Below are 56,114 nucleotides of genomic sequence, written 5' to 3' on the forward strand. Positions count from 1 at the left end.
CGCATCCACACCATACAAGGTTGAGGACGGGGCAGTCCGGAGCGAAGGCTCCGGACCGCAATCGTAGCCCCGCGCACCCAAGCCCCCGCTACGGCGGGCGTCTAAAGAACCCACCTGAATGCCAGCCTCAACGTTCCGCCTTCGAAACCGCCACCGCCAACACCGACCAAATCAACGCTGCCGTTCCAAAACTCACCTTAAGGCAACGCCTCAGGCACCCCAAGCTCCACGGCCAACTTCGTCAACCCATCCCAGATCCGGCTATCAAATTCCACCGAATCCGCATTGACCGCCCGATTCCGAGCTTCGTATTCACCCGGATACTGCACCGACTCAACCCCAGGCTGCGGCTTGCACGCATGCAGGTAGTCGATGAACGCGCCGACTTCCATCGACCGCCAGTCAGTATTGAAGTCCACCTGCGGATCCAGCAGCAGCGCGAACATGTTGTTGGTCGCCACGCCGATGCGCGGATGTTCAGGCTGGATCGTGCCGCCGCCGGACAGCACACCCGCGAGCAGTTCGGCCACCAGTCCCAGCGCGTAACCTTTGTGGCCGCCGAATGGCAACAACGCGCCGGGAGGATCGGTAAAGAGCGCACCCGGGTCAGTCGTCGGATTGCCCTCTGCATCGATCAGCGAGCCTGCCGGCGCCTGTTCGCCCTTGGCAGCCAGCACGCGCGCCTTGTTCACCGCGATCGAGCTGGTCGCCATGTCCACAATGAACGGCGGGCGGCCGCCAGGCAACGGGCCCGCGAAGCACAGCGGGTTTGTGGTCAGGCACGCTTGCGCGCCGCCGAACGGGGCGACGGTGGGCGAGCGGTTGATCACGTTGGTAAAGGCCAGCAGGATCAGCCCCTTGGCCGCCACCATTTCACCGAAATGGCCCATGCGGCCGAGGTGATGGCTGTGACGCAGGGTCAGAATGCACTGGCCGTGTTCCTGCGTGCGCTCGATCGCCTTTTCGATGACCACCTTGCCCACGTATTGACCCAGTCCGTGGTGGCCATCGTAGGCCAGCATGGCGCCGCGGTCGTTGAGGAGTTCGGGGCGGCCGTCGGGCTGAGCCAAGCCCTCGGACAGCACGCGGCGGTAATTCGTCAGGATCGACAGGCCGTGGCTTGTGTAGCCGACGCGGTCGGACTCCACCAGATGTTCGGCCACGTCGCGGGCAATGTCTTCCGGCACGCCTTGTGCCATCAGCACCCGGCGGCCGTATTCGTTGGCTTGGGCTAGCGTGATTTTCATGACGACTCCTTACAGCCAGCCCAGCCAGCGCCAGTACGTCATGCCCATCAGCAGCATCAAGAGGTAGCCGACGATGGTCACGATGATGCCGACCTTGGCGAACTGCTTGGCGTTGAATGTCTCGGTGCCCAGGCACACCATGTTCTGCGGTGCGTTGATGGGCAGGATGAAGCCGTAGCTGACCACGAAGCCAAGCAGCATTGTCATGCCCAGGCGGCTGAAGTCGCCCGGCAGCGTTGCCAGCACCGAGATCAGGATGGGCAGCATGGCCGAGGTCAGCGCGGTGGCGCTGGCAAAGCCCAGGTGGATGACGATCAGGAAGGCCGCCAGGATGGCGAAGATGGCGAGCGGGCCAAGATGGTCCAGGCCGGTGTGCAGCACCACCTGGTTGCCCAGCCACTGTCCTGCCTGCGTCGTGAGCAGCGCCGTGCCCAGGCTGATACCCACGCCGAACACGATCACCGTGCCCCATGGAATACGCGATTGCACGTCTTTCCACGTCATCACGCCAAAGCGCGGCAGCATCAGCAGCACGAGGCCGAAGTAGGTGGTCGAGGTGGTGTCGAACTTGTGCAGCTTGCCTTCGGTGGACCAGAACAGCAGCAGCATGACCGACACGGCCATCAGGCGCTTTTGCGCACCGGTCATGGGACCCAGGTCGAGCAGCGATTTCTCGACGGCCTCCTTGCCGCCGGCGATGCTGTTGCTTTCAGGCGGCAGCAGCTTGAGCACGATGACGATCAGCACGGCCGACATGATCAACGACCAGGGGGCGCCGGCGATCAGCCAGTCCGACCACGCCACTCGTTCGCCCAGCATCTTTTCCATGAAGCCGACCGTCAGCAGGTTCTGCGCGGCGGCGGTCTGGATGCCGACGTTCCAGATGCTGGTGGCCTGGGCCACGATGATCATGATGCCGGCCGCGATGTTCGAGCGCTTGTCCACGCCGAAGGCAGCGATGACGCCTATCATGATCGGCACCACGGCGGCGCTGCGCGCGGTGGCGCTGGGCACGACCAGGCTCAGCACGATCGTCACGGCGATACATCCGATGAGGATGCGGCGCGTGCTGGTGCCCACCTTGGACAGTGTTACCAGCGCGATGCGCCGGTCCAGTCCGGTGAATGTCATGGCGGCGGCAATGAACAAGGCGCCGGTGACGAGCGCCAGCGCCGAGTTCGCAAAGCCCGTCAGCGCCATGCTGATGGCGGCGGACGTGCCGTAGAGAACGTTGGGGTCTTTGATGGTGGGCGCGGTGCCCAGAAGGAAAGCCATCAGCGTCGTGATCATGATGGCGCTGGCTTCGTACGACACGGCTTCGGTGATCCACACGACCACGGCGAACGCCAGGATTGCCAGCATGCGGTGGCCTGCAACGGGCAGGTCTGCGGGCAGGGGCATCATTAAAACGCCGATCATCACGAGGATGCCGGCGATGAGCCCGATTGGAATTTTGGTTTTCTTGGGGGCTTGCGAGGCGGGGACTGCGGTTTCCGCGGCCATATCCTTCTCCGGTTGAGGTCAAACTGACGAAACACCGCCCGCGAGCACGGGGTCAATCAAATCGGTGTGTCGACGCTACAGGATGATCGTGACGGCATTGTGGAAAACCCGTATTGATGAACATCAAGAAGGTGGAGAACAGCGCTTGTGGAAAACTCGTCCTGGGCATTATGCTCGTCGCCCCCCGCGCGGGGCAAGCATGCGAGTGTTGCATCGGCGCGAACCAATCGGATCACGATGCGTGCGGCCGACCCGCGAAAAGAACCGGGATTGGTACGTGAAATGGCGCTAATGCGGGCGCATCAGCCCAAGGCCAGACGCAGCTGTTCGTCCAGATGCAGCGTGGGCGTGACGCGCCATCCACTTTGCGCGTAGCGCAGCCAGCGGCCCAGCACCAGATGCGTCAGCAGGCTGGCATGCGCGGCAACGTTGGCTTCCTGCGGCAGGCCGCCGTCGGTGATGGCGATGCGCAGCGATTGCTTCAACGACGCCTCGATGCGGTCGTTGATGTGGTTGATACGTTCCTGCAGCCGGTTGTCTTCCGTGACCAGTGCATCGCCGGTCAGCACGCGGGTCATGCCCTTGTTGCGCTCCGAGAACGTCAGCAGCATGGAGACCGTCTTGTGGGCTTGAGGCAATCCGTAGGGCTCGGCGGTGGCGATCTGGTTCACCAGCGTGAAGATGCTGGTTTCGATGAACTCGATCAGTCCTTCGAACATCTGCGCCTTGCTTGCGAAGTGCCGGTAGAGGGCGGCTTCGGAGACCTCGAGGCGCGCGGCCAGAGCGGCCGTGGTGATGCGGGACGCGTGCGGCTGCTCCAGCATTTCGGCCAGAGTCTGCAGAATCTGGGTCTTGCGCTCGCCGGGTTTGCTCGCCATGGGAGGGACTGCTTCGCGCAGGATGACGGGTGGAGGGGATGCTGCGAGCCGTCAGCCCCGCAGGGGGCGTCGGCGTAACAATAAATCACTGACGCAGTTTACCCGCAAGTCGACGTAGGCCGGGCGGTGCGAGCGTCCGCGGCCGAAGGGCGTGCCGGGGTGATACACGTGGACCGTCTTCAGGCCGGCCAGACGGGCGCCCCGCAGGTTGGCCAGCGTGTCTTCGACCAGCACGGCGCGGTGGGCGGGAACGCCTTCGCGCGCCAGCACGTAGCGCAGCAGCGCCGCGGAAGGCTTGGGCCGGAACTCGCCATGCAACCGCATGTGCTCGATGGCCCACAGGCTGTCGAACTGGCGCAGGATGCCCAGATGCGACAGGACGGACCGCGCATAGTGCAGCGGCGCGTTGGTCAGCAGGACCTTGCGCCCGGGCAGGCGGCGCAGCTTGTAGGCAAGCGCCTTTTCCGAGCGCATCAACGGCGCGACGTCGAAGTCGTGGCTGCGATGCAGGAATTCGTGGGCGTCGACGCCGTGGTGGCGCACCATGCCGATCATGGTGGCGCCGTAGCGTTTCCAGTACTGTTTGCGCACGAGGTTGGCGGCATCCACGTCCACGTTCAGCGCCTCGGCCACCGCCATGGTCATGCCGTGGTCGATCTTGGAGAAGATGGCGTGCGAGGTGTCGTGGAGCGTATTGTCCAGATCGAACAGCCACAGGCGCTCGGGCGCGCCTGTGGCAATCCCGCGGGAGCGGCGCATCCGCACCGCGGGCCGCAGCAACTGGCGTCGCGCTTGCATCATGACGATCGCGCGGCGCGCCGTGCTGCGGGGGTGTGCGTCATCAGTGCGAGCTGATCATCGTGCCGACGCCCTGGTCGGTCAGGATTTCGAGCAGCAGGCAGTGCGGCACGCGGCCGTCGACGATGTGCACCGAATTGACGCCGTTCTTGGCGGCGTCCAGCGCGGACGAGATCTTGGGCAGCATGCCGCCGGAGATCGTGCCATCGGCAAAGAGCTCGTCGATGGTCTGGGCCGACAGGCTGCGCAGCAGCTTGCCGCCCTTGTCCAGCACGCCCGGGGTGTTGGTCAGCATGAGCAGCTTTTCGGCGCCCAGCACTTCGGCCATCTTGCCGGCGACGACGTCGGCATTGATGTTGTAGGCCGTGCCGTCCTCGCCATAGCCGATGGGCGAAATGACGGGGATGAACTGGTCGTCCTGCAGCGCCTTCACGACGGCAGGCTCGACCATCGTGATGTCGCCGACGAAACCGATGTCGATGGGCTCGGACGGGTTGTCCTTGTTGGCCATCAGCTTCTTCTGGGCCTGGATCAAACCACCGTCCTTGCCGGTCAGGCCGACGGCCTTGCCGCCAACCTCGTTGATCATCATGACGATGTCCTGCTGGACCTGGCCGCCCAGCACCCATTCCACGACTTCCATGGTCTCGGCGTCGGTGACGCGCATGCCCTGGATGAAGGTGCCTTGCTTGCCGATGCGGCGCAGGGCGTCATCGATCTGCGGACCACCACCGTGGACCACCACCGGGTTCAGACCCACCAGCTTGAGCAGCACGACATCGTGCGCGAAGCTGCGCTGCAATCGCTCTTCCGTCATGGCGTTGCCGCCGTACTTGACCACGATGGTCTTGCCGTGAAATCGTCGGATATACGGCAGAGCCTCGGACAGCACGGCAGCTTTGACGGCGGGAGACGAAACGGCAGCAGGGTCGGGGGTGTCGGTCATGGCAGCTAAGTCGGCAGATAAATAACAAAAAAGTTGATGGGCGTTAAAAAAATGCCTGCACAAGAACGCGGTTGGAACGCGCCTAGCGCAAGCATACGACGGATTGTAGTCCCCACAGGTTTCTTATGCTGCAAACCCATGTCCATATGCCCGACAAATAACCGGCATTCAGGTAAATTGGGGGCGTTTTCACAACGGCACGCCCCGCAAAAGGGGGCCTGCCCGAACCTGCGGGACATCGATCCCGGTTTTCACCATAAAAGAGGCAACACATGCGTTTGAACTTTGTCCGTTCCGCCCTGGCGGCGTCGGTCCTCCTGGTTGCCGCCAACGCGGCCCACGCCGAAAAGGTGGTCGTGGGCGCCACGCAGGTGCCGCACGCCGAGATCCTGGAAGTGGTCAAGCCCAAGCTGGCCAAGGAAGGCGTGGAGCTCGACATCAAGGTGTTCAGCGACTACGTGCAGCCCAACCTGCAACTGGCGGACAAGCAACTGGACGCCAACTTCTTCCAGCACAAGCCGTACCTGGAAAGCTTCAACAAGGATCGCAAGGCAACGCTCGTGCCGGTGGCGCTGGTCCACGTCGAGCCCTTCGGCGGCTATTCCAAGAAGATCAAGAGCCTGTCCGACCTGAAGGACGGCGCCACGGTCGCCATCCCCAATGACCCGTCCAACGGCGGCCGCGCCCTGGTGCTGCTGCAGAAGCAGGGCGTCATCAAACTCAAGGATCCGGCCAACATCCTGGCGACCGCCGCCGATGTCGTCGAGAACCCCAAGAAGTTGAAGTTCCGCGAACTCGAAGCCGCCATGCTGCCGCGCGCGCTGGACGACGTGGACCTGGCGCTCATCAACACCAACTACGCGCTGGAAGCCGGTCTGGTGCCGACCAAGGATGCCCTGTTCATCGAAGGCGCCGATTCGCCGTACGCCAACGTGCTGGTCACCCGCAGCGACAACAAGGACGCGCCCGGCATCAAGAAGCTGGTCGACGCGCTGCACTCGCCGGAGGTCAAGACCTTCATCCAGGAAAAGTACAAGGGCGCAGTGGTTCCCGCCTTCTGATGCGCGGCGCGCGGGCGGCTGCAACCGCCCGCACCCTGCGATCCGTGCGCTTCATGTAAGAAACTGGCCGCCCGTTCAACAACGGGCGGCTTTTTATTGGAAGGTGCCAGACACCCTTGTGGCGGCTCATCCATTGGGCGATCTTGCCCGATGGGTGTCAGACACCTTCAGCCATCTTCAAGCCCAAAAAAAATCGCCCGCTTGCAGCGGGCGATTCCTTGGGGCTGCGCTGATGCGGCGGATCAGCCGGCGGCCAGGGCCTTTTCGACGGTGGCGTGGAACTCGGCCTTGTCGTATTCGCCCAGGTACCGCTTGATGATATGTCCCTCTTTGTCGATGAGGAACGCGGTGGGCGTCAGGCGGATGTCGCCGAAGGCGCGCGCGATCTCGCCCTTGGTGTCCAGCGCGACCGGGAACGGCAGCTTGCGGGTTTCGGCGAAGTTGAGCACGAAGTTGGGCGGGTCGTAGTTCATGGCGACCGCGATGGCTTCATATCCCTTGTCCGCATACTCGTTGTAGGCGGAGATGGTGTCGGGCATCTGCTTCACGCAGGTCACACAGCTGGTTGCCCAGAATTTGACCAGCACGACCTTGCCGCGCAGGTCCTGCATGGAGAAGGTCTTGCCTTCCAGCGTGGTGAAGGTGACGTCGGGCGCGGTCTGGGCCGGGCGCATGGCGAACCAGGCGCCGATGCCGACCGCCACGAGAACTGCGAGGGCTACGATGGCTTTTTTCATTTGATGGGCATTGCTTCAACGCCGCTGCTCGTGCCGCCGGTGCCAGCCGCGTTGTCGGTGGCCGGACCGGTTCCGGTTTCGATGGGCGCCTTGCTTTCGGTGGTGGCGGGTTTGGAGCCGCTGCCAGACAGACGGATGGCTTCTTCGCGGCTGATGATTTCAAAGAGCTTGACGACTTTGGTCACGCCGCCGACGTCGGCGGTGGCATTGGCGGCGTATTCGCCTTCGACCTGGGTGACTTTGCCCATCAGGTAGACGACGCCGCGATCGGTGGTGACCGCGATGGTGCCCGAGGGCACGTACTTGGTGTTGAGCAGCGCGGTCTTGACCTTGGAGGTCAGCCAGGTGTCGTTGGAGCGCTGGCCGAACGAGGCGATGGGGCCGACGTTGAGCTGGTTGATGACCTGCTTCACGTTTTCGACGCTTTGCGCGATGGCCGTGGCCTGGTTCTTGGCTTCTTCGGAGGGCACGTCGCCGGTCAGCAGCAGGTGGCCGCCGTAGGCCATGGCGTTGACGCGGGCCGTGTCGCCCAGCTTCTGGGCGATCTGGCTCTGGGCCTTGAACGCCATGTTCTGGTCTTCGAGCTGGACGCCGGACGTGCGGCGGTCGGTGACCACGACCGCCGTGGTGGCGGCGGCCCCGCCCACGATCAAGGGCGCGCAGGCCGTCAGCGAAAGCGCCGCGGTCGATAGCGCGGCGGCAAGCATCAGCGGGCGGACTGCGGGTCTGACGTCAAGAATCATTCGGTGTCTCCAAGCAGAAGAGCGTCGATGCCGTCGCACAGCGCGTGCAGCAGCAGAATATGGACTTCCTGGATGCGCATGGTGCGATCGCTGGGAACACATAGATGGACGTCCATCGGGGTAATGAGTTCCCCCATGACGCCGCCGCCCTTGCCGGTCAGGGCCAGCACGTGCATCTCGCGCGCGCTGGCGGCTTCCATGGCGCGGACCACGTTGGGCGAATTGCCGCTGGTCGAGATGGCCACGAGCACGTCGCCGGCCTGCCCGAAGGCGTTGACCTGCCGTTCATAGATTTCGTCAAAGCCGTAGTCGTTGCCGACTGCCGTGAGAATCGAGGTGTCGGTGTTGAGCGCAATGCCCGCGAGCGGCAGGCGCTCGCGTTCGAAGCGGCCCACCAGTTCCGCGATGAAATGCTGCGCGTCGGCAGCCGAGCCGCCATTGCCGCAAGCCAGAATCTTGCCGTTGTTCGCCAGGGCGCCGAACAGCACGTCCACGGCCACGGCCAGCGGTTCGGCCAGGACGTTCATGCTTTGTTCGTGAGCGGCCATGGCGTCGCGAAAGTGCGACGTCATACGAGAGGTCATATCCATGGGCGCGATTATCTCACGGGGCAGGGCCGCGGTTCTGTCCATGCGCAACGTGGGCGAGGGGGGATGTCACGCCAGACCTGCTGGGTCATGGCAGCCAGAATGCGCCGCGCAGCCAGGCGGGGTCGCCGCTGTCGAAAACCACGGCGTCGAAGCGGGCGGGTGGGACCAGGCCGCCCCAGTGCCGGCGGGCCAGTTCGGGCAGCCAATACGCCGCCGCGCGGGCAAGGCGCGTCTGCTTTTCGGGGCCGATGCTGGCGGCGGCGCCGCCGAAGCGGCTGGCGGCGCGCGCCCGGACCTCGACGAAGACCAGCGTGTCGCCCTCGCGCATGACGAGGTCGATTTCGCCGGCGCGGCAGGCCAGGTTGCGCGCCAGCAGCGTCAGACCCTGAGCCGCCAGCAGGCGCAACGCCGCCGCTTCATGATGGTCGCCGCGCCGCTGGGTGGGCGAGCGGCGCGGGGGCGGGCGGTCGGCAGGCGTGCGCCCGGTGCGCCGCCGGGGTTTTGCGGCGCGGCGGCGTGCCGCCAGGGCAAGTTCGCAGGCCAGGCGCAGGGTGTCGTCCGTCATGGGATTCCGAAAGCAGCGGGCATAGGCGGCTACACTGACATGGTTTTTCGTGTCAGCAGGCAGCAATGAATCAAAACGTCTCACCTCCCATTGCCGGCGATGCCTGGTCCCGCGTGTCGGAACGCGTGGCGGGCCAGCATTGGCCAGCCTCGACGCTGTATGTTGTGGCCACGCCCATCGGCAATCTCGGCGATCTGGGCCTGCGCGCCTGGCACGCCCTGCAACGGGCTGACGTGATCGCTGCCGAGGACACGCGCGCCAGCCGCACGCTGCTGGACGCCTGGGGCGTCAGCACGCCGCTCATGGCGGCGCATCGCCACAACGAGGCCGCCGCGGCGCAAGCCATTTGCGAGCGACTGGCGCAAGGCCAGCGCGTGGCCTTGGTGTCCGATGCCGGCGCGCCCGCGGTCAGCGACCCCGGCGCCCGCGTGGTCCGCGCCGTGCGCGCCGCCGGCTATGCGGTGGTGCCTGTACCGGGCCCCAGCGCCGTGATCGCAGCCCTGATGGGCAGCGGCGTCACCACGGACGAGAACCCTGCCTACGCCTTCGCGGGCTTTGCGCCGTCCAAGGCGGTGGCCCGGCAGCGCTGGCTGCGCCAATGGTGCGCGTTGCCCGCGCCCGTCGTGATGTTCGAATCGCCGCACCGGCTGGCGGCCACCGTTGCGGACCTGCTCGAGGTCTGCGGTCCGGAACGTGAACTGACCGTCGCACGCGAACTGACCAAACGCTTCGAAGAGATCGGCACCGTCAAGCTGGGCGAGGCCGCGGCATGGCTGGCCGCCGATGCGCATCGCGAACAGGGCGAGTTCGTGCTGATCGTCCATGCCGAGGCGGACGCGCCTGAGTCTGACGACGTCGATCCCGCCCACGACGTCCTGCTGGACGCCTTGCTGGAGTCGCTGTCCGTGCGCGACGCCGCGCGGGTCGCGGCCAAAGTCACCGGCCAGCCGCGCGACGTGCTCTACAACCGGGCCCTGACCCGCAAGAAGGGGCAGGAGTAAGCCATGGTGTATTCGACCGTCGTGTCCAACAAGCCTGCCGACCCGCAAGAGCGGCTGACCTATCGCGACATGCCCACGCCGCTCGGTGATCTGCGCCTGGTGGCCAGCCCGAAGGGATTGCGCGGCGCGTGGTTCACCGATCAGGCGCTGCTGCCGCCGCCGGATGGATGGACGCTCACCGATAGCGATCCGTTCCTGGAGCAGGCGCGGCGCGAACTTGACGAATGGTTTGCTGGCGAGCGCCGCCTGTTCGACGTGACGCTCGACCCGGTGGGGACGACCTTTCAGCACCAGGTCTGGCATGCGCTGTGCGCGCTGGAATTCGGCACGCTCACCAGCTACGGCGAACTGGCCCGCACGGTGAACCGGCCCAAGGGCGCGCAGGCAGTCGGCGGCGCGGTCGGCCGCAATCCCATCAGCATCATCATCCCTTGTCACCGCGTGATCGGCGCGGACACCTCGCTGACGGGCTTTGGCGGTGGATTGCCGCGCAAGCAGGCGCTGCTGGCGCATGAAGGCAACCGCTATGTGAGCCGCAGCGCGCACGCGCGCCGGGTGTGCGACGGGCAGGCAGAGCTGCCCTGGTAGCCGTCGTTCCGCTTACTGCGACGCGATCGTCGGCAGGATGCCGATCCGGTCGGACACCAGCGGCACGGCATTGAGCGCGCTTTGGCGATCGGGATACGGACCGATCCGCACGCGGTACAGATTATTGGCCTGTTCCACCGACGCCGGCGGCGCGCCTTCGGCGCCGAGCTGCGTATTGATGCGGCTGACCAGCGACTGCGCGTTGCCGGGCTGGCTGAACGCGCCCACCTGCAGGTAGACGCTGCCCGTGGCGGCGCCGACAGCCGGACGCATCGGGGCGGGGCTGGGCGCGGCAGGCGCCAGGGGCTCGGGCGCGAGAGCCACGGGGGTGGACGTCACCGGCGCCATGACCGGCGTGGAGCCCGTGGCCGATTCCGGTTCCGGCGCGGGGGCCGCAGGCGCGCCTTGCGAGGCCAGACGACGGATCTCTTCGGCCTGGATGGCTTCCACGACCACTTGTCCGCTGCCCGGGCCGATGATGCCCAGCTTGTAGGCCGCGACGTAGGACAAGTCCATGATGCGGTCGCTATGGAAGGGGCCGCGGTCGTTCACCCGCACGATGATCGTCTTGCCGTTGACCATGCTGGTCACCCGCGCGTAGCTGGGGATCGGCAGCGTCGTGTGCGCGGCGGTCATGGCATACATGTCGTAGGTCTCGCCGATCGACGTGGAGTTGCCATGGAATTTCTTGCCGTACCACGAGGCGATGCCGCGCTTCTTGTAGGCCTGGCCGCTGGTGTCGGGTACGTAGCGCTGGCCGAATACGACGTAAGGCCGGTTCGCGCCGCTGGCGTAGGGTTCCAGCTTGGGCACCGCGTCGGGGATCTGGTCCAGGTTCGACGGCGGATTGGCGTCCGGCCCGTCGTCCTTGTAGTAGCCGCCCTTCTTGCGTCCGCCGCTGGTGGAGCAGCCTGCCACGGCGATCGCCAGCAGCAGCATGAAAAGGAAATGAAGCGGGCGGGAAAGCGTCATGCGGTTTCGTCGGGCAGTTGCGTGCGGTGGCGCACCAGCAGCGGGTCGTGGTCGGCAAAGCGCAGCGCCAGTTGCTCCACGATATACACCGAGCGGTGCTGGCCGCCGGTGCAGCCGATGGCCACGGTCAGATAGTTGCGGGTGTCCTGCGTGTACAGCGGCAGCCAGCGTTTCAGGAAGCCTGCGATGTCGTCGATCATCAGGCCCACTTGCTCGTACCCGGCGAGCCACGTGGCCACGGGTTCGTCGCGGCCGGTCAGCGGACGCAGGTTGCGGTCGTAATGGGGATTGGGCAAGCAGCGCACATCGAACACCAGGTCCGCATCCCCCGGCACGCCGCGCTTGTAGGCGAAGGATTCGAACGTCAGCACCAGCGGCGCGCGGTCCGCCTTGATCAAGTCGCGGATCCAGGCACGAAGCTGGCCGGGCGTCAGTTCTGACGTGTCGATGACGTGTTCCTGCTCGCGCAGCGGCGCCAGCAGCTCTCTTTCCAGCGCAATGCATTCGGTCAGCGACGGCGCCGTGCCGCCGCGTTGCAGGCGGTCGGTCAGCGGATGACGCCGGCGCGATTCGGAATAGCGCTGCACCAGCGTGGCCGTGTTGGCATCCAGGAAGACCACGCGCAGGCTGGTGCCCATGGCGCGCAGCGCGGTGACCACGTCGGGCAGTTCGGCCAGTTCACCCGGTGAGCGCACGTCGATTGCGACGGCGACGCGTTCCATGCCGTCATCGCGCGCCTGCGCAATGAACTCGGTCAGGAAACGGACGGGAAGATTGTCGACACAGGTGTAGCTCGCGTCCTCGAGCATGCGCAGCGCGACGGATTTGCCGGAACCGGAAATGCCGGTGACGAGGACGACTTTCAACATGGACATGATTGTGGCACGCTTTTCCAGGACGATGCCGGCGGGATAGCATCTGATATGGCCATAAACTCAGGATCTGCGCCTGTTCCCCGCTGCATGCCCTGACGTAAGCTAGGGGCCGCAGACGCCGCAGTTCCATCGCAGTTCCACTTTTACGCGCCCCGCCATCACGATTCGGGGGGTTGGAATTTGACCTAGATGTTAGCCCTCATTTCCTCTTGTAGTGTTTCACTGCCGCGGTTTTGGGCCTTCCGCAGCGCTTTGGCGGCTGCGGCTGTTGTGTTTATGTCCGCGCCGACGCTGGCGCAGCAGACGGCGCCGCCTACGCTGCAGCCCGACACCATGGCGGCCCGGGTCGCGGCCTGTACCGCCTGTCACGGCGCACAGGGCAGGGCGGGCGCCGACGGCTACTATCCGCGGCTGGCCGGCAAGCCGCAGGACTACCTTTATCACCAGCTTCTGAACTTTCGCGACGGGCGGCGGCAGTACCGGCCCATGACGCACCTGCTGGCCGGCTTGCCCGACGACTACCTGCGCGAGATGGCCGCGTACTTTTCCGAGCAGCATGTGCCGTATCCGGCGCCTGTTCGTGCGGACGTGTCTGCTGCCACGCTGGAGGCCGGTCGCCGACTTGCCAAGGAGGGCGATGCGGCGCGCGGCCTGCCGGCCTGTGCGTCCTGTCACGGCGCGGCCCTTTCCGGCATGCTGCCCGCGATCCCAGGCCTGCTGGGTCTGCCGCGCGACTACATCGGCGCGCAGATCGGAGGCTGGAAGAACGGCCTGCGCCGCGCCGCCGCGCCGGATTGCATGGCCGACATCTCCCACAAGCTCACCCCCAACGATATCGGCGCCCTGGCGGCGTGGCTGTCGTCGCAGCCCGTCGTCGAGCCCTACGTGCCCGACGCCGCGAATTCGGTCCGGCTCCCCGCGGAATGCGGCAGCCAGGCGCAACGCTGAACGGGGCCGCGAATGACGCTGATGAAAAGAATCCTGGTTGTTCTGCTGCTGGTGGTCGTGGTGGCCGCAGGCACGTTGTATTGGCTCGGCACGCGTGACGATGCCAGCACCGGCCCCGCCGTGGCGGCGGCCGACGGCGCGGCGCAGATCGAGCGTGGCCGCTACCTGGCGCTGGCTGGCAACTGCATGGCCTGCCACACCAGCCGAGGGGGCAAGGCGTTTGCCGGCGGCACCCCTGTACCCACGCCGTTCGGCACGGTGTACGGCCCGAACATCACGCCCGACGCGGAGACCGGCATTGGCGCCTGGACGGCCGACGACTTCTGGCAGGCGCTGCACAACGGCAAGTCGAAGGACGGCACGCTGCTGTATCCGGCGTTCCCCTACACCGAATACACACGCGTTACGCGCAGCGATTCGGATGCGCTGTATGCCTATTTGCGCAGCATTTCGCCCGTCAGGCAGGCCAACCGACCGCCCGAGATGGCCTTTCCGTACGACCAGCGGATGCTGCTGGCGGCATGGCGCGCGCTGTATTTCAAGCCGGGAGCGCAAGAAGCCGATCCCGGTCAATCGGTCCAATGGAATCGCGGCCGCTATCTGGTCGAAGGGCTGGGCCATTGCGCGGCCTGCCACACACCCCGCAACAGCCTGGGCGCCACGCGCAGCGGCGACGCGCTGGCCGGTGGCGTGATTCCCGTGCTTGACTGGTACGCGCCGCCGCTGACGAACGACATGCAGACCGGCATGGGGCGCTGGTCGGCGCAGGACATCGCCACGCTGCTCAAGACCGGCATTGCGGCGCATTCGACGGTCAGCGGGCCGATGGCGGAAGTCGTGCTGGGCAGCACGCAGCACCTGACAGAGGATGACGCGCTGGCCATCGGCGTGTATCTGAAATCGCTGCCCGCCACGCCGCCCGCAACCGATGCGCGTGCCGCCGCACCCGCGCCCGCGGCCATGGAGCTGGGCGGCAAGCTGTACAGCCAGCAATGCGCGCAATGCCACCAGGCGGACGGCAAGGGCAGCGGCACGGCGTGGCCCACGCTGGCCGGCAATCCTACGGTGACTGCGCCGTCGCCAGTCAACGCCATCCGCATGGTGCTGGACGGCGGGTACGCGCCCGCCACGGCTGCAAACCCGCGTCCTCACGGCATGCCGCCATTTGGCCAGGTGCTGAACGACAACGACATTGCGATGCTCGTGACGTACATCCGCAATAGCTGGGGCAACGAGGCGGGCGGGGTCAGCGCGCTGGAGGTCAAGCGTGCGCGGGCGTCGTCGACGTTGAATTAGCGCTGATGAAGGCCGCGGGCAGATGTCCCGCGCGCGGCCGGACGGGCGCGCTAGCGCGCGGCGGTCGCCGCGCGGCAGGCTTCGTGCGCCAGATCGCCCAACGTGCGGATCGCGGCCTCGATGCCGGATTCCCAGGGATGCCCGTAGTTCAGACGCAGCGCGCTGCCGAACTGGCCGCTGGCCGAGAAGATCGGGCCAGGCGCCACGCTGATGCCGCGCGCCAGCGCCTGGCGGTGCAGCGACAACGCATCCACGGCGGCGGGCAGTTCCAGCCACAGGAAGAATCCGCCCTGTGGCCGCGTCACGCGCGTGCCGGCGGGAAATGCCTGTGCGATGGCGTCGGCCATGCGCTCCTGCTGCGCCTGCAAGGTCTGGCGCAGGCGACGCAGGTGGCGGTCGTAGCCACCCTGTTCCAGGTATTCGGCAATCGCGCCCTGTGCGGGGCCCGATGCCGACAGCGTCGATGACAATTTCAGGCGTTGCACCTGGTGGGCGTAGCGACCGGCGCTGGCCCATCCGATGCGATAGCCGGGCGCCAGGCATTTTGAAAACGACGAGCAATGCAGCACCAGTCCGCGCGTGTCGTACGCCTTTGCGGGCACGGGCCGCGTCGTGCCGAAGTACAGCTCGCCATAGACGTCGTCTTCGATCAGCGGAATGTCGTGCCGCGCAAGCAGTTCGACCAGTTGCCGCTTTCGGTCGTCGGGCATCAGGCAGCCCAGCGGGTTCTGGAATTGCGTCATCAGCCAGCAGGCGCGCGGTGCGTGACGCAGGATGGCAGCCTGCATCGCGTCCAGGTCGATGCCGGTGCGCGGATGCGTAGGGACTTCCAGCGCTTTCAGGCCAAGTCGTTCCAGCGCCTGCAGCGCACCGTAAAAGGTGGGCGCCTCGACCATGACGGTGTCGCCCGGCTGCGTGACCGCTTGCAGACAGAGGTTCAACGCCTCCAGGGCGCCGTTGGTGACGACGATATCGGTGGCGGGCAGGTTGATGCCGCCGATCAGGTAGCGCAGCGCGATCTGCCGGCGCAGGCGCGGATTGCCGGGCGCCAGGTCTTCGACGGTGTCGCGCGGATCCTGGCGCTTCAGATGCGCGGCCATGGCCTGCGCCAATCGCGGCAACGGAAACAGAAGCGGAGAGGGGAAGGCCGAACCGAGCGGCGTGACGTCACGATTGCGCACCGAGCCGAGGATGTCGAAGATCCGCTCGCTGATCGCCAGTTCGGTGGATTCACCGTCGGGACACGAGGCGCCCGGTTCGGGCGGCAGCGATTCGGCGGGGGCGTTGACGTAATAGCCCGAGCGCGGCTGCGCACGAATCAGGCCGCGCGCTTCGAGCAGGTAATAGGCTTGGAAGACGGTGGAAGGGCTAACGCTGCGCGCGGCGCACGCGTCGCGCACCGAAGGCAGCTTGTCGCCGGCCCGCAGGACGCCGCTTGCGATCGACGCGGCGATCTCGTCGGCCAGGGTTTCGTAAAGGCTCACGATGCCGCAGGGCGACGTTGCGGGCTCATTTGCTGCTTTGGAGGATCGCCATGGCCTGGCGTTCCATAAATTCGCCCAGCGTGTCGATGCCGCGCAGTTTGAGGATCGTGTTGCGCACCGCCGCCTCGACCAGCACGGCCAGGTTGCGGCCCGCGGCCACCTGCAGCATCACCTTGCGCACGGGCAGTCCCAGCATGTCCTGCGTGATGTCCTGCAGCGGCAGGCGCTCGAACTTGTCCTGCGCCGTGGCGCGCACCAGGTGCACGATGAGCTTGAGCCGCATCTTGCGGCGCACCGACGTTTCGCCAAAGATCGTGCGGATGTCGAGCAGACCCAGGCCGCGGACTTCGAGCAGGTTCTGCAGCAGTTGCGGACAGTGGCCTTCGATCATGTTGGGCGCGGTGCGCGAGAACTCGACCGCGTCATCGGCGACCAGCCCGTGGCCGCGCGAAATCAGTTCAAGGGCCAGTTCGCTCTTGCCCAGACCCGATTCGCCGGTGATCAGCACGCCCAGTCCCAACACGTCGAGGAACACGCCGTGCACCGTGGTGGTGGGCGCGAGCTTCTTGCCGAGATAGATGCGCAACAGGTCGATGAGCTGCGCGGCGGCCACCGGCGTGGACAGCAGCGGCACCTGGTGCTGGTCGCACTGGTCGACCAGATCTTGCGGCGGCGTCAGGCCATCGGCCAGCAGAATCGCCGGCACGCCGCCGATCAGCAGCTCGTCCATATGGTGCATGCGGCGGCGCAGGTCGAAGCGCGTGTAGTACGCCAGCTCTTCCTGGCCGAACACCTGGATGCGCGACGGGTGGATCAGGTTCAAGTGGCCGACGAGGTCGGCGGCTGCCATGCCGTCGTCGGGAATCGCGCGGTCTGCGGCGCCCTGGCCCGAGATCCAGTTAAAGGGGATTTTGTCGGCGTTGTCGTCGACGAGTTCCTGCACCGTGAGCATGGCAGCGATTCCGCGTGGGATCAGAGTTGGCCGGTCGTGAGCATTTTGTGGACGATGGCCGGATCGGGCTCGGTGGCCAGGGCCTCGCGCAATGCTTTGTTGGACATCAGCTGGGCGAGTTCGGCCAGGATGTCCAGGTGCTGCTGCGTGGCGTTTTCAGGCACCAGCAGGCACAGCAGCATCGACACGGGCTGTCCGTCGGGCGCGTCGAAGGTGATGGGCTGAGCAAGACGGATGAACGCCGCCAGTGCCTGCTCCAGACCTTTCACACGGCCATGCGGTACGGCCACGCCCTGACCCAGGGCGGTAGACCCCAGGCGCTCACGGGCAAAAAGGCTGTCGAACACGAGGGCGCGTGCCAAGCCGTTGTTGTTTTCAAAAAGCAGACCGGCCTGTTCGAACGCACGTTTCTTGCTCGTGGCGAGCATATCGAGCACGACGTTGCCGGCGGGGAGGATGCGCGACAAATGATTCATCAGGGCATTATAGGGTTATATGACGCACTGCAACAATCAACCGACCCGGGCCTCGGTAGACCGAGATGCCAGCGGGACCACAAGAGCGACAGCATAGTCTGATCGCGATACCTTGTGGACATTCCTGGGGCTGGGAGGGTTCCCCGAGAGGCACGTATCGGACAAAGGCAGGGAAAACGCGAAGAGGCCGTCGGGCGGCAGCGGATAAAACAGGGGGAATTGGGTAGTGCAGGAGGGGAGTTTGCCGATGCCCCGGCTGGACGCAAGGTCTAGCGGGACACCGGGACTTAGGCAGGATCCTGGGATCGCTGTATTGCTAGTCGCTCAGGTGAGCGGTCATGAAGCGCGTTACTGCTGGGGTGGCGAGAGTGTCGCCGCTTGCCGCTTCACGGACTCTGCTGAATGACTCCTTACCTTGTCCTTGTGCTTGATGACCTGACGGTCGACTTTGTCAGCAAGAAGGTCTATGGCTGCATAGAGGTTTTCATCGGTTGCTTCACAATGAATGTCCTTGCCGCTCAGACGCATGGTGATTTCGGCTCTATGCCGCAGGGGCTCTACTGAGAGCATGACCTGGGTATCGATGACGTGATCGAAATGCCGCAGCACTCGCGCCAGTTTGTTCATGACATATTCCCGGATGGCCGGGGTGACGTCGAGGTGACGACCGCAGATGCTCAGGTTCATAGTGTGCTCTCCTTCTAAAAGAGGAAAAAATTGCGCAAAAGGCGCGGTGGGGTCGTAGGCGTTCTCCTTCAATAAGCAGGGTTCGTTTAGCTCTAGTGTATAGACTCGGGCCGATAAAACAAGCTGACCTACCGCAACTTCATGGCATTTTTATGGCTGAGCCCGAGGGCGTATGGCGGTCTATTTTTATGCGTTACGGGGTCTTTCAGGCAGTGGTTACATACGGAAGTGTTCGCCCAGGTACACCCGGCGAACGGCGGGGTCACCCACGATTTCTTCGGGGTGGCCGTCGGTCAGCACCTTGCCTTCGCTGATGATGTAGGCGCGGTCGCAGATGCCCAGGGTTTCGCGCACGTTGTGGTCGGTGATCAGCACCCCGATCCCCCGGCCCTTCAGGAAGCGCACGATGCGCTGGATTTCGATGACCGCAATGGGATCCACGCCGGCGAACGGTTCGTCCAGCAGGATGAAACGCGGACTGGTGGCCAGCGCGCGCGCGATTTCCACGCGGCGGCGTTCACCGCCCGACAGCGAGATGGCGGCGTTGCTGCGGATGTGTCCGATCTGCAGTTCTTCGAGCAGCGATTCCATCTGTTCGTTGATCTTCGGGGTCGACAGGGGTCGGCCATCCGCACCCACTTGCAGTTCGAGCACCGCGCGGATGTTCTGCTCAACCGTCAGGCGGCGGAACACGGAGGCGTCCTGCGGCAGGTACGACAGGCCCATGCGCGCGCGCTTGTGGATGGGCATCGCGGTGATGACGGAGCCGTCGATCTCAATGCGGCCGGCGTCCGCCGGCACCAGGCCGACGATCATGTAGAAGCTGGTGGTCTTGCCTGCGCCATTGGGACCCAGCAGGCCGACTACTTCGCCGCTGACCACGGACAGGGACACGTCCTGCACGACGGTGCGGCCGTTGTAGGTCTTGCGCAGTCCGGTTGCGCGCAGGCTGCCCTGCTTGACGCCCGAAGGGGCGGAGGTCACGGGGGTCGGCACTGAAGGTTGATTCATCGTGGCTGCGATTGGTGTTGCGGGAGAAGCGCTTCAGCGCCCTTTCTTGGCTGCCTGCTGCTTGCGGCATTCGGCGACGGCGGCGTCCAGCTTGGCGCGCGGTTCGGCCAAGGAACGCACGCGTCCACCGGCCGCGGCGGAGTTCGGGCCGCCTTGCGCTTCGTAAGTGCCGGACTTCTCGTTGTAGCGTACCCGTTCGCCGCGAATGGTATCGAACGGTTTCCCACAGACGTAGCGGGTCACGATGGCCTGGCCGATCAGGTCGAACGTGCTATTGGTACCGTCGTATTCGGCGCGCAGGCCCTTGCCTTCGATGAGTTCGAAGTTTTCGGGGCGCTCCTGGCGGATGGTGACGACCTTGCCCTTGTTGGCCGTGGCCGTGCCGTACTGGTTGCCCTTGGCATCCTCGTTCATCTGCAAGGTGTCGGAGGTCAGCGTCATCAAGCCGCGCGTCATGTTGACGTTGCCGGTGAATACGCTTTGTTTCTTCACGTCGTCGTAGTGCAGCGTGTCCGACAGGATCAGCGTGCTGGGCTCTTCGGCCGGCGCGGCCGCTTTCGGTTCCGCCGCGTGGGCCGGCGCAAGCGCGCAGGCCGTCAACAGCACGGCGCCCATCAGGCGGGTCGTCGGGGCGAGGAGGGTCCGAAGGTCGGTCATGGTTTTTTCTGGTCAGTGTTGTTGGCTGGAATTTCGGTGCGGCGTTGCTGTCTGCCTTCCGAACCGGCAATTTCCACGTCGGTCGATGCCGAAACCTGCAATTGGCGAGTCTTGTTGTTGTAGTGCATGCCCGTGCCCTGCATGCGCGAGCGGCCCTTCAGGACCGTGGCAGGCAGGTCGGTGAAGACCACGTCTTCATCGGGCAGGATGATGAGTTGCTGGCTGCGCACGTCCAGCATGTCGTTCTCGGGGTCGGGCTGCCGCAGCACATGGGCGTCGCCTTGCATGACGATGCGCTTGCCGCCTTGTTCCATCACGGCCGTCTTGGACACCGCCACCGTGATCGGATTGGTCTCGCGCTGGCCCACGGCGCGGGGCGCCGTGACGTGATACGAGTCGTCGTCGGGGAAGTGTTCCATGTACTCGCCTTCCAGGCGGTTGATGGGCTTGCCCGTGGGATCTGTGCGCAACATCACGAAATTGCGCGACCACGCATCCATTTCATGGGTGACGCGGCGCGGCGGGTCCACCTGGATGGCGCGTTGCGCGTAATCGGCCGCCCACCACGAACTGGTGACCAGCACCAGCAGCAGGAACAGCGCGATCAGTGAGGGAAAGCGTTCTTTCATCGGGTGCGCCGCGAGGGCGTATTCGTTACGGGCGGAATCACTGGATTGCCCCGGGGCCAAGCAGGCCCGGCGCAGCCAGGAAGGCGCCCAGGCGGCCTTGCGAGGCCAACAGGAGATCGCAGCATTCGCGCACGGCCCCGCTTCCGCCGGGCAGGGTCGAAACCCAATGCGCGGCCTGGCTGACGTAGCCGGGGGCGTTGGGCACGCTGGCGGCAAAGCCCGCGCGCTGCAAGGCCGGCAGGTCGATGATGTCATCGCCCATGTAGCCGGTTTGATTCAGTTGGACACCGCAGCGCTGTGCAAGTTCGGTCAGGGCGGTGCCCTTGTCGCGTACGCCCTGGATGACTTCGGCGATACCGAGTTCGGCCGCGCGGCGCGCGACGATGGGGCCGGAACGGCCCGTGATCAGCGCGACTTTCAGTCCGCCTTCCATCAGCAGCCGCAGCCCGTGGCCGTCCAGCGCGTGGAAGCGCTTTTGCAGTTCGCCGCCTTCGCCGTAATAGAGGCTGCCGTCGGTCAGCACGCCGTCCACGTCGAAGACCATCAGGCGCACAGCCGCGGCGCGTTCGCGCACGATGGCGGGGATACGGGCAAGCACCAGCGCTTCGGCTGGGTGATTCAGGGAAGCAGAGAGGTTCATAGTCATACCACTTTAGCGGCCATCAGATCGTGCATGTGCAATGCGCCGACCAGCGCGCCGTCATTGTCCATCACCAGCATGTGATTGAGCCGTTGTTCGTCCATCTGCCGGGCGGCCTCGACGGCCAGCGCCTCGGGATTGATGCTGCGTGGCGATCGCGTCATCCCGGCCTCGACGGTCAGGCTGCGGATGTCGCCGTGCCGCGCGATGAGACGGCGCAAGTCGCCGTCGGTAAAGATGCCCAGCGGGCGGTGCTGCGTGTCGGTCACGACCGTCATGCCCATGCCCTTGGCCGACATGACCTCCAGGGCCTGCGACACCGAGGTGCCCGCCGTGACGATGGGCAGGGCCGTTCCCTCGCGCATGACGTCGCGCACATGGGTGAGCAGCCGGCGGCCCAGCGCGCCGCCCGGATGCGAGCGGGCAAAATCCTGCGGCCCGAATCCGCGCGCTTCCAAGCAGGCGACGGCCAGGGCGTCGCCCAGTGCCAGCGCGGCCGTGGTGCTGGCGGTGGGCGCCAGGTTCAGCGGGCAGGCCTCTTGCGCCACGCTGGCATCCAGGTGGATGTCGGCCTGGCGGGCCAGTTCGGATTGCGGGTTGCCGGTGATCGCCACCAGGCCGGCGCCCATGCGGCGCACCACGGGGAGGATGGTCAGCAGTTCCTCGCCCGAGCCCGAATAGGAAATGGCGATGAGGACGTCGTCGCGGGTGATCATGCCCAGGTCGCCATGGACGGCCTCGGCGGCATGCACGAAGAAGGCAGGCGTGCCGGTCGAGGCCAGCGTTGCGGCGATCTTGCGGGCAATGTGTCCCGTTTTTCCGATGCCGCTGACGACCACTCGGCCGCGGCAGGCGAGCAGCAGGTCGACGACCCGCGTGAAGCTGTCATCCAGCCGGGCGGACAGGTCCAGCAGGCCCTGGCTTTCGATCTGTAGCGTTCTGCGCGCGGATGCCAGCGCGGTGCCGGACGATGAGGTGGGATGGTCGGTCATGGGCGGATTTTAATCGCAGTATGCTAGTTTGCCCCGCGCAGGGGCGTATGGCATGCTGGCGAGTCTTTCAACGGCTTTCAAACTTTCCTTCCAGGCCCGCTCCATGTCCAGCATTTCCAGTCCCGTCCTTGGCACGCCACTGTCCCCCTTGGCCACCCGCGTCATGCTGCTGGGTTCCGGTGAGCTGGGCAAAGAGGTCATCATCGCCCTGCAGCGTCTGGGCGTCGAAGTCATTGCGGTGGATCGGTATGCGGACGCCCCGGGCCATCAGGTGGCGCACCGGGCGCATGTGGTCTCGATGACAGACCCGCAAGCCCTGCGGCAGGTCATCGAGCAGGAGCAGCCGCACGTTATTGTCCCCGAAATCGAGGCCATTGCCACCAGCCTGCTGGTGGAACTGGAAGCGGCCGGCGTGGCGCGCGTTACCCCGACGGCCCGCGCGGCCCAGCTCACCATGAATCGCGAGGGTATCCGCCGCCTGGCGGCCGAGACCCTGGGTTTGCCGACCTCGCCGTACAGCTTCGTCGACACCGAGGAAGAACTGCGCCAGGCCATCGACGGCGGCATCGGCTATCCGTGCGTCATCAAGCCGGTCATGTCGTCCTCGGGCAAGGGCCAGTCGGTCATCAAGAGCGCCGACGACGTCGCTTCCGCCTGGCGCTATGCCCAGGAAGGGGGCCGGGTCGGGGGCGGCCGCGCCATCGTCGAGGGGTTCATCCGCTTCGACTACGAAATTACGCTTCTGACCGTGCGTGCCCGCGGCGCCGACGGCCAGGTCGAGACCCGGTACTGCGAGCCCATCGGCCACAAGCAGGTCGACGGCGACTACGTCGAAAGCTGGCAGCCGCACCCCATGTCGCCCGCAGCGCTGCAGCGCGCTCGCGACATCGCATTGGCCGTTACGTCGGAGCTGGGCGGCCTGGGTATCTTCGGCGTCGAGCTCTTCGTGGCGGGCGATCAGGTCTGGTTCTCGGAAGTCAGTCCGCGTCCGCACGACACCGGCATGGTCACCATGATTACGCAGGTGCAGAACGAATTTGAACTGCACGCCCGCGCGCTCCTGGGGCTGCCTGTCGACCCCAGCCTGCGCCAGCCGGGCGCCAGCAGCGTCATCTATGGCGGCGTGGAAGCCAAGGCCGTGACTTTCCACGGCGTGGCCGAGGCGCTGGCCGAGCCCGGCACGGACATCCGACTCTTTGGCAAGCCTGAATCCTTCGTCAAGCGCCGCATGGGCGTGGGGCTGGCCGTGGCCGAGGACGTTGCCGCCGCCCGCGCCAAGGCCAAGCGCGTGTCGGCCGCCGTGACCGTCAAGGCCGGCTGACCGCGCTGAACCAACGCCGCTGAGGGGATAGCGCCCGCCGTTCCCGCCGCTTTTTCCCCCGAAGTAAGCCACCCGCCACCCGGCCGGTGGCTTTTTTGTTGTCCGCCGCCACCCGCCAGGTGTTGTATGGCTGTCACGTTCGGCGGCTAATTTGCCCTGCGTGTCCTCTGAATGACGTTCGTTTGCGCCCTTGCCCCTGCGGCAAGTGTGGTTTGCGCTTTCTCATCGTTTGTTCGATAATTTCAGAAATTTCTGAAATCAACGTAACTGCATATGTCGTGCAGCGCGTCGTTGTGTTACCGGCTGATCCTCATGGCGCTTTCCCCCCAAATTGAACGTTTTGTCCTGCACTTCGGTGAAATGGGCAGCCGCTGGGGCGTGAATCGCACGGTCGGCCAGATCTACGCCCTGCTTTTTCTCGCGCCGCAGCCGCTCAATGCCGACGACATCGCCGAAGCCCTGGGCTTTTCGCGCTCGAACGTCAGCCTGGGCCTGAAAGAGCTGCAGTCCTGGCGCCTGGTCAAGCTGATCCATCAGGTGGGCGACCGCCGCGACTACTTCGAGACGCCCAAGGACGTCTGGGAAATCTTCCGCATCCTCATGGAAGAGAAGCGCAAGCGCGAAGTCGATCCCACCCTCACGCTCCTGCGCGACACGCTGCTGGAGTCGCCGTCCGGCGCGGACGAGGCTTACGCGCAACAACGAATGACCGAAATGCTGGAGCTCATCGAACTATCCACGGGGTGGTTCGATGAGGTTCAACGGCTGCCGCCCGAAACCCTCCAAAGCCTCATGAAACTTGGTTCCAAGGTGCAGAAGGTGTTGGGATTCGCCGGCAAATTGCGGGGCAAGGGCTGACCCGTCACGCCTCGATTTTTCAGGAAACCTCTATGAAGTTGTATGCAACGCCCCTAACATGGCGCGTCAGACGGCCTGGGAACCATGCCGGTTGCCGCAGCGCGTCGACGCCTTGGGAGCAGCCTCATGATTGATCTCGATGTCGTGAACCTCTCGCGGTTCCAGTTCGCCGCGACTGCGCTCTACCATTTCATCTTTGTCCCGCTCACGCTTGGCCTGTCGTTCATTCTGGCCATCATGGAAAGCGTGTATGTCATGACCGGACGCGCCATCTGGAAAAAGATGACGATGTTCTGGGGCACGCTATTCGGCATCAACTTCGCGCTTGGCGTAGCCACCGGCGTGGTGATGGAGTTCCAGTTCGGCATGAACTGGTCCTACTACAGCCACTACGTCGGCGACATCTTCGGCGCGCCGCTGGCGCTTGAAGGGCTGATGGCGTTCTTCCTGGAAGCCACCTTCGTCGGCCTGTTCTTCTTCGGCTGGAACCGCATGTCCAAGGTCAGCCACCTGGCCGTGACCTGGCTGGTTGCCTTCGGCACCAACTTCTCGGCCCTGTGGATCCTGATCGCCAACGGCTGGATGCAGAATCCGGTCGGCGCGATCTTCAACCCCGACACGATGCGCATGGAAATGACCGACTTCGCCGCGGTCATCTTCAACCCGGTCGCGCAAGCCAAGTTCGTGCACACCGTCAGCGCCGGCTACGTGGCGGGCGCCATGTTCGTCATGTCGATCAGCGCCTGGTATCTGCTGCGCGGCCGTCATATTGATCTGGCCAAGCGCTCGATGGCGGTGGCGGCCAGCTTCGGTCTGGCCGGCGCCCTGTCGGTGGTCGTGCTGGGTGACGAAAGCGGCTACCTCACCACCGAACACCAGAAGATGAAGATCGCGGCCATGGAGTCCATGTGGCACACCGAGCCCGCGCCTGCGTCGTTCAACCTGTTCGCCATCCCGAACCAGGCCGAGCGCCGCAACGATTTCGCGATCGAGATTCCCTACGTCATGGGCATCATCGGCACGCGGTCGCTGACCACGCCGCTGCTGGGGATCAACGACCTGATCCTGCGCGCCGAGAATCGCATCCGCGACGGCATGGTGGCGTACGAGGCCCTGCAGAAGATCCGCGCCAATCCCAAGGACGTCGATGCCCGCATGGTGTTCGACAAGACCTGGCCGGACCTGGGCTACGCGCTGCTCGTCAAGCGTCACCAGCCCGACATCAGCAAGGTCACCGAGGCCGACATCAAGCAGGCCGCGATCGATACCGTGCCGACCGTGGCGCCGCTGTTCTGGGCGTTCCGCATCATGGTCGCGGTGGGCATGTACCTGATCGTGTTCTTCGGCGTCGCGTTCTGGCTTGCCTCGCGCGGCCGTCTGGACAAGCGTCCGGCGCTGCTCAAGGTGGCGTTGTGGAGTCTGCCGCTGCCGTGGGTCGCCATCGAGAGCGGCTGGTTCGTCGCGGAATACGGCCGCCAGCCCTGGGTGATCGAAGGCGTGCTGCCGACGTATTACGCGGCATCGGGCCTGACGATGACCGACCTCGTCATCAGCCTGTCGATCTTCCTGGTGCTGTACACGATCCTGCTCATCATCGGCGTGAAGGTCATGCTGCATGCCATCAAGGCCGGACCGAAATCCGACGGGCCGGCGCCGGGTGATGCCGCCGCCGATCCGGTCCACGCCGCCGTGCGCGCGTAAGGGGAGAAACGCAAATGGATACCCTGATTCCTTTTGACTACGGCACGCTGCGCGTGGTGTGGTGGGTGCTGCTGGGCGCATTGCTCGTCGGCTTTGCCGTCATGGACGGCTTCGACCTGGGCGTGGCGGCGCTGTTGCCGGTGGTCGCCAAGACGGATGCCGAGCGCCGCATCGTGATCAACGTGGTGGGGCCGGTCTGGGAAGGCAACCAGGTCTGGCTCATCACGGCGGGCGGCGCCATCTTCGCCGCGTGGCCGTTGCTGTATGCCGCCTCGTTTTCGGGCTTTTACCTGGCGATGATGCTGGTGCTGCTGGCGTTGATCTTGCGGCCGGTCGGGTTCAAGTACCGCAGCAAGATGGAAGGCACGCGCTGGCGCAACCGTTGGGACGCCGTGCTGTGCTTCTCCGGCGTGGTGGCTTCGCTGGTGTTCGGCGTGGCCATGGGCAACGTCATTCTCGGTGTGCCGTTCACGTACGACGCGATGACGCTGCGCCCCATCTATGAAGGGCACTTCTTCCAGCTGTTCATGCCGTTTGCCCTGCTGGCCGGCGTGCTGAGTGTGGTGATGCTGGCCATGCACGGCGCGGTGCTGCTGGCCTGGCGCACGGATGATCCCGTGTCCTCGCGGGCGCGAAACTGGGGCCGCCTGTGCGCGGTGCTGACGGCGGCGCTGTTCGTGGCCGGCGGCTTCTGGGTGGCGGGCGGCGTGCCGGGCCATGCGATCACCAGCGCGGTCGACATGGGCGCGCCGTCGGATCCGATGCTCAAGACCGTGTCGGTGCAGACCGGCGCCTGGATGGCCAACTACGCGAAGTGGCCGTGGATGTGGATTGCGCCCGCGCTGGGCGTGGCCGGCGCCGTGCTCGCGGCCCTGCTGCTCACTGTGCGCGCCAACATGCTGGCATTCCTGTCGTCCTCGGCGTCCATTGCCGGCGTGATCCTGACGGTGGGTTTCTCGCTCTTTCCGTTCATCATGCCGTCGTCGACGAATCCGAAGGCCGGCCTGACGATCTGGGACGGCTCGTCCAGCCACCTGACCCTGTGGATCATGGTGATCGCGGTCGCCATCTTCCTGCCCATCGTGACGCTCTACACCGGCTGGGTGTATCGCGTCATGCGCGGCAAGGTCACCCATGAAACGGTGGGCGATTCGCCCAACTCGTACTGATAAAGGAGCCTCCACCATGTGGTATTTCTCGTGGATCCTTGGCCTCGGCCTGGCGTGCGCATTCGCCATTCTCAATGCGATGTGGTTCGAGCTGCGCGAAGGTCAGACGCATGACCCGAAAGCCAGCCGCGACGTCGAGTGAGTAACGGCGCAAGCAGCCTCGAGCACGACCCGTCAGCGTCTCTGCAGAAGCCGCCGCGCGAGCAGTCGCGGTGGCTGATGGGGCTGGCCCGGTCGGCTCGGTTCCCGCTGATGCTGGCGGGCGCCGCGCCGCTGATCAGCGGCGCCTTGCTGATCGTGCAGGCCTGGCTGCTGGCCAGGGTGCTTGATTCGGCCATCGTCGGTCATGTGCCGCGGCACGAACTGATAGGCGGCATCGCCGCCATCGCAGGGCTGATGCTGGTGCGCGCATGCATCACCTGGGCGGGCGAGCGCGCGGGCGCGGATGCGTCCGAACGCATCAAGCGCCACGTGCGCCAGTCCCTGTTCCAACGCCTGGTGCAGAAGGGCCCTTACTGGAGCCGCGGCAAGGCGTCGGGTGAACTGGCGAGCGCCGTGGTCGACCAGGTAGAGGCGCTGGATGGCTTCTTTGCCAAGTACCTGCCCGCGATGGCCGCGGCGGCAATGCTGCCGGTGGCCTTCTCGGTCGTGCTGCTGCCGGTGGATGTGATCGCCGGCCTGGTGCTGTTGATCACCGCGCCGCTGATTCCGCTGTTCATGGCGCTGGTGGGGTGGGGGGCGCAAGGCGCCAGCCGCCGTCACCTGCGTGCCTTCGCCCGCCTGTCGGGCTTTTTCGCGGACCGCCTGCGCGGGCTGTCCACCCTGAAACTGTATGGGCGCGCGCAGGCCGAGGCGCAGTCCGTCGTGGCGGCCAGCGATGCGCTGCGCCAGCGGACGATGTCGGTGCTGCGCATCGCGTTCCTGTCGTCGGCCGTACTGGAATTCTTCGCCGCGCTGGGCGTGGCGGGTGTTGCGGTGTACATCGGCCTGACGTACCTGGGATTCCTGGACGCGCGCTGGTCACCGCTGACCTTGCAGGCCGGACTGTTCTGCCTGTTGATGGCGCCCGAGGTCTATGCGCCGCTGCGCCAGTTTGCCGCCCACTATCACGACCGCGCGACGGCGCTGGCTGCCGTGACGCAGATCGCCGTCCTGTTCGATGGCCTGCCGCAAGCCGATGCCGAAGACACGTCCGCACTGCGCGGCCAACCCGCGCACGCGGGCAAGGGCGCGGTGGTCACCGTGGAAGGTCTGCGCGCCGAGGCGCCGGGCCGTGGCCAGCCGGTGCTCGCAAATGCTGCCCTGGTCCTGGCGCCGGGTGAGCACGTGGCGCTGATGGGACCGAGCGGCGTCGGCAAATCCACGCTTATCGAGGCCATCGCCCGTCTGCGGCCGGCCAGCGGCGAAATCCGCATCGATGGCTTGCCGCTGGCGCAATGGGATGAAGCCGCCTTGCGTCAGCGCGTGGCGCTGATCGGCCAGCGGCCGCAGTTGCTGGCCGGATCGATCGCCGACAACATCCGGCTGGGCCAGCCCGGCGCCACGGATGCACAGGTGCAGGACGCCGCGCGCCGCGCCTGCGTGCTGGAATTCACGCAAGACCTGCCGCACGGCCTGGACACCGCACTGGGCAGCCGCGGCCATGGCTTGTCCGGCGGACAGGCGCAGCGCGTGGCGCTGGCCCGTCTGTTTCTGCGGGACCCTGGCCTGATCCTGCTGGACGAACCTACCGCGCATCTGGATGAAGCGACGCAGGCTCGGGTGCTGGACGAGATCCTGCGATTCTCCGCTGGCCGCACCCTGGTGCTGGCGACGCATTCGCCGGCGGTGGCCGCGCGATTTGGCCGGGTGGCGCGCGTCGCCAACGGCACGGTGAAAGACGCATGAAGAATCTGTTGTTGCTCCTGCCCTTGTACGCGCGCCGCAAAGGCGGGCTTTTACTCGCATTGTTCTGTGCGCTGGCGACCGTCGCGGCCGGCGTCGGATTGCTGGGCGTGTCGGGCTGGTTTCTGACCGGCGCGTTCCTGGCCGGCGCCGGCAGCGTATTCAACCTGTTCGCGCCCTCCGCGCTGGTGCGCGGGCTGTCATTCCTGCGCATCGTGTCGCGCTACGCCGACCGCGTGGTCGGGCATGCCGCCACCTTGCGCCTGCTGGCGGATCTGCGCGCCACGGTGTTTGCGGCGCTGACCCGGCTGACGCCGCGCCAGCTTTCGCGTTATCGCAGCGGCGATCTGGTCGCCCGCATGACGAACGACGTCGATGCGCTGGATACGGTATTTCTGTTTGTGCTGGCGCCGCTGGCCACCGCAATACTTGCCGGGGCGGTGCTCACCGCCGTGCTGGGGCAATGGGTACCGGCCGCGGCGCTGATTTTTGCATTGGCCCTGTTGACCGCGTGCGTGGTGGTGCCCTTGTGGCTATTGCGCGCGGCGCGCAAACCGGGCGTGTCGGCGCAGGAAAGTGCGGCAGGATTGCGCGCGGCCACGCTGGACGCCGTGGAGGGGCACGCGGACATGGTTGCCCTGCATGCGCAGGAGCAGACGCTGGCGCACTTCGAGCGTCTGTGCGAGGCAAGCGCTCTGGCGCGACGCAGCCAGGCTCGGGTGGCGGTGCGCGGACAATGGTTCCTGCAGGTGGCCGCAGGTGTGGCGGTGTTGGCGCTGCTGTGGTTCGGTCTCGCCGGGCTTGAGTCGGGACGGATCGAAGGCCCTCTCCTGGCCGGTCTGCTGCTGGCCGTCATCGGCATCTTCGAGGTTGCCGGCCCGATCATGCGGGGCGCATCCCGGATGGGTTCCGCGATGTCGGCGGCGGCGCGCATCCGCGAGATCACGCAAAGCGAACCCGACATGCAGGATCCGGCGATGCCGCGCCCGCTGCCCACAAACGGTGCGTTGGAGCTGGCGGGTGTGCGCTTTGCGTACCCGGCCCGCGCAGCAGGCGACAGTGCGCCGGTGCTGCAGGACGTCAACCTGCGGATCGAGCCGGGCGAACGCGTGGCGATCGTGGGCGCAAGCGGCGCGGGCAAGTCCACGCTGCTGCATCTGATCCTCAGGCTCGAGGATCCGCAGGGCGGGCAGGTCCGGTTCGGCGGTCGCGATGCGCGCGAATGCGCACAGGCGGACTGGCATCGGCGGATCGTCCTGCTGTCGCAGGACGCGCCGGTGTTTCTGGGTACGCTTCGCACCAATCTGTTGATCGGCGATCCCGAGGCTGACGATGCCGCGTTGTGGCGCGCCCTGGATGCGGCACGACTTGGCGATTTCGTGCGCGGCCTGCCCGATGGCCTGGACACGTGGGCCGGCGAGACGGGTTCGCAGTTGTCGGCCGGGCAGGCACGGCGCCTGTGTCTGGCCAGAGCCTTGCTGGCGCCTGCCGCCGTCATCGTGCTGGACGAACCGACCGCGGGATTGGACGCCGCGGCCGAGGCCGCGTTCTTCGCGGATCTGGAACACGCGGTGCGCGGACGCACCGTGGTGCTGGCCACGCACGCCGCGTTGCCCGACGGCGCGGTACATCGTTGCCATGTGTTGCGCGATGGGCAATTGCATGACATGTCATCGCGCGCGGCAATCCTGGCTTAAGCGCAGCGGCGCGGTTATAGTTCGCCTTGCTTCAATTCTTCAGGGCCGATTCCATGCAGACCGACAACGCCGAGTTCATCCGGCGCACCATCCGCAGCGTTCCGGACTGGCCCCAACCCGGTGTCACGTTCCGCGACATCACGCCGGTGCTGCAGGACCCTCGTGCGTTCCGTGTCCTGATCGATCTCTTCGTCTATCGCTACATGCGCCAGCGCCTGGATCTGGTGGCGGGTGTGGACGCGCGCGGCTTCATCGTGGGCAGCGTGCTGGCTTATGAACTGAATCTGGGGTTCGTGCCCGTGCGCAAGAAGGGCAAGCTGCCCTATCGCACGGTGGCCGAGGAATACTCGCTGGAATACGGCAATGCCGCCGTCGAGATGCATACCGATTCGGTCCGCACGGGCCAGCGCGTCCTGCTGGTGGACGATCTGATCGCCACCGGGGGCACCATGCTCGCGGCCATCAAGCTGCTGCAGCGCCTGGGCGCCAACGTGGTGGAAGCCGCCGCCATCATCGACCTGCCGGATCTGGGCGGCTCGGCCAAGGTGGCCGCGACCGGCACGCCGCTTTACACGGTCTGTCAGTACGGCGCGGACACGACGCCGTAGTCCGTGTTGTCGTGATGGCGCCGCAGCTCGGCGCCGCCCTTCGGTGCTGTCCTTCAGCACCGTCCTTCAGCACCGTTTGCTAGTTACGCCTCCGACAATCGGGGCTGGATGAAGTCCAGGAACGCCTTCGTCTTGGCGGGCAGCATGCGCGAAGGCAGCAGCGCAAACAAGGGCAGGGGGGTCAGACTCCATTCCGGCAACACGCGCACCAGGCCCGTCTGCTTGATGGCGCGCTCCATCGCATCAAACACCAGCAGCGGCGTGATGCCCAACCCCTGGCCGGCCAATCGCCCCAGCATCCCCACGTTATTGGCCGACAGGCGGCCAGACACCTGAACGCGTTCCACTTTGTCGCCCGAATGGAGCATCCAGAAGGACGACTCCTCGCGCATGGTTGGACGCAGGCATTCGTGGTGCGTCAGGTCCGCCGGCACACGCGGTTCTCCATGGCGCGCCAGGTACTCGGGCGACGCATAGAGCTGGTGCGCCATCAGCACGATCTTGCGCGAGATGAGGCTGGAATCGGGCTGCTGCCCAAAACGCAGGATCAGGTCGAACGGATTGCTGATGGGATCGATCGGGCGCATGCTCAAGTCGAAGTCGCACTCGATATCCGGATGCTGTTCGCGGAACTCGCGGATCACGGCGGGCAGGAACAACTGCGCAAGACTGGTGGGCAGCGAGATCCGCAGGCGCCCCTTGGGCTGCACTGCCATGTCCAGCAACTGATCGTGCGCGATGCGCGCCTCTTCGACGATGTGACGGCAGCGTTCGAAATAGATGGCACCTGCTTCGGTCAGGTCGATCTTGCGGGTGCTGCGATTGAGCAGCCGCATGCCGACGCTGCGTTCCAGTTCGCTGACCCGGCGCGACAGTGTGGAAGTCGGGATATTCAGGGCTTCGGCGGCGTGGCTGAAGTTCTTGCGCTTGGCGACCTCGACGAATAGCGCGATGTCGTTAAGCTGGATGTCCATGAATGCCCTCGAGACTCAAATTTCCATTTCTGGCAGATTCGTATGATAAATGGAATTATTGTCCCGCCAGTAGAAATGTCTATTTCTCCGGATTGCACAACAGTTCCATCGCGCGATGCGTTCAGATTGCGTTACCTAGCTTGCGCGAAACTGAATGAAGTCAGCGCCTGCGCGCATGGTGCATCAGTCTGGCGAGCAGGTTCATATGCCGTGTCCCGCACGGATACGACTTGCAATTGTCCCATCCGTGCAAATATGTTCACCAAATTAAGGGTTTTTACTAGGGCCTAATAACCAGATACTTCGTCCCAGCAATCAAATTGTCATATCGAATGCCGCCAACCCGGCGCAAGACGATGTGCAACGTTTAGGATGGAGTCATCTCAATGAAAGCCCTAGCAACCGCACTCATGGTTACCGCTACCCTGGTCGGCATGTCCGCCGCTCACGCCGATGGCAAGACGCGTGAACAAGTCCAGCAGGAACTGCAAGCCGCCAAGGCCGCAGGCACCGTCACCTTTGGTGAACTGGACTATCCGCCCGCCGTCGCCCAGACCACCAGCCTGTCGCGCGAACAGGTTCAGCAGGAATTGCAAAGCGCCAAGGCCGCAGGTCAGGTGACGAGCGCTGAACTGGATTACCCGCCCAAGACCGTGGCTCAGACCGCCGGCAAGAGCCGTGCAGAAGTCCGCCAGGAATTGGCCGACGCCAAGGCGCGCGGCGAATACACGTTTGGCGAACTGGACTACCCGCCCAAGGGCCGCTGATTTCCAGCGCTGGCGCGCCGCGCCGCCCCGCAGGTCACCGAAAGAACCCCTTGTGACGCCGAGGGGTTTTTTTGCGCCCCGCGTTTTCATCTGTGCGGAAACAGTGTGGCGTTTACGCCGCACAACTATTCCGCCCGCACTACATATGTTGCCGGCAGGAAGGGCAAGGAAAGCCGCATCTGATCTCGCGACATTCTGATGCGAGCAATGATTCATATTTGAGATCAAGGCCTTAGTGAGCTTTTTGGAACAAGGCGAGCCTTCAGTTTCGCGTCATTATCCCAGCCATGGAAAGTAGTTCGTCGAAATCCGGGTTACTACGAGCTGCTACAAGCCGGACACTACGCCCAGTGCATCGCCGCTCGATTCAACGTTGCGGCATGCGAGGGCCCGCGGTGTTCGGCGGCGCCCCGCAATGCGCCTTTCATCTCGCCATTTTGGGGATTCAAATGAAGAAGACGTTTCTGGCCGTCGCGTTGCTGACCGGCTTTGCCGGCGCCGCGCAGGCCGCCGATTCCGTGACGCTGTACGGCTTGATCGATGCTGGCCTCGGTTACGAAAAAGTGAAGTTCAAGGGCAATTCGCAGAGCCGCATCGGTGCGGTTCAGGGCGTGAGCAGCGGTTCGCGCTTTGGCCTGCGCGGCACGGAAGACCTGGGCGACGGCCTGCGCGCCGTGTTCACGCTGGAAGGCGGCTTCGGTCCCCTGAACGGCAAGTCGCTGCAGAACGACCGTCTGTTCGGCCGCCAAGCGACGGTTGGCCTGGACAGCGATTCTTGGGGCCGTCTGGAATTCGGCCGTCAGACGAACCTGGCGTCGAAGTATTTCGGCTCGATCGACCCGTTCTCGATCAGCTACAACAACGCCAACATGGGTACGACGTTCGGCAGCGCCAACACGATGCGCCTGGACAACATGGTCCTGTATCAAACCCCCAGCCTGGGCGGTTTGAAGGTCGGCCTCGGCTACGCGTTCAGCGCGGACGACACCGTCACGGACACGACGCAGAAGGGCTTCGCCACGGGCAACAACAACCGTGTGATCACCGCGGGTGTGCAATACGTCAACGGCCCGCTGAATCTGGCGGCCGCCTATGACCGCTTCAACCCGTCCAACGACCGCGTCGGCGGCAAAGACGCAGCGCGCATCCAGGAATACATCGTCGGCGGTTCGTACGACTTTGAAGTCGTGAAGATCGCGGCGGCTTTCGGCCAGACGCGTGACGGCTGGTTCGTCGGCCAGAACATGGGCACGACGCCCGACGGCATGAACAAGCTGGGCTCGTTCAAGCTGGCTGATGGCTTCCGCGCCAATTCGTACATGATCGGCGCCACCGTGCCGATGGGCCGCCACGCCGTGTTCGGCTCGTGGCAGCGCGCCACCGCCAGCAACGACAAGCTGACCGGCGACGACGCAACGTTCAACGTGTACAGCCTTGGCTACACGTACGACTTCACCAAGCGCACGAACCTGTACGCGTACGCCTCGTATGGCGACAACTACGCGTTCCAGCACGACGCGACCGACACGGCTGTCGCCGTCGGCCTGCGCCACCGTTTCTAAGCGTCAGGACGTCCGGCTGGACCTTGCTGAATGTGCGGGCCATTCTCCGTGGACCGCTGAGTGACAGCGAACCCCCCCTAGATCGGGTTCAGCCGGGCGCGCCTTGCGCACAGAAGGGAAGGGCCTCCGCAAGGAGGCCCTCTCGCATTCAGGACACCTGAATCGCGGCGGCTACAGGAAGAGCTTGTACGCCGGGTTGTCGGTTTCGTTCCAATGCGGATAGCCCAGTTCCGCCACGAAGTTGCGGAACTGCTTCTTGTCCGCCGGCGGCACCTGGATGCCGATCAGGATGCGGCCGTAGTCCGCGCCCTGGTTGCGGTAATGGAACAGGCTGATGTTCCAGTCGGGATTCATCGCGTTCAGAAAGCGCATCAGCGCGCCCGGCCGCTCGGGGAATTCAAAGCGGTACAGCAGTTCGTTGCGCGCCAGCGCCGAACGGCCGCCCACCATGTGGCGCAGGTGGGTCTTGGCCATTTCGTCGTGGGTCAGGTCCAGCGTGTCGAAGCCGTGGCGGCGGAAATTCGCCGCGATCTTGTCAGGTTCTGCGGCCGAAGACACCTGGATGCCGACGAACACGTGGGCGCGGTCCGCGTCCGAGATGCGGTAGTTGAATTCAGTGACGCTGCGTTCGCCCACCAGTTCGCAGAAGCGGCGGAAGCTACCGCGCTGCTCGGGCATGGTGACCGCGAAGACGGCCTCGCGCATTTCGCCGACCTCGGCGCGTTCGGACACGAAGCGCAGCCGGTCGAAGTTCATGTTGGCGCCGCAGGCAATCGCCACCAGCGTCTTGTTTTTCAGATTGTGTTCGGCCGCGTACTGCTTGGCACCGGCCACGGCCATCGCGCCGGCCGGCTCCAGCACGCTGCGCGTGTCCTGGAAGACGTCCTTGATGGCGGCGCAGATCGCATCGGTGTTGACCACCACGTAGTCGTCCACATATTTGCGCGCCAGCTTGAAGGTCTCGGCGCCGACCATCTTGACCGCCGTGCCGTCCGAGAACAGGCCCACGTCGTTCAACTGAACGCGGCGGCCCGCGCGCACGCTGCGCAGCATGGCGTCGGAGTCCTCGGTCTGCACGCCGATGATCTTGATCTCGGGGCGCAGCTGCTTGATGTAGGCCGCCACCCCGGCGATGAGGCCGCCGCCGCCGATCGCCACGAAGATCGCGTCGATGTGGCCGGGATGCTGGCGCAGGATTTCCATGCCCACGGTGCCCTGGCCGGCGATCACGTCGGGATCGTCGAACGGATGGACGAAGGTCAGCTTCTCTTTCTTTTCCAGCACCTGCGCATGCGCGTAGGCGTCCGAAAAGCTCTCACCGGCCAGCACGACCTCGCCGCCCAGGCGGCGCACGGCGTCGATCTTGACCTGCGGGCTGGTCGTGGGCATGACGATCACGGCGCGGCAGCCAAGCCGGCTGGCCGCCAGCGCAACGCCCTGGGCGTGGTTGCCGGCCGAGGCCGCGATCACGCCGCGATTGCGCGCCGCCGGCGTGAGGTTGGCCATCTTGTTGTACGCGCCGCGCAGCTTGAAGCTGAACACCGCCTGGGTATCTTCGCGCTTGAGCAACATCGTGTTCGACATCCGCTGCGACAGCAGCGGCGCCGCCTCGAGCGGGGATTCGACCGCGACGTCGTAAACCTTGGAAGTCAGGATGCGTTTCAGATAATCAGTGGACATGGACCGCGCAACAGGCAAGAGTGAGGACTGGCCAAGATTATTGCAGGGAAATGCGTGTCGCCTTCCGGGATTCCCGCGGCTACACTGCCGCAACCATGGAAGAAAGTCTCTTATCCGCAGTTCATTGGCTCCTGGGCGTGCTGGCATTGCCCTCAGTCGGCCTGTCGGCCATCTTCACCGTTTCGCTCGTGTCCGCGACGCTGCTGCCCCTGGGCTCCGAGCCGGCGGTGTTCGGCTACATCAAGCTTTCGCCGGACATGTTCTGGCCCGCCATCCTGGTGGCCACCGCAGGCAACACCGTGGGCGGGGCCATCAGCTACGCGATGGGCCTGGGCGCCGAAAAGGCGGTCGAGCGCTGGAAGGAAAAGCACCCGCATCCGCATCCCAAGGCGACCGAGGGTGGCCGCATGCGTGGCCGCTGGAACGAGCGCGCCCATGACTGGCTGCACCGGATGGGGCCGCCCGCGCTGCTGTTGTCCTGGTTGCCCGCGGTGGGCGATCCCCTGTGCGCGGTTGCCGGCTGGCTGCGCCTGTCGTTCTGGCCCTGCGTGTTCTACATGGCCATCGGCAAATTCATGCGCTATCTGTTCATGACCGCCGGGCTGCTCTGGTTCTTTCCTGGAAAAATCTAGCCCTGACGCCGGACTTAAACGGGGACGGTACATGCCGTTCCTGGCGCGCTTTTGGACGCCTTGCCAGACTTATTAGGGGTCAAGTCGGGACAATGGCATAAAATACTTTTTTAAGGGCCCCCTCTTGCCGCCATGAACGCCCCACTCGCCAGCCACATCTTGAACGGGGCGATGCCGCCCGCCGCACCCGCGCGATTGCGCGAAATCCCCTATAACTACACGTCGTTTTCCGACCGCGAAATCGTGGGCCGGTTATTGGGTGAAGACGCCTGGAGCCTGCTGAGCGACCTGCGCGGCGAGCGCCGCACCGGCCGTTCCGCCCGGATGCTCTACGAAGTGCTGGGCGACATCTGGGTCGTGCGCCGCAATCCCTATCTGCAGGACGACCTGCTCGACAATCCCAAGCGCCGCAAGCAGCTCATCGAAGCGCTGCATCACCGCTTAGGCGAAATCGACAAGCGCCGCGACCCGAGCGCGCCCGCTGAAGCCGGCCACGATCCGCATCGCGACGAAAAGGTCGTCGGTCTGCTGGCCCGGGCGCGTTCCGCCATTGCGGCGTTTGAGGGCGAATTCGACCAGACCGCCATGATGCGCAAGCAGGCGCAGAAGGTGCTGGGCCGCATCACCGCGCGCGACAACATCAAGTTCGACGGCCTGTCGCGCGTGTCGCACGTCACGGACGCGACCGACTGGCGCGTGGAGTACCCCTTCGTGGTGCTGACGCCGGACACCGAGGACGAGATCGCCGCGCTGGTCACTGCCTGTATTGAACTGGGCCTGACCATCGTGCCGCGCGGCGGCGGCACCGGCTACACCGGCGGCGCCATTCCGCTGACCTGGAAGTCGGCGGTCATCAACACCGAAAAATTCGACAAGCTGGGCAAGGTCGAGTCCTGTATCCTGCCCGGCCTCACCGAGCCCGTCGCGGTCATCCATGCCGGCGCCGGCGTGGTCACCAAGCGCGTTTCCGAAGCGGCCGAGGCCGCCGGCTTCGTGTTCGCCGTGGACCCGACGTCCGCCGAAGCCTCCTGCGTGGGTGGCAACATCGCCATGAACGCCGGCGGCAAGAAGGCCGTGCTGTGGGGCACCGCGCTGGACAACCTGGCCTGGTGGCGCATGGTCGATCCGGACGGCAACTGGCTGGAAGTCACGCGCCTGGACCACAACATGGGCAAGATCCATGACGTGGAAGTGGCCCGTTTCGAGCTCAAGTGGTTCGATGGCAAGGGCAAGCCCGGTGAGCGCCTGCTCAAAACCGAAACGCTGGAAATCCAGGGCCGCGTGTTCCGCAAGGAAGGCCTGGGCAAGGACGTGACGGACAAGTTCCTGGCCGGCCTGCCCGGCATCCAGAAGGAAGGCTGCGACGGTCTCATCACGTCGGCGCGCTGGGTGCTGCACCGCATGCCGCGCCATACGCGCACCGTCTGTATGGAATTCTTCGGGCAGGCGCGCGACGCCATCCCGTCGATCGTCGAGGTCAAGGGCTACCTGGACGGCGAAGGCAAGGCGCGCGGCGCCATCCTGGCCGGCCTGGAGCATCTGGACGAACGCTATCTGCGCGCGGTCGGCTACGCCACCAAGAGCAAGCGCGGCGTGCTGCCCAAGATGGTCCTGATCGGCGACATCGTCGGCGACGACGACGACGCGGTGGCCGCGGCCGCCAGCGAAGTCGTGCGCCTGGCCAACACGCGTCACGGCGAGGGCTTCGTGGCTGTCAGCCCCGAGGCGCGCAAGAAATTCTGGCTGGACCGCTCGCGCACCGCCGCGATCGCACGTCACACCAACGCCTTCAAGATCAACGAAGACGTCGTGATCCCGCTGCCCCGCATGGGCGAATACACGGATCACATCGAGCGCATCAACATCGAATTGTCGACCAGCAACAAGCTCAAGCTGCTGGGCGAGCTTGACGCGTACCTGTGCACGCCGCTGCCGGTCGGCAAGATCGACGACGCCGACATCGAGACCACGCGCGCCGAGGTGCTGGCCGAACGTACCCGACAGGCCATCGAACTGATCGCCGCCACGCGCCAGCGCTGGCAGTGGCTGCTGGACAACCTGGACCTGCCGCTGGGCGACGCGCTGCCGCAACTCAAAGGCCTTGGCCTGGGCGAGCTTCACGCCACGCTGACCGCCCGCCTGGCGGCACAACCCGGGGCCCGCGTCTTCGACGTGGTGCAGGACCGCACCATCCGCGTCTCCTGGAAGACCGAAGTGCTGGCCGGCCTGCAGCGCGCCTTCTCGGGCGCCGCGTACAAGAAAATCGTCGACGAGCTCGTTGCCATCCATGCCCGCGTGCTCAAGAGCCGCGTGTTCGTCGCGCTGCACATGCACGCCGGCGACGGCAACGTGCACACCAACATCCCGGTCAACTCGGACGACTACGAAATGCTGCGCGAGGCCCACGCGGCCGTCGAGCGCATCATGCAGATTGCGCGCGACCTGGATGGCGTGATTTCGGGCGAGCACGGCATCGGCCTGACCAAGTACGAGTTCCTGACCGAAGCCGAATTGGCGCCGTTCCAGGACTACAAGCGGCGCGTGGACCCGAACGGCCACTTCAATGCCGGCAAGCTCATGCCCGGCGCGGACCTGCGCCACGCCTGGACGCCCAGCTTCAACCTGATGGGCCACGAGTCGCTGATCATGCAGCAGAGCGACATCGGCGCCATCTCGGAATCCATCAAGGACTGCCTGCGCTGCGGCAAGTGCAAACCGGTGTGCGCCACGCATGTGCCGCGCGCGAACCTGTTGTATTCGCCCCGCAACAAGATCCTGGCGACGTCGCTGCTGGTCGAGGCCTTCCTGTACGAAGAACAGACCCGTCGCGGCGTCAGCCTCAAGCATTGGGAAGAGTTCGAAGACGTGGCCGACCACTGCACCGTCTGCCACAAGTGCTACAACCCCTGTCCGGTCGATATCGACTTCGGCGACGTGTCGATGAACATGCGCGCCGTGCTGCGCCGCATGGGCCGCAAGTCGTTCAATCCGGGCACGGCCAGCGCCATGTTCTTCCTGAACGCCAAGGATCCGGCCACCATCAACGCCACCCGCAAGGCGATGGTGGGCGTGGGCTACAAGGTCCAGCGCGCCGCGCACGACCTGTTCTCGGGCCTGGTCAAGAAGCAGACCGCCAAGCCGCCGGCCACGGTGGGCAAGCCGCCGCTGCGCGAGCAGGTGGTGCACTTCGTGAACAAGAAGATGCCCGGCGGACTGCCCAAGCAGGCCGCGCGCAAGCTGCTCGACATCGAAGACGCGAACTACGTGCCGATCATCCGCGATCCCAAGGCCACCACGGCCGACACGGAAGCGGTGTTCTACTTCCCGGGCTGCGGTTCCGAGCGCCTGTTCTCGCAAGTGGGCCTGGCTACGCAGGCGATGCTGTGGCATGCGGGCGTGCAGACCGTGCTGCCGCCGGGTTACCTGTGCTGCGGCTATCCCCAGCGCGGCAACGGCATGACGGACAAGGCCGAGCAGATCATCACCGACAACCGGGTGCTGTTCCACCGCGTGGCCAACACGCTGAACTACCTGGACATCAAGACCGTGGTGGTCAGCTGCGGCACCTGCTACGACCAGCTTGCCGGCTATGAATTCGAGAAGATCTTCCCCGGCTGCCGGCTGATCGACATCCACGAATACCTGCTGGAGAAAGGCATCAAGCTGGAAGGCGCCAAGGGCGTGCGCTACATGTACCACGACCCCTGCCACACGCCGATGAAACTGCAGGAACCCATGAAGACGGTGCGGGCGCTGGTGGGCGATGGCGCGGTCAAGAGCGACCGCTGCTGCGGCGAGTCGGGCACGTTGGCGGTCAGCCGTCCGGACATCTCGACGCAGGTGCGCTTCCGCAAACAGGAAGAATTGCTCAAGGGCGACGCCGCGATGCGCAGCGACGGCTTCACGGGCGACGTGAAGGTCCTTACCTCGTGCCCGTCGTGCCTGCAGGGCCTGTCGCGCTACGAGGGCGACACCAAGATGGAAGCCGACTACATCGTGGTCGAGATGGCCCGCCACATCCTGGGCGAAGGCTGGATGGAAGACTACGTGCGCCGGGCGAACGCAGGCGGGATCGAACGCGTCCTGGTGTAGGCCTCAGCACGCGCCAAATGGAAACCGCGGCCAGCAATGGCCGCGGTTTTTTTTTGCGCTGCCGAACTGGGGGGCGCGCGTGTTTTGCCGGACTGAAAAGCCCTCTTGAAACTCCAAAAACCGATCCCATACTCGGACTGAAGCGATCAGACCTGCGGTCGCGCAAGTCGCGGCTGTGATACGTCTGCATCGGTCCCTTTTTTCGTTCGAGGAGACCTTCATGAGCAACTTTCCTTTCAACGATAACGGCTTTGCCAGCGCGTTCGACGCGATCCAGGAACACATGGGCCGCGTGCTGCGCAATGCCGGCGTACCTGCTGCCTTGCGGGCGACGCCGCAGGCGTACTTCCCGCCCGTCAACGTCGGCGTGTCGGGCGATTCCATCGAAGTCGTCGCCTTCGTGCCCGGCATGGACCCCGAAGGCCTGAACGTGTCGATCGAGAAGAGCCTGCTGACCATCAGCGGTGAACGCAAACCGCAGGAACTTCCTGAAGGCGCCCGCTATTACGCGCGCGAACGTACGCAGGGCCGCTACACGCGCATCATCGAGCTGCCTGCAGACGCGGATCCCGACAACGTACAGGCGCGCTATACGGACGGCTGCCTCGCCATTTCCATCAAGCGTAAGGAATCGGCCAAGCCGCGCACCGTGACCGTGCAGTGACCCGCCAACGCAACCGCATAGGAGTATCGATCATGAATGAACGCAAAGACCTGACCGTGCCCGCCGAAGCGGCCGTGTCTGACAAGCGCGACGGGCGCGGCGTGACCGTGCCGGCCGTGGACATCTATGAGGACAAGGAAGGCATCACGCTGCTTGCGGATCTGCCGGGCGTGTCCAAGGAAAGGCTGCGCATCAACGTCGAGGCCGACGTGCTGCAGATCGAAGGCGAAGCCTCGGTCGAGACGCCCGGCGACCTGCGGCTGGTGCTGGGCGAAATGCGCGCGCCGCTCTTTCGCCGGTCGTTCCGATTGGGACAGGAGTTCGACCGCGCGCAGATCAGCGCGAGCCTGAAGCAGGGCCTTCTGACGCTGCGCATTCCGCGCGTGCGCGAGGCGCAGCCGCGGCAGATTCCTGTCGTGGCGGGGTGATTTTCGCCTCCGGGCGCGATTCGCGACCAAGGTGTCGGACACCTGTTGAGGGGCCGCCGTAAGCTGACGACCCTCTCTGCCGGGTGTCTGACACCCTGCCCGAACATGCCCATTGGGAAAGCCGCGATTGTGCGACTGCGGCCTTGCGTTGATGTTTGACGCAGGGTCGCCCTGGGGACGGTTGTGCAAACGCGCAAGTGACCAGGCCAGGATTGGCCCGGCCCGGCCAATCCTGGCTCGTTACTTTTTCGTTGAATATCAAAGACTTAAAAAAAATCGGGTCAAGGTTGGCTCGAAAATCCTTTCAGAAAACCATTTCTCACGGCTTCAGCAACCTCGGACAAGCCCGATTCTGCGCGCCCCTTGCGTAACCCACTGATTATTAAAGCTAAGGGAGGATCGGAAAATTCTGGCATGAAGTTTGCATAGTTGCCCTGTGTTCACCGATGACGCAGCGGCATGTTCAGACGCAGGGTCACGGCACAAAAGCGCTTGCCGCTGCACCAGGCTATTGCAGGCCCCGAATCGCCGGTCAGCTTCCTCAACGTTGATACCGGGCAACCGCCCTGGTCATCCCCGAGCTTGCCATGCCCGTCCAATCTGATTTGCGATTCACCTTCGATCTCATCGGCAGTACGGCGACAGATGCGTTCGAGGTGGTTCGGTTCGATCTGCACGAAGCGCTTTCCGAGACGTTTCTGCTTACGGTCGATCTGTCCAGCGCCAACCCCGCCGTAGATTTTGGCCAAGTGCTTGACCGTCCCGCGTGTCTGACGATCTGGCAGGGCGGCACCCCCGTGCGCCATGTTCACGGTGTGGTGTCCTCCTTTGTTCAGGGCGACACGGGTTTTCGGCGTACGCGCTACTCGGCGATTGTCGAGCCGCGCCTGGCGCGGCTAAAGCTCAGTTCCGACTGGCGCATCTTTCAGTCGCTTAGCGTCCCGCAGATCACCGAGGCGGTGCTCAAGGCGCATGGTCTTACCCAGGATTACGAGCTGCGCGGCACCACCGAACATCAGGCGCGCGAATACTGCGTGCAAGCGGGCGACACTGACTATCACTTCGTCGAACGCATCATGCGCGAGGAAGGATTTTTCTATTCCTACCGACATAGTGCCGAAGGCCATCAACTTATCCACAGCGACCGCCTGTTCATTCACGGCTGCGTCGGCGACGAGCCGGTGCAGTACAACCCCACACCCGGCGGCGACCAGCAGCAGCCAGCGCTGCGGCGATTCTCCTACACCGAGAACGTGCGCACCGCGCGCCAGACCCAGCGCGACTACACCTTTCACCATCCGCGCTACACCCACCAGCACAGCCGCGATGGCCGAGATCTGGACCATCAAGGCCGCCGTTACGAGCGTTACGACTACCCCGCTCGCGCCAAGTTCGACGAAGCCGGAAGACCTTTCGCCGAGAACCGCCTGCGCGGCCATCGCCGCGATTCGCGCGTCGCTTTCGTTGAAGGCAATGACCCGCGGCTCCAGCCGGGCATTTCATTTAGCCTGACCGGTCATCCGCGCGAAGATCTGAACCGCGGCTGGCGCCCGGTGCGCATTGTCCACCGTGGCATTCAGCACACAAGTCAGGCCGAGGAAAGTGCACAGGCCCAGTTGGGGACGCACTACAGCTACGAGGCGGAGCTGGTTCCTGACGACGCCGAATGGCGCGCGGAACCTCTACCCAGGCCGCGCATCGACGGTCCGCAGAACGCTGTGGTGGTCGGCCCGTCCAATGAAGAGATCTATACCGACGAATACGGCCGGGTGAAGGTCCAGTTCCCCTGGGACCGGCTCGGCAAGGAGGACGAATACAGCTCCTGCTGGATTCGCGTCTCGCAGAACATCGCCGGCGCCACCTGGGGCCACATGGCCATCCCGCGCATCGGTCAGGAAGTCATCGTCTCTTACTTCGACGGCGACCCCGACCAGCCCGTGATCACCGGCCGCGTCTACAACCGCCTGCAATTGCCGCCCTACGAACTGCCGCGACATAAGACGCGGATGACGATCAAGAGCAAGACCCACAAGGGCGAGGGATCCAACGAACTGCGTTTTGAGGATGAGAAGGACCAGGAAGAAATCTACGTCCACGCGCAGAAAGACCAGAACATCCACGTCAACAACGACGAGTCGACGTTTGTGGGGCATGACCGCAGCGAGCAGGTCGAGAACGATGAAACCATCACGATCGGCCACGACCGGAAGGAGACGGTGGGCAACGACGAACAGGTCACCATCGGCCAGGACCGGCGGCACGACATCGGGCGGGACGACCTTCTTCATGTGGGGCGTAACCACACCATCCATATCGCCAAGGATCGCACCGAAGAAGTGGGCAACCACCGCCGCGACAAGACTATGGCCAATCATTGGGTGAGCATCGGCGGACACCAGGAACACACTGTCGAGGGCCACGCGGACCTGCAAGCGGGCCAGGCGATCCGCCGGCGTTCGTGTGTGATCGAGTTGCAAGCCGGCGAGGTGTTCAGCCTGAAGGGCCCCGGTGGAGCCATCACTTTGCATGCCGACGGCATCACGCTGAATGGGGTGCAAGTCCAGATGAAAGGACCGCTGCAATGCGTGGCAACAGGCCACGGCAATCCCTTTGCCATCGAAGGGAATCCGGATGTCGGCGTGGAAAGCGACTTCTGCCTGGATTGCTTCCTGCGCGCCGCGCGAACGGGTGGCCCGGTGGTGCCCGTATGAGCATCTCCACGCACAGCTATTTGCTCTTCGATGGCGCATTGCTGCATGACATTGCACTTCGCGACCGCATCCTGGAAGCACCGGAAATCCGTCTGCTTTACGAGGACGAAGGCCCCCAGGCTGCCCGTGTTGGCCCGCTGCTATTGCCCGCGTGTCAGTCCGTGGTTCAGCTGATGAATCAGCTTTCGGCCGGCAATCGGGAAGTGATGTTTGGCTATGGCGTGTTGCGCGGCTCGGTCCCGATGGAGCAAGTCTTGCTGCACTTGCGACAACTGCGGTTCATCCATGCCAGTAGCGGCAAGCGCTACTACTTCCGCTTCGCCGACGGCCGCGCGTTTTCCAATGTCTGGCAGACGCTATCTTCCGAACAACGCCGGGCCGTACTGGGTCCGGTGCAGGCGTGGCATCACCACGATATGGCAGCCAGGGAATGTTGCGCGCGACAAGATCCCGTACGGTCAGCGCGTTCTGGCGATTCTCTGCCACTGCATCTGCAGCCCGAACAATGGCACCGGATGCTCAAGGCCACTCGAGTCGGCGAGCTGTTTCTCGCCGCATCGCGCGCCAACCACCGCATACCCGCGCAAGGCACGAGCGGACGACGCCTTGACTGGGCCGCTCAAGTCCATGAACGGCTCCAGCGACTGCAGGTGCACGACGTGGCCGTAAAGATATCAGCGGTATTGGTGGTATGGCAGACGGCGGCGCAAGTGTTGCACGACGACCGATTCGAGGCGGCGTTAAGGCAGGCAAGCCGAAGCGGTGATGTCAGCGGCATCCTGGCATTTGGCCCCGCGTCTTCGACTCAAGGGGCTAGTTGATATGAACGCCACAGCACGACTGACGATGGCATTGCTTGTTCTGCTTGGAATGACTGGATGCGACGGCGTTCGACCCAAGGAAGACGTGGTGCCAGCATCTCTGACGGGAATCGACCATCTGCCCGACCATCTGAGCGTTCCCGATTTCTGGGTCGATGGCGCCAGCGGCCATCAGGCGGGATCCGGAGGCAGCATCGTGTGCTGTGCGAAGCTGCCTCGACGATGGCGCGCTGATTTGACGGTGCTGGTGGGGTGGGATGTCCTCAATTGGAGGGACTGTGGTGGCGAGCGCCGTGAGCGCCGGGTGCCGGTGGAGCGGTATGAGCAGGTGGGACGTTTGTATATCCACTTCCTGTCCGACGGAAGCGTCCGCGCCATTTCCTCGAACATCAGTCCCGGGTACGGGAACGAAGAATACCTTGGCCCGCAAGACGCCATCCCCGACAAGAATCCCTGGCATGCCTACGGCGACTATGGCGAAAGGTGTCCTTCCCTCGGCGGTCCCGTTGTGATGGAGGAGGCAAATTGATATGAACTGCCCCACGCGGTTGACTATGAGATTGGTGTTGCTGCTGGGCTTGGCCGGTTGCGATGTTGTTCAGCCCAAGGAGGCCATGGTTCCGGCATCCCTGTCGGGCATCGACCACCTGCCCGACCACCTGAGCGTTCAGAACTTCTGGGTCAATGGCGCCAGTGGTCATCAGGCGGGGACGGGCGGCAGCATCGTTTGCTGCGCAAAGCTGCCCCGGAAATGGCGGCCTGACCTGACTGTGTTGGTGAGCTGGCATGTGACCAACTGGCGGGACTGTGGGGGCGAGCGCCGCGAGCGCCGAGTGCCGGTGGAGCGGTATGAGCAGGTGGGGCGCCTGTATATCCATTTCCTGTTCGACGGAAGCGTTCGTGCCATTTCCTCGAACATCAGTCCCGGGTACGGGAACGAGGAATACCTTGGCCCGCAAGACCCCATCCCCGATAAGAACCCCTGGCATGCCTACGGCGACTATGGCGAACGGTGTCCTTCCCGCGGCGGTCCCGTTGTGATGGAGGAGGCAAATTGATATGAACCGTGCCACTCGGTTGACGATGAGGTTGGTGCTGCTGCTGGGCCTGGCCGGTTGCGACGTTGTTCAGCCCAAGGAGGCCATGGTGCCGGCTTCCCTGTCGGGCATCGACCACCTGCCCGACCACCTGAGCGTTCAGGACTTTTGGGTCAATGGTGTCAGTGGACACCAGGCGGGTACTGGAGGGCGAATCGTTTGCTGCGCGAAGCTGCCCCGGAAATGGCGGTCTGATCTGACCGTGTTGGTGAGCTGGGGTGTGACCAACTGGCGCGACTGCACCTGGGAAAGCCGTGAACGTCGCGTGCCCGTGGAGCGTTATGAGCAGGTAGGGCGTCTGTATATCCACTTCCTGTCCGACGGAAGCGTCCGCGCCATTTCATCGAATATCAGTCCCGGCTACGGGAATGAAGAATATCGCGGTCCTCACGACGCAATATCAGACATAAGGCCCTCCGAGATATATGGCGCATGGTCGCCACGTTGCCCAGTGGGGGCCCCGCCCGTACTGACCGAGTCCCTGGACAAATGATTGAAGCCCCTGAACATGACGTGGACAACCAGGAAGTTTTCATGAACGAAGTGTTTAGCACTCATCCTCTCGGTCCCACCCCGGGACTTGTGCCGATGTTTCCGCAGTGCATACCCGCGTCGGAGAACTGCGAGATCGACCTGCAAATCGGCATTTTCTTCGACGGCACGGGCAACAACCAGGATTGGGATGACTCGGATGGGTGCGAGCAGGGGCTCGGACCGGGAATGACCCAGCGAATAGCGCGCAAGGACAGTAACGTGGCCAGGCTGTTCCGCGCATATCCTGATAAAAGGAATGAGGGCAAGTATCCCCTTTATATCCCCGGTGTGGGCACGCCCTTTCCAGACATTGGTGAGGACGTCTACGCCTCTTTCGGTCCAGCGATGGGACGGGGCGGCGATGGGCGCATCAACTATGCGTTGCTTGGCGTGCTGAACGTGATCCATGCGTCGATCAGCAGCGGCCGCAATCGATATGTGGACGAAGTCATCCTCGCCCTGTGTCGTAACGGCAAACGCGGATACCACCGACGACACAGCATGTACGCGCCGCTGAAAGGGGGCGTACAGGATGTTCAGGCGCTGGATGCAGTGGGCATGCGCACCGAAGGCGGCTTGCTGTGCGACAGCAATGGCGCCCGTGCTCATGCGGAAGCTTTTTTTCAGCGCGAGACTCAGGCGTTGGCGGACAAGATAGCCAACACCAGCAAACCGAAGCTGGTGGACATCACGCTGGATGTATTCGGCTTTTCCCGTGGCGCCGCGCAAGCCCGCGTGTTCTGCAACTGGTTGCTGGCGATGATGGACGGCGACCGCTTGTGTGGCGTGCCCACGCGCATTCGCTTTCTAGGGCTGTTCGACACAGTCGCTTCCGTGGGCCTGCCTGATAGCGCCGGCGGCGATGGTCACTTTGCCTGGGCCAGCGCCACCGCATTGCGTGTACCAAGCCATGTGCAATGTGTGCACTACACCGCAATGCACGAGAATCGCGCTTCGTTCCAATTGGAAAGCTTGCGCGGCTCCGATGGCATTCTTGCGGAAAAGCAGAAGCAATACGCGTTGCCTGGCATGCATTCCGATGTGGGAGGGGGCTACCTGCCGGGTAGCCAGGGGCGTGGTCCCAGCGGGCAGCATGACGATATGTTGTCGCAAATTCCCTTGGCGCTGATGTACGAAGCGGCGAGGCAGGCGCAAGTTCCCCTGGACCGCACGGATGCTGCCAAACTCGACGGCTACGACCCTTTCGCCATCCACCCCAATGTCCTCAACGCATACACCGCCTTTATGAAGGCAACCCCAGCCGCAGCGACGACTGCTCAATCGCTGTTGCCCTACCTGGCTTGGCGCTATCAGGTACGTGACGTCTATGCGTCCGCACTATCGTGGGTATCGCGTACCCAAGCGAACTTTCCCAATGACTTCCAGGACTTGGAAGGCGCCAACCAGACACTGCTGGGCGACATCGCCGCGCTGGACGGCCAGACCGAAGAGCAAGTCCAACGCTACGAAAGGGCTGCCATGATCAGTACTTCGCTTTACGCCAGCGTGGCGCTTGGCAATCTCTTGCGTCGCTCCGCCCTGGCCAGCGAAGCCAGAGACGTATTGGCGCACCTGAAGGCACACCCGGTGTTAGGCACGCCTGAAAACCCTGAGCATCTGACGCCGCAAGCGTACTTGTTTGCCAACTATACGCACGATTCCTATGCGGGCTTTCGGCCCTTTGACCATCCCCAAGGCTGGGCTGGCTGCGTGGATCCGGTGCCCGGCAGTTGGGAGCCGCAGGGATACCTGCGTTATCGTCGCGTCTATCGAGGCACGGGCAATCCGGTGACCCTGGCCCCGCCCACTGAAGCGCAGCGACACGAAGCCGCTCAACGCGAACGGGATGCCCAGTTGCGCAGCATGCAAAACAGTGTCGATATGAACAAGCTGTTCAACGGATTCTAGTAAGGACCCTATCTACGCCATAAAAAAGCCGCGGTCAGTCGACCGCGGCTTTTTGCCTTGCCGGGTGATGCCGGGGGCGATCACTCCAGTTTGATGTTCGCCTTCTTGATGACGTCCGCCCAGGCGCTGCGTTCCTGATCGGCATACGTCTTGAAGTCCTGCGCCGACATCGGCATGGGGATGACGCCCATGTCCAGCATCTTCTGCGACACCGCGGGTGACTTGAGCGTGGCGTCCAGATCCGCGGACAGCTTCTTCACCACCGCGTCGGGCAGACCGGCCGGGCCGACCAGGCCTTGCCAGGCGTAGGCCGTGAAATTGGCGACGCCCTGTTCGGCCATCGTCGGGACATCCGGCAGCACCGTCACGCGTTCGGGCGTGGCGGCGGCGAGCACGCGCAGCTTGCCGGCCTTGACGTTGGGCAGGCCCGAACCCAGATCGATGAACATCATGTCCACCTGGCCGCCCAGCAGATCCTGGATGGCGGGCGCGGCGCCCTTGTACGGGACGTGCAGCACGTTGGCGCCGGTGCGCTGCTTGAAGAGTTCCAGCGCCAGGTGATGCGGCGAGCCTGCGCCGGCGGAGGCCGACGTCAGCTTGCCGGGTTCCTTCCTGGCCGCGGCGAGCACGTCTTCGACCGTCTTGTACGGCGAGTTGACGTTCACGGCCAGCAGCAGCGGGAACTTGGCGATGCCGCCGATGTAGGTGAACTTGGCGGGGTCGTACGAGAGCTTGGCGTACAGCGACGAATTGAATGCCAGCGTGCCCGAGTCGGCGGTGCCCACCAGGTAGCCGTTCGGTTCCGCCTGGGCGATGGCCGTGGCGCCAATGATGGTGCCGGCGCCCGGACGGTTCTCGACCACGATGGTCTGGCCCAGCGTCTTTTCCAGGCTGCTGGCCACCGTGCGTGCGACCACGTCGGTGCCGCCACCGGCGGGGTAGGGAACGATCCAGCGGACCGGTTGCGTGGGCCAGGACTGGGCTGCGGCCGCGGTGGCGGCCAGCGATAGGGCGGCAAGCGCCAGCAGGCGCTTTGCGTGCTTGTGCATGGAGTGTCTCCTCGTGCGGGGTATCGTGAGCGCGGCGTCCGCGTGTTGATCGACGTCAACTTGCGCCGCATATTTTTTGCGTGGCTATTATGCCTTGCGCCTACGCAAAAAGGGGCCCGTGATCTGGGCCCCCTCAAATCGTCGCGCGCCAGCCTATTGCCGCTGCGACAAGTCCGCGTGGGTCCGCGTTATTGCGGATCCGGATAGTGCCGCGCGCCAAAGATGGCCGAACCGATGCGCACCTCCGTCGAGCCTTCCTCGATGGCCAGTTCGAAGTCGCCGCTCATGCCCATCGACAGCCGGTCCAGCGCCACGCCGGGAATGTTCTCCTGCACCAGACCATCCCGCAGCTCGCGCAGCGCGCGAAAGCAAGCGCGGACTTCGTCGGCATCGGGCGAGTTGACCGCCAGGGTCATGAGGCCCTGCACACGCAGCGTCGGGTATTCCGAGGCAATGCGGCGCAGGAAGGGGCCGACCTCCTCGGGCTCCATGCCGAACTTGCTGGGCTCGGACGACGTCTTGACCTGCACCAGCACGTCCAGCGTGCGGCCCTCATTTTGCAGACGGCGGTGCAGGGCATCGGCCAGATCCACGCGGTCCAGGGATTGCACTTCCGCGGCGTCGCGCGCGGCATCCTTGGCCTTGTTGGTCTGCAGGTGGCCGATTAGCACCCATTGCAGCCCGTCGCCTTCGAACGCGGCGGCCTTCTGGCGGATCTCCTGCGTCTTGTTTTCGCCAAAGCGCGTCAGGCCCAGCGCCATCGCCTCGCGGATGGCGTCCTCGCCGAACGTCTTGCTGACGGGCAGCAAAGTCACGCTGCCCGGTGCGCGGCCCGCGCGCTCGCAGGCCTCGTGGATGCGTTGCTGGATCTGGGCGAGGCGCCCGGCCATGGTGTCTTCGGCGGTCATGCAGCTCTCTGGCAAAAACAGGAAGTCCCATAGTGTAGGACGTGTTTCGGGCCCGCCGCCGCGCGGGTATCCGCCGCCCCGAATCCCGCCGTTGACCCTGTCTGATCGGCAGGCTTAGAATTTGCGGAGATTTGTTTATATTTCAAAGTTCTATGCCGTCCGGCGCCGCCCATTCGGGCGACACGTTTCCCTCTTAATCAGCCCCCACGCCATGTCCAGTGCAGCGCCCGAATACGTCTTCGCCACGCCTTTCCTGAATCCCCCCGCCTCGCCCATCCGATCGCTCATGCCCTACGCCATGCGTCCGGGCACCATTTCGCTGGCCGGTGGCTATCCGGCCCAGGAATTGTTCGACGTCGACGGCTTGTCGATTGCGTCGTCGCAGGTCACGGCCCGGCTGGGCGCCTGCCTGCAGTATTCCAACATCGACGGCCAGGCCAGCCTGCGGCATGAGCTGGCGCGGCTGTCCGCGGCGCGTGGCCTGCACTGCAATGCCGACACCGAACTTGTCGTGACGGGCGGCTCGCAGCAGGCGCTGGCGCTTCTGACCCGCGTGATGCTGCAACCGGGCGACCACGCCATCATCGAGTCGCCGGCCTTCCCGAATTCCGTGCAGGCCCTGCGCTACACGGGCGCCACGGTGCACACCGTGCCGTCGGGTCCTGATGGCATCGACGTGGACGCGCTGGACGAACTGGCCGCGCGCGTGAAACCCAAGATGGTCTGCGTCGTCGCCTCGTTCTCGAATCCCTGCGGCGCCACCCTGACGCGTGAGCGCCGGCTGCGCTTGCTTGAACTGGCGGTCAAGCACCGTTTCCTGATCGTCGAGGACGATCCCTACAGCGAACTGCGCTTTGCCGGCGAAGCCGTGCCGCCCATCGCGGCATTGGCAGAGGGCGAGGCCCGCCACTGGGCGGTGTACATGGCCAGCATGTCCAAGACGATGGCGCCCGCGCTGCGAATCGGCTGGCTGGTCGCGCCGCCCGAGATCCGCCGCCGCTGCGTCGGCGCCAAGGCGGCCGACGACATGGCGTCCTCGGCCTGGATCCAGGAAATCGTTGCGCAGTACCTGGCAAACGGTCGCTACGACGAACACGTGCCGCGCATCCGTGCCGCCTATGGCCTGCGCTGCGCCGCCATGGCTGACTCGCTGGCGCGGGAACTGGACGGGCGCATCACTTTCAGCAAGCCCGAGGGCGGCATGTTCTTCTGGGCGCGGCTGACGGGCGACGTGGATGCCACGCGCCTGTTGCCCTACGCGATCGAGCACGAGGTGGTCTACGTGCCGGGCAAGGCGTTTTACGCCGACCCGGCGAAAGCGGATCTCTTTGCCATGCGCATGTCGTTTGCCACGATGAACGAAAGCCAGATCGCGCAGGGCATGGTCCGCCTCGGCCGCGCGCTGGACGCGTGCCAGGCCAACGAACCGGTGTCGATCTCGCTGGCGGCTTGACGGCGCGCAGCGCCACGCCCGCCCCGCATTGCTATCCTTTCTGCGCAGGCCGCCGGCATCCGCCGGCGGCATACCTAAATAAGCGCTCGTTATTTGGCGGGGGCGCTTCATGTCTATAAGCTTCTTGCCTTGGCGCGCTTTCGCGCCCGGTAGCAGAAAGGAATCCAGGTCATGAACATTGCAAAAGGGTTGGTGGGCGCGGCGCTCTTGATGGCGGCCGCGCAGGGCGTGCAGGCGGCGACGCTGGACGTCGTGAAGCAGCGCGGCGCCGTGGCGTGCGGCACGACTACGGGCTTTGCCGGCTTTTCCGCCCCTGACGCGCAAGGCAAATGGCAGGGCCTGGACGTGGACCTGTGCCGCGCCATCGCCGCTGCGGTGTTCGGCGACGCGAACAAGATCAAGGTGGTGCCGCTCAATTCGCAGCAACGCTTCACCGCGCTGCAATCCGGCGAAGTCGACGTGCTGACGCGCAACACCACCGTGACGCAGCAGCGCGACACAGCGCTGGGCATCATCCACGCCGGCATCAACTTCTACGACGGCCAGGGCTTCCTGGTGCACAAGTCGCTGGGCGTGAAAAGCGCCAAGGAAATCAACGGCGCCACCATCTGCCTGCAGACCGGCACGTCCAACGAAAACACGCTGGCCGACTGGGCGCGCGCCAACAACGTGACGTACAAGCCGGTCGTCATCGAGACCTTCAACGAGGTCGTCAACGCGTTCGCGTCCGGCCGCTGCGACGTGTTCTCGACCGATGCGTCGGGTCTGGCGTCGATCCGCATCTCCAAGCTGCAGAATCCCGACGACTACGTCGTGCTGCCTGAGATCATCTCCAAGGAACCGTTGGGCCCGTTCGTTCGCCAGGGCGACGACGCGTGGCTGAACATCGTGCGCTGGTCGCTGTCGGCCATGATCGAAGCCGAGGAATACGGCGTGACGTCCAAGAACGTGGACGAACAGGCCAAGAGCGCCAACCCCAACATCAAGCGCATCCTCGGGGTGACGCCGGGTGGCGGCGCCAACCTGGGGTTGGACGAGAAGTGGGCGTACAACATCGTCAAGCAGGTGGGCAACTACGGCGAGAGTTTTGAGCGGAATGTGGGCGAGGGCAGCCCGCTGAAGATCAAGCGCGGCCTGAATGCGCAGTGGACGCAGGGCGGGTTGATGTACGCGTTGCCGATTCGATGATTTGGCGGCATCGGCTACGCGCCCAGTGCGGCGCGTAGCTGGATCGCCCTGTATGACCAAACGCCCCGGACTCGGGGCGTTTTTTTCTGCTTGACCGTTGATTAACCGCGTTGGTTAGCCGCGCCGATACACCTGAGCGATCTTCACGAACGCCACGCGCAGTTCCCGCGTGCCGCCCTGAAAAATCACGGGTTTTCCGCGGTGCGTGAACACGACGAGCCGCTTGGAAAACACCATGGGTACAAACCGCGCGAAGCGCACGTCTTCCCAGGCGACTTCACGCCGGGTGAACCAGGTCTGGCGGATGCCGCGGTCGTCGATCGTGGTGATGGATGTCTGCATGTGCCACGACACGAACAGCAGCGCGACGAAGCACAGCACCACGGCCACCGCCAAGAGCGTGTCAAAAGGCTGCGAGGGCGCGCGGATTGCGGTGGTGACGACCTGCACGCCCAGCACGGCAAGCAACACCCACGTCAGAATACGCACCCAGTCCGGCCAGGCCTGGCCCGCCAGGGGCAGCGGGCCGATGGCGCGGAGCAGCGCCGCGAGGTCTTCGGGCGCGGAGGGGGCATTCTGCGTGGTCATGCGGTGCGGGTCATGCTGCGCAGATCAAGCCGCGCGCTTGGCGGCGATGGCGTTGCCGGCGCGGCTGGAGCCCTTGCGGTTCAGATGCGCCGACATCCATTGACCGATGTCGACCACGGCGTCGAAGTCCACGCCGGTGTCGATGTCCAGACCCCGCAGCATGTACAGCACGTCTTCTGTCGCGACATTGCCGGTGGCGCCCTTGGCATAAGGGCAGCCCCCCAGGCCGGCCACCGAGGTGTGGAAGATGGAGATGTCGGTATCCAGCGCCGCCAGGATGTTGGCCAGCGCCTGGCCATAGGTGTCGTGGAAATGGCCGGAGATGCGCGCCGGGTCCACGACGCGCGTGACTGCGGCCATGACTTCGCGCACGCGTTTGGGCGTGCCCACGCCGATGGTGTCGGCCACGTCGATCTCGTCGACCTGCATTGCCAGGTAGCGTTGCGCCACGTCGACCACCGCTTCGACGGGGACTTCGCCCTGGTAGGGACAGCCCAGCGCGCAGCTGATGCTGCCGCGCACGCGAATGCCGGCTTCGCGCGCCGCCTGCACCACGGGTTCGAAGCGCGCGATGGATTCGGCGATCGAGCAATTGATGTTTTTCTGCGAAAAGGCCTCGCTGGCGGCGCCGAAGATCACGATCTCGTCCGCGCGGGCGGCCAGCGCCCCTTCAAAGCCCTTCATGTTCGGCGTCAGCACGGAGTAGATGGTGCCGGGCCGGCGCTCGATGCGCGCCATCACGTCGGCGCCGTCGGCCATCTGCGGCACCCATTTGGGCGACACGAACGACGCGGCTTCCACATTGGGGAAGCCCGCGGCGCTGAGGCGGTTGACCAGTTCCACCTTGATGTCGGTGGGGACGAATTCCTTTTCGTTTTGCAGACCATCGCGGGGCGATACCTCGACGATCTTCACGCGGGAGGGCAATGCCATGTCTCTTCCTGTATCGGTATTGGGTGACCGGCGCTACAAGGCTGCGGCGCTGCCGAACATATTAGCGCCATCGCATCCGGCCCCGTTGCGGTGCTAGTGCAAACGCTGGTAGCGGCCGTCATCCAGGCGGGCGATGCGGCCCTGCAATTCCAGTTCAACCAGTTGCGTCTGCAGGGCGGCGGTTTCCAGCCCGCAGCGCGCCTGGATGGCATCCAGGTGCAGCGGGTCAAAGCCCAATGCGTCCAACACGGGATGCGGGGGGAGCACGGCGGGCGCGTCCTTGCGGGCGGGCTGCGGCGGCGTGGGTCCGCCGCCCAATTCATCCGTGATGTCCATGGCCGTCTCGACCAGCTTGGCGCCCTGGCGGATCAGGGCATGGCAGCCGCGCGACAGCGGCGAATGGATGGAGCCGGGAATGGCGAAGACCTCGCGTCCGCATTCCCCGGCAAGCCGCGCTGTGATCAGCGATCCGCTCTGCTTGGCGGCCTCCACGACCAGCACGCCGCGCGCCAGGCCCGCCACGATGCGGTTGCGCTTGGGAAAGTGTTGCGGCCGTGCGCCCGTGCCCAGCGGCAGCTCGGACACCAGCGCGCCGTGCGCCGCAATGCGAT

54 protein-coding genes (1 of these 54 running past the window's edge) are annotated in these 56,114 nt (G+C 64.8%); 27 read left to right on the forward strand and 27 right to left on the reverse strand.

What is annotated here, in order from left to right:
* Positions 1-197: 197 nt before the first annotated feature.
* From B2W22_RS26265 to argB, 5 genes are all read right to left on the reverse strand, one after another.
* Positions 198-1,247, reverse strand: coding sequence for an Ldh family oxidoreductase (locus tag B2W22_RS26265; RefSeq protein WP_175122022.1), 1,050 nt, complete (start codon positions 1,245-1,247; stop codon positions 198-200).
* Positions 1,248-1,256: 9 nt separating this feature from the next.
* The gene (locus B2W22_RS26270; RefSeq protein WP_286940167.1) at positions 1,257-2,750 is read right to left on the reverse strand and encodes a DASS family sodium-coupled anion symporter; all 1,494 of its coding nucleotides are present in this window, start codon (positions 2,748-2,750) and stop codon (positions 1,257-1,259) included.
* Between the two features lie 302 nt (positions 2,751-3,052).
* Positions 3,053-3,628, reverse strand: coding sequence for a nucleoid occlusion factor SlmA (slmA, locus tag B2W22_RS26275; RefSeq protein ID WP_056560305.1), 576 nt, complete (start codon positions 3,626-3,628; stop codon positions 3,053-3,055).
* A 51-nt stretch (positions 3,629-3,679) separates the two neighbouring features.
* A complete protein-coding gene (locus B2W22_RS26280; RefSeq protein ID WP_175186357.1) occupies positions 3,680-4,426 on the reverse strand; it encodes a pyrimidine 5'-nucleotidase in 747 nt (248 codons plus the stop codon).
* Positions 4,427-4,469: 43 nt separating this feature from the next.
* A complete protein-coding gene (gene argB, locus B2W22_RS26285) occupies positions 4,470-5,372 on the reverse strand; it encodes an acetylglutamate kinase (RefSeq protein WP_013396740.1) in 903 nt (300 codons plus the stop codon).
* A gap of 272 nt (positions 5,373-5,644) precedes the next feature.
* Between argB and B2W22_RS26290 the strand changes: the two genes are divergently transcribed.
* The gene (locus B2W22_RS26290) at positions 5,645-6,433 is read left to right on the forward strand and encodes a MetQ/NlpA family ABC transporter substrate-binding protein (RefSeq protein WP_056560303.1); all 789 of its coding nucleotides are present in this window, start codon (positions 5,645-5,647) and stop codon (positions 6,431-6,433) included.
* Positions 6,434-6,675: 242 nt separating this feature from the next.
* Here the strand turns inward: B2W22_RS26290 and B2W22_RS26295 are convergent, their stop codons facing one another.
* The 4 genes from B2W22_RS26295 to B2W22_RS26310 form a co-directional block, all read right to left on the reverse strand.
* Entirely contained in the window at positions 6,676-7,170 is a 495-nt protein-coding gene (locus tag B2W22_RS26295) for a peroxiredoxin family protein (RefSeq protein ID WP_056560300.1), read from the reverse strand.
* Positions 7,167-7,913, reverse strand: coding sequence for a BON domain-containing protein (locus tag B2W22_RS26300; protein ID WP_175122025.1), 747 nt, complete (start codon positions 7,911-7,913; stop codon positions 7,167-7,169). Before B2W22_RS26300 ends, B2W22_RS26295 begins: the two co-directional genes overlap by 4 nt.
* Positions 7,910-8,503, reverse strand: a complete 594-nt coding sequence (locus tag B2W22_RS26305) for a phosphoheptose isomerase (protein WP_175122026.1) — start codon at positions 8,501-8,503, stop codon at positions 7,910-7,912. The genes B2W22_RS26300 and B2W22_RS26305 overlap by 4 nt, the downstream gene beginning before the upstream one ends.
* An 85-nt stretch (positions 8,504-8,588) precedes the next feature.
* The gene (locus tag B2W22_RS26310) at positions 8,589-9,068 is read right to left on the reverse strand and encodes a YraN family protein (RefSeq protein ID WP_286940171.1); all 480 of its coding nucleotides are present in this window, start codon (positions 9,066-9,068) and stop codon (positions 8,589-8,591) included.
* 65 nt (positions 9,069-9,133) lie between these two features.
* On the opposite strand from B2W22_RS26310, the gene rsmI reads away from it, so the two are divergent.
* Both rsmI and B2W22_RS26320 read left to right on the forward strand, forming a co-directional pair.
* Positions 9,134-10,069 carry a 16S rRNA (cytidine(1402)-2'-O)-methyltransferase gene (gene rsmI, locus B2W22_RS26315; RefSeq protein WP_175122028.1) on the forward strand — a complete coding sequence of 312 codons (936 nt, stop codon included), beginning with the start codon at positions 9,134-9,136 and terminating at the stop codon, positions 10,067-10,069.
* Positions 10,070-10,072: 3 nt separating this feature from the next.
* A complete protein-coding gene (locus B2W22_RS26320; RefSeq protein WP_175122029.1) occupies positions 10,073-10,657 on the forward strand; it encodes a methylated-DNA--[protein]-cysteine S-methyltransferase in 585 nt (194 codons plus the stop codon).
* 12 nt (positions 10,658-10,669) lie between these two features.
* On the opposite strand, the gene B2W22_RS26325 is transcribed toward B2W22_RS26320, so the two are convergent.
* Both B2W22_RS26325 and rapZ read right to left on the reverse strand, forming a co-directional pair.
* A complete protein-coding gene (locus B2W22_RS26325; protein WP_286892043.1) occupies positions 10,670-11,629 on the reverse strand; it encodes a septal ring lytic transglycosylase RlpA family protein in 960 nt (319 codons plus the stop codon).
* A complete protein-coding gene (rapZ, locus tag B2W22_RS26330) occupies positions 11,626-12,498 on the reverse strand; it encodes an RNase adapter RapZ (protein ID WP_175122771.1) in 873 nt (290 codons plus the stop codon). The genes B2W22_RS26325 and rapZ overlap by 4 nt, the downstream gene beginning before the upstream one ends.
* A 195-nt stretch (positions 12,499-12,693) precedes the next feature.
* Between rapZ and B2W22_RS26335 the strand changes: the two genes are divergently transcribed.
* Entirely contained in the window at positions 12,694-13,452 is a 759-nt protein-coding gene (locus B2W22_RS26335; protein WP_175186332.1) for a c-type cytochrome, read from the forward strand.
* A 12-nt stretch (positions 13,453-13,464) separates the two neighbouring features.
* The gene (locus B2W22_RS26340; protein ID WP_286940172.1) at positions 13,465-14,748 is read left to right on the forward strand and encodes a c-type cytochrome; all 1,284 of its coding nucleotides are present in this window, start codon (positions 13,465-13,467) and stop codon (positions 14,746-14,748) included.
* 50 nt (positions 14,749-14,798) lie between these two features.
* On the opposite strand, the gene B2W22_RS26345 is transcribed toward B2W22_RS26340, so the two are convergent.
* From B2W22_RS26345 to B2W22_RS26385, 9 genes are all read right to left on the reverse strand, one after another.
* Positions 14,799-16,232 carry a PLP-dependent aminotransferase family protein gene (locus tag B2W22_RS26345; RefSeq protein ID WP_286940174.1) on the reverse strand — a complete coding sequence of 478 codons (1,434 nt, stop codon included), beginning with the start codon at positions 16,230-16,232 and terminating at the stop codon, positions 14,799-14,801.
* 25 nt (positions 16,233-16,257) lie between these two features.
* The gene (hprK, locus tag B2W22_RS26350; RefSeq protein WP_006216298.1) at positions 16,258-17,184 is read right to left on the reverse strand and encodes an HPr(Ser) kinase/phosphatase; all 927 of its coding nucleotides are present in this window, start codon (positions 17,182-17,184) and stop codon (positions 16,258-16,260) included.
* A gap of 20 nt (positions 17,185-17,204) precedes the next feature.
* Entirely contained in the window at positions 17,205-17,660 is a 456-nt protein-coding gene (locus tag B2W22_RS26355; RefSeq protein WP_175122034.1) for a PTS sugar transporter subunit IIA, read from the reverse strand.
* Between the two features lie 348 nt (positions 17,661-18,008).
* Positions 18,009-18,347, reverse strand: a complete 339-nt coding sequence (hpf, locus tag B2W22_RS26360) for a ribosome hibernation-promoting factor, HPF/YfiA family (RefSeq protein WP_056319592.1) — start codon at positions 18,345-18,347, stop codon at positions 18,009-18,011.
* Positions 18,348-18,563: 216 nt separating this feature from the next.
* Entirely contained in the window at positions 18,564-19,358 is a 795-nt protein-coding gene (gene lptB, locus B2W22_RS26365) for an LPS export ABC transporter ATP-binding protein (protein WP_191578448.1), read from the reverse strand.
* A gap of 33 nt (positions 19,359-19,391) precedes the next feature.
* The gene (gene lptA, locus B2W22_RS26370; RefSeq protein ID WP_175122035.1) at positions 19,392-20,015 is read right to left on the reverse strand and encodes a lipopolysaccharide transport periplasmic protein LptA; all 624 of its coding nucleotides are present in this window, start codon (positions 20,013-20,015) and stop codon (positions 19,392-19,394) included.
* Positions 20,012-20,644 (reverse strand): LPS export ABC transporter periplasmic protein LptC, encoded by a 633-nt coding sequence (gene lptC, locus B2W22_RS26375; RefSeq protein WP_175122036.1) that lies wholly within the window; start codon positions 20,642-20,644, stop codon positions 20,012-20,014. The genes lptA and lptC overlap by 4 nt, the downstream gene beginning before the upstream one ends.
* A 37-nt stretch (positions 20,645-20,681) precedes the next feature.
* Positions 20,682-21,290, reverse strand: coding sequence for a KdsC family phosphatase (locus tag B2W22_RS26380; protein ID WP_175122037.1), 609 nt, complete (start codon positions 21,288-21,290; stop codon positions 20,682-20,684).
* Positions 21,287-22,276 (reverse strand): KpsF/GutQ family sugar-phosphate isomerase, encoded by a 990-nt coding sequence (locus tag B2W22_RS26385; protein ID WP_175122038.1) that lies wholly within the window; start codon positions 22,274-22,276, stop codon positions 21,287-21,289. Before B2W22_RS26385 ends, B2W22_RS26380 begins: the two co-directional genes overlap by 4 nt.
* 103 nt (positions 22,277-22,379) lie before the next feature.
* Here B2W22_RS26385 and purT point away from each other — a divergent pair, with 103 nt between their 5' ends.
* From purT to B2W22_RS26425, 8 genes are all read left to right on the forward strand, one after another.
* A complete protein-coding gene (purT, locus tag B2W22_RS26390; protein WP_175122039.1) occupies positions 22,380-23,597 on the forward strand; it encodes a formate-dependent phosphoribosylglycinamide formyltransferase in 1,218 nt (405 codons plus the stop codon).
* Positions 23,598-23,909: 312 nt separating this feature from the next.
* Positions 23,910-24,455, forward strand: a complete 546-nt coding sequence (locus tag B2W22_RS26395) for a GbsR/MarR family transcriptional regulator (protein ID WP_175122040.1) — start codon at positions 23,910-23,912, stop codon at positions 24,453-24,455.
* A 126-nt stretch (positions 24,456-24,581) separates the two neighbouring features.
* Positions 24,582-26,156, forward strand: a complete 1,575-nt coding sequence (locus B2W22_RS26400; protein WP_175122041.1) for a cytochrome ubiquinol oxidase subunit I — start codon at positions 24,582-24,584, stop codon at positions 26,154-26,156.
* 14 nt (positions 26,157-26,170) lie between these two features.
* Positions 26,171-27,325 (forward strand): cytochrome d ubiquinol oxidase subunit II, encoded by a 1,155-nt coding sequence (cydB, locus tag B2W22_RS26405; protein WP_286940175.1) that lies wholly within the window; start codon positions 26,171-26,173, stop codon positions 27,323-27,325.
* Between the two features lie 16 nt (positions 27,326-27,341).
* Positions 27,342-27,467, forward strand: a complete 126-nt coding sequence (gene cydX / locus B2W22_RS26410) for a cytochrome bd-I oxidase subunit CydX (RefSeq protein WP_175122043.1) — start codon at positions 27,342-27,344, stop codon at positions 27,465-27,467.
* A complete protein-coding gene (gene cydD, locus B2W22_RS26415; protein ID WP_414632033.1) occupies positions 27,464-29,212 on the forward strand; it encodes a thiol reductant ABC exporter subunit CydD in 1,749 nt (582 codons plus the stop codon). Before cydX ends, cydD begins: the two co-directional genes overlap by 4 nt.
* Positions 29,209-30,906: a thiol reductant ABC exporter subunit CydC gene (gene cydC / locus B2W22_RS26420; protein WP_286940177.1), complete on the forward strand. Its 1,698-nt coding sequence runs from the start codon at positions 29,209-29,211 to the stop codon at positions 30,904-30,906. Before cydD ends, cydC begins: the two co-directional genes overlap by 4 nt.
* 53 nt (positions 30,907-30,959) lie before the next feature.
* Positions 30,960-31,514: an adenine phosphoribosyltransferase gene (locus B2W22_RS26425; RefSeq protein ID WP_056319625.1), complete on the forward strand. Its 555-nt coding sequence runs from the start codon at positions 30,960-30,962 to the stop codon at positions 31,512-31,514.
* Positions 31,515-31,597: 83 nt separating this feature from the next.
* Here B2W22_RS26425 and B2W22_RS26430 read toward each other — a convergent pair whose 3' ends face one another.
* Positions 31,598-32,488 (reverse strand): LysR family transcriptional regulator, encoded by an 891-nt coding sequence (locus B2W22_RS26430; protein ID WP_175138999.1) that lies wholly within the window; start codon positions 32,486-32,488, stop codon positions 31,598-31,600.
* A 386-nt stretch (positions 32,489-32,874) separates the two neighbouring features.
* Here B2W22_RS26430 and B2W22_RS26435 point away from each other — a divergent pair, with 386 nt between their 5' ends.
* Positions 32,875-33,255: a DUF4148 domain-containing protein gene (locus B2W22_RS26435; protein WP_105241081.1), complete on the forward strand. Its 381-nt coding sequence runs from the start codon at positions 32,875-32,877 to the stop codon at positions 33,253-33,255.
* A 449-nt stretch (positions 33,256-33,704) separates the two neighbouring features.
* Positions 33,705-34,817 carry a porin gene (locus tag B2W22_RS26440; protein ID WP_175122047.1) on the forward strand — a complete coding sequence of 371 codons (1,113 nt, stop codon included), beginning with the start codon at positions 33,705-33,707 and terminating at the stop codon, positions 34,815-34,817.
* A gap of 171 nt (positions 34,818-34,988) precedes the next feature.
* Here the strand turns inward: B2W22_RS26440 and ilvA are convergent, their stop codons facing one another.
* Entirely contained in the window at positions 34,989-36,497 is a 1,509-nt protein-coding gene (gene ilvA / locus B2W22_RS26445; protein ID WP_175122048.1) for a threonine ammonia-lyase, biosynthetic, read from the reverse strand.
* Between the two features lie 95 nt (positions 36,498-36,592).
* Between ilvA and B2W22_RS26450 the strand changes: the two genes are divergently transcribed.
* The 10 genes from B2W22_RS26450 (at position 36,593) to B2W22_RS26495 (ending at position 49,384) form a co-directional block, all read left to right on the forward strand.
* Positions 36,593-37,129 carry a YqaA family protein gene (locus B2W22_RS26450; protein ID WP_175122049.1) on the forward strand — a complete coding sequence of 179 codons (537 nt, stop codon included), beginning with the start codon at positions 36,593-36,595 and terminating at the stop codon, positions 37,127-37,129.
* A gap of 132 nt (positions 37,130-37,261) precedes the next feature.
* A complete protein-coding gene (locus tag B2W22_RS26455) occupies positions 37,262-41,221 on the forward strand; it encodes an FAD/FMN-binding oxidoreductase (protein ID WP_286940178.1) in 3,960 nt (1,319 codons plus the stop codon).
* Positions 41,222-41,441: 220 nt separating this feature from the next.
* Positions 41,442-41,885: an Hsp20/alpha crystallin family protein gene (locus B2W22_RS26460; protein WP_175122051.1), complete on the forward strand. Its 444-nt coding sequence runs from the start codon at positions 41,442-41,444 to the stop codon at positions 41,883-41,885.
* 32 nt (positions 41,886-41,917) lie between these two features.
* A complete protein-coding gene (locus B2W22_RS26465) occupies positions 41,918-42,313 on the forward strand; it encodes an Hsp20/alpha crystallin family protein (RefSeq protein WP_175122052.1) in 396 nt (131 codons plus the stop codon).
* 587 nt (positions 42,314-42,900) lie between these two features.
* Positions 42,901-45,024, forward strand: coding sequence for a type VI secretion system Vgr family protein (locus B2W22_RS26470; protein WP_286940181.1), 2,124 nt, complete (start codon positions 42,901-42,903; stop codon positions 45,022-45,024).
* Positions 45,021-45,845, forward strand: coding sequence for a DUF4123 domain-containing protein (locus B2W22_RS26475; RefSeq protein WP_286940183.1), 825 nt, complete (start codon positions 45,021-45,023; stop codon positions 45,843-45,845). Before B2W22_RS26470 ends, B2W22_RS26475 begins: the two co-directional genes overlap by 4 nt.
* 1 nt (position 45,846) lies before the next feature.
* Positions 45,847-46,374, forward strand: a complete 528-nt coding sequence (locus B2W22_RS26480; protein WP_286940185.1) for a DUF3304 domain-containing protein — start codon at positions 45,847-45,849, stop codon at positions 46,372-46,374.
* 1 nt (position 46,375) lies between these two features.
* Positions 46,376-46,903 (forward strand): DUF3304 domain-containing protein, encoded by a 528-nt coding sequence (locus B2W22_RS26485; protein WP_286940186.1) that lies wholly within the window; start codon positions 46,376-46,378, stop codon positions 46,901-46,903.
* Between the two features lies 1 nt (position 46,904).
* On the forward strand, positions 46,905-47,435 hold the full coding sequence (locus tag B2W22_RS26490) for a DUF3304 domain-containing protein (protein WP_286940188.1): 531 nt from the start codon (positions 46,905-46,907) through the stop codon (positions 47,433-47,435).
* A 41-nt stretch (positions 47,436-47,476) separates the two neighbouring features.
* Positions 47,477-49,384 (forward strand): T6SS phospholipase effector Tle1-like catalytic domain-containing protein, encoded by a 1,908-nt coding sequence (locus B2W22_RS26495; RefSeq protein ID WP_286940189.1) that lies wholly within the window; start codon positions 47,477-47,479, stop codon positions 49,382-49,384.
* 80 nt (positions 49,385-49,464) lie between these two features.
* On the opposite strand, the gene B2W22_RS26500 is transcribed toward B2W22_RS26495, so the two are convergent.
* The gene (locus B2W22_RS26500; RefSeq protein WP_175122053.1) at positions 49,465-50,433 is read right to left on the reverse strand and encodes a Bug family tripartite tricarboxylate transporter substrate binding protein; all 969 of its coding nucleotides are present in this window, start codon (positions 50,431-50,433) and stop codon (positions 49,465-49,467) included.
* Positions 50,434-50,621: 188 nt separating this feature from the next.
* Positions 50,622-51,341, reverse strand: coding sequence for a YggS family pyridoxal phosphate-dependent enzyme (locus B2W22_RS26505; protein ID WP_175122054.1), 720 nt, complete (start codon positions 51,339-51,341; stop codon positions 50,622-50,624).
* Positions 51,342-51,552: 211 nt separating this feature from the next.
* On the opposite strand from B2W22_RS26505, the gene B2W22_RS26510 reads away from it, so the two are divergent.
* On the forward strand, positions 51,553-52,794 hold the full coding sequence (locus B2W22_RS26510) for a PLP-dependent aminotransferase family protein (RefSeq protein WP_175122055.1): 1,242 nt from the start codon (positions 51,553-51,555) through the stop codon (positions 52,792-52,794).
* 171 nt (positions 52,795-52,965) lie between these two features.
* On the forward strand, positions 52,966-53,982 hold the full coding sequence (locus B2W22_RS26515) for an amino acid ABC transporter substrate-binding protein (RefSeq protein ID WP_175122056.1): 1,017 nt from the start codon (positions 52,966-52,968) through the stop codon (positions 53,980-53,982).
* 114 nt (positions 53,983-54,096) lie between these two features.
* On the opposite strand, the gene B2W22_RS26520 is transcribed toward B2W22_RS26515, so the two are convergent.
* The 3 genes from B2W22_RS26520 to dprA all read right to left on the reverse strand — a co-directional run.
* The gene (locus tag B2W22_RS26520; protein WP_175122057.1) at positions 54,097-54,570 is read right to left on the reverse strand and encodes a hypothetical protein; all 474 of its coding nucleotides are present in this window, start codon (positions 54,568-54,570) and stop codon (positions 54,097-54,099) included.
* Between the two features lie 24 nt (positions 54,571-54,594).
* Positions 54,595-55,503 (reverse strand): hydroxymethylglutaryl-CoA lyase, encoded by a 909-nt coding sequence (locus tag B2W22_RS26525; protein WP_286940193.1) that lies wholly within the window; start codon positions 55,501-55,503, stop codon positions 54,595-54,597.
* A gap of 93 nt (positions 55,504-55,596) precedes the next feature.
* Positions 55,597-56,114 carry the end of a DNA-processing protein DprA gene (gene dprA / locus B2W22_RS26530; RefSeq protein WP_286940217.1) on the reverse strand. Its footprint extends 595 nt past the window's final position, so 518 of the gene's 1,113 nt are visible here — the last part of the coding sequence; its start codon lies beyond the right edge, outside the window; the stop codon is at positions 55,597-55,599.

This window comes from Achromobacter sp. UBA4530 (genome assembly GCF_002388205.1).
GTDB classification, from domain to species: Bacteria; Pseudomonadota; Gammaproteobacteria; order Burkholderiales; family Burkholderiaceae_B; genus Achromobacter; species Achromobacter animicus.

Bases quoted from the DNA above. Each gene is read 5' to 3' on its own strand.
- B2W22_RS26265 (WP_175122022.1), bottom strand. From the start codon at position 1,247: ATGAAAATCACGCTAGCCCAAGCCAACGAATACGGCCGCCGGGTGCTG.
- B2W22_RS26270 (WP_286940167.1), bottom strand. From the start codon at position 2,750: ATGGCCGCGGAAACCGCAGTCCCCGCCTCGCAAGCCCCCAAGAAAACC.
- slmA (WP_056560305.1), bottom strand. From the start codon at position 3,628: ATGGCGAGCAAACCCGGCGAGCGCAAGACCCAGATTCTGCAGACTCTG.
- B2W22_RS26280 (WP_175186357.1), bottom strand. From the start codon at position 4,426: ATGCAAGCGCGACGCCAGTTGCTGCGGCCCGCGGTGCGGATGCGCCGC.
- argB (WP_013396740.1), bottom strand. From the start codon at position 5,372: ATGACCGACACCCCCGACCCTGCTGCCGTTTCGTCTCCCGCCGTCAAA.
- B2W22_RS26290 (WP_056560303.1), top strand. From the start codon at position 5,645: ATGCGTTTGAACTTTGTCCGTTCCGCCCTGGCGGCGTCGGTCCTCCTG.
- B2W22_RS26295 (WP_056560300.1), bottom strand. From the start codon at position 7,170: ATGAAAAAAGCCATCGTAGCCCTCGCAGTTCTCGTGGCGGTCGGCATC.
- B2W22_RS26300 (WP_175122025.1), bottom strand. From the start codon at position 7,913: ATGATTCTTGACGTCAGACCCGCAGTCCGCCCGCTGATGCTTGCCGCC.
- B2W22_RS26305 (WP_175122026.1), bottom strand. From the start codon at position 8,503: ATGGATATGACCTCTCGTATGACGTCGCACTTTCGCGACGCCATGGCC.
- B2W22_RS26310 (WP_286940171.1), bottom strand. From the start codon at position 9,068: ATGACGGACGACACCCTGCGCCTGGCCTGCGAACTTGCCCTGGCGGCA.
- rsmI (WP_175122028.1), top strand. From the start codon at position 9,134: ATGAATCAAAACGTCTCACCTCCCATTGCCGGCGATGCCTGGTCCCGC.
- B2W22_RS26320 (WP_175122029.1), top strand. From the start codon at position 10,073: ATGGTGTATTCGACCGTCGTGTCCAACAAGCCTGCCGACCCGCAAGAG.
- B2W22_RS26325 (WP_286892043.1), bottom strand. From the start codon at position 11,629: ATGACGCTTTCCCGCCCGCTTCATTTCCTTTTCATGCTGCTGCTGGCG.
- rapZ (WP_175122771.1), bottom strand. From the start codon at position 12,498: ATGTTGAAAGTCGTCCTCGTCACCGGCATTTCCGGTTCCGGCAAATCC.
- B2W22_RS26335 (WP_175186332.1), top strand. From the start codon at position 12,694: ATGTTAGCCCTCATTTCCTCTTGTAGTGTTTCACTGCCGCGGTTTTGG.
- B2W22_RS26340 (WP_286940172.1), top strand. From the start codon at position 13,465: ATGACGCTGATGAAAAGAATCCTGGTTGTTCTGCTGCTGGTGGTCGTG.
- hprK (WP_006216298.1), bottom strand. From the start codon at position 17,184: ATGCTCACGGTGCAGGAACTCGTCGACGACAACGCCGACAAAATCCCC.
- B2W22_RS26355 (WP_175122034.1), bottom strand. From the start codon at position 17,660: ATGAATCATTTGTCGCGCATCCTCCCCGCCGGCAACGTCGTGCTCGAT.
- hpf (WP_056319592.1), bottom strand. From the start codon at position 18,347: ATGAACCTGAGCATCTGCGGTCGTCACCTCGACGTCACCCCGGCCATC.
- lptB (WP_191578448.1), bottom strand. From the start codon at position 19,358: ATGAATCAACCTTCAGTGCCGACCCCCGTGACCTCCGCCCCTTCGGGC.
- lptA (WP_175122035.1), bottom strand. From the start codon at position 20,015: ATGACCGACCTTCGGACCCTCCTCGCCCCGACGACCCGCCTGATGGGC.
- lptC (WP_175122036.1), bottom strand. From the start codon at position 20,644: ATGAAAGAACGCTTTCCCTCACTGATCGCGCTGTTCCTGCTGCTGGTG.
- B2W22_RS26380 (WP_175122037.1), bottom strand. From the start codon at position 21,290: ATGACTATGAACCTCTCTGCTTCCCTGAATCACCCAGCCGAAGCGCTG.
- B2W22_RS26385 (WP_175122038.1), bottom strand. From the start codon at position 22,276: ATGACCGACCATCCCACCTCATCGTCCGGCACCGCGCTGGCATCCGCG.
- purT (WP_175122039.1), top strand. From the start codon at position 22,380: ATGTCCAGCATTTCCAGTCCCGTCCTTGGCACGCCACTGTCCCCCTTG.
- B2W22_RS26395 (WP_175122040.1), top strand. From the start codon at position 23,910: ATGGCGCTTTCCCCCCAAATTGAACGTTTTGTCCTGCACTTCGGTGAA.
- B2W22_RS26400 (WP_175122041.1), top strand. From the start codon at position 24,582: ATGATTGATCTCGATGTCGTGAACCTCTCGCGGTTCCAGTTCGCCGCG.
- cydB (WP_286940175.1), top strand. From the start codon at position 26,171: ATGGATACCCTGATTCCTTTTGACTACGGCACGCTGCGCGTGGTGTGG.
- cydX (WP_175122043.1), top strand. From the start codon at position 27,342: ATGTGGTATTTCTCGTGGATCCTTGGCCTCGGCCTGGCGTGCGCATTC.
- cydC (WP_286940177.1), top strand. From the start codon at position 29,209: ATGAAGAATCTGTTGTTGCTCCTGCCCTTGTACGCGCGCCGCAAAGGC.
- B2W22_RS26425 (WP_056319625.1), top strand. From the start codon at position 30,960: ATGCAGACCGACAACGCCGAGTTCATCCGGCGCACCATCCGCAGCGTT.
- B2W22_RS26430 (WP_175138999.1), bottom strand. From the start codon at position 32,488: ATGGACATCCAGCTTAACGACATCGCGCTATTCGTCGAGGTCGCCAAG.
- B2W22_RS26435 (WP_105241081.1), top strand. From the start codon at position 32,875: ATGAAAGCCCTAGCAACCGCACTCATGGTTACCGCTACCCTGGTCGGC.
- B2W22_RS26440 (WP_175122047.1), top strand. From the start codon at position 33,705: ATGAAGAAGACGTTTCTGGCCGTCGCGTTGCTGACCGGCTTTGCCGGC.
- ilvA (WP_175122048.1), bottom strand. From the start codon at position 36,497: ATGTCCACTGATTATCTGAAACGCATCCTGACTTCCAAGGTTTACGAC.
- B2W22_RS26450 (WP_175122049.1), top strand. From the start codon at position 36,593: ATGGAAGAAAGTCTCTTATCCGCAGTTCATTGGCTCCTGGGCGTGCTG.
- B2W22_RS26455 (WP_286940178.1), top strand. From the start codon at position 37,262: ATGAACGCCCCACTCGCCAGCCACATCTTGAACGGGGCGATGCCGCCC.
- B2W22_RS26460 (WP_175122051.1), top strand. From the start codon at position 41,442: ATGAGCAACTTTCCTTTCAACGATAACGGCTTTGCCAGCGCGTTCGAC.
- B2W22_RS26465 (WP_175122052.1), top strand. From the start codon at position 41,918: ATGAATGAACGCAAAGACCTGACCGTGCCCGCCGAAGCGGCCGTGTCT.
- B2W22_RS26470 (WP_286940181.1), top strand. From the start codon at position 42,901: ATGCCCGTCCAATCTGATTTGCGATTCACCTTCGATCTCATCGGCAGT.
- B2W22_RS26475 (WP_286940183.1), top strand. From the start codon at position 45,021: ATGAGCATCTCCACGCACAGCTATTTGCTCTTCGATGGCGCATTGCTG.
- B2W22_RS26480 (WP_286940185.1), top strand. From the start codon at position 45,847: ATGAACGCCACAGCACGACTGACGATGGCATTGCTTGTTCTGCTTGGA.
- B2W22_RS26485 (WP_286940186.1), top strand. From the start codon at position 46,376: ATGAACTGCCCCACGCGGTTGACTATGAGATTGGTGTTGCTGCTGGGC.
- B2W22_RS26490 (WP_286940188.1), top strand. From the start codon at position 46,905: ATGAACCGTGCCACTCGGTTGACGATGAGGTTGGTGCTGCTGCTGGGC.
- B2W22_RS26495 (WP_286940189.1), top strand. From the start codon at position 47,477: ATGAACGAAGTGTTTAGCACTCATCCTCTCGGTCCCACCCCGGGACTT.
- B2W22_RS26500 (WP_175122053.1), bottom strand. From the start codon at position 50,433: ATGCACAAGCACGCAAAGCGCCTGCTGGCGCTTGCCGCCCTATCGCTG.
- B2W22_RS26505 (WP_175122054.1), bottom strand. From the start codon at position 51,341: ATGACCGCCGAAGACACCATGGCCGGGCGCCTCGCCCAGATCCAGCAA.
- B2W22_RS26510 (WP_175122055.1), top strand. From the start codon at position 51,553: ATGTCCAGTGCAGCGCCCGAATACGTCTTCGCCACGCCTTTCCTGAAT.
- B2W22_RS26515 (WP_175122056.1), top strand. From the start codon at position 52,966: ATGAACATTGCAAAAGGGTTGGTGGGCGCGGCGCTCTTGATGGCGGCC.
- B2W22_RS26520 (WP_175122057.1), bottom strand. From the start codon at position 54,570: ATGACCACGCAGAATGCCCCCTCCGCGCCCGAAGACCTCGCGGCGCTG.
- B2W22_RS26525 (WP_286940193.1), bottom strand. From the start codon at position 55,503: ATGGCATTGCCCTCCCGCGTGAAGATCGTCGAGGTATCGCCCCGCGAT.